The 57,671-nt window shown below is 40.1% G+C and carries 52 protein-coding genes and 1 tRNA gene (2 of these 53 cut by a window edge); 34 read left to right on the top strand and 19 right to left on the bottom strand.

Translation table 11 applies throughout. The features are described from left to right. Positions 1–106, top strand: partial view of a 30S ribosome-binding factor RbfA gene (gene rbfA / locus G529_RS0100570; protein ID WP_026913678.1) — the end only. It extends 290 nt beyond the left edge of the window; 106 of the gene's 396 nt are visible here — the last part of the coding sequence; its start codon lies beyond the left edge, outside the window; it ends in the stop codon at positions 104–106. 1 nt (position 107) lies between these two features. Then, the gene (locus G529_RS0100565) at positions 108–1,310 is read left to right on the top strand and encodes an ABC transporter permease (protein WP_026913677.1); all 1,203 of its coding nucleotides are present in this window, start codon (positions 108–110) and stop codon (positions 1,308–1,310) included. Here G529_RS0100565 and dusB read toward each other — a convergent pair whose 3' ends face one another. From dusB to murQ, 5 genes are all read right to left on the bottom strand, one after another. Further along, positions 1,311–2,303, bottom strand: a complete 993-nt coding sequence (gene dusB / locus G529_RS0100560) for a tRNA dihydrouridine synthase DusB (protein WP_026913676.1) — start codon at positions 2,301–2,303, stop codon at positions 1,311–1,313. It lies immediately after the preceding gene. 50 nt (positions 2,304–2,353) lie between these two features. Beyond that, entirely contained in the window at positions 2,354–4,759 is a 2,406-nt protein-coding gene (locus tag G529_RS0100555; RefSeq protein WP_026913675.1) for an outer membrane beta-barrel protein, read from the bottom strand. Between the two features lie 158 nt (positions 4,760–4,917). Continuing rightward, positions 4,918–6,123 (bottom strand): C40 family peptidase, encoded by a 1,206-nt coding sequence (locus G529_RS0100550; RefSeq protein ID WP_026913674.1) that lies wholly within the window; start codon positions 6,121–6,123, stop codon positions 4,918–4,920. A gap of 2 nt (positions 6,124–6,125) precedes the next feature. Next, on the bottom strand, positions 6,126–7,733 hold the full coding sequence (locus tag G529_RS0100545) for a glycoside hydrolase family 10-like protein (RefSeq protein ID WP_026913673.1): 1,608 nt from the start codon (positions 7,731–7,733) through the stop codon (positions 6,126–6,128). Further along, a complete protein-coding gene (gene murQ / locus G529_RS0100540) occupies positions 7,730–8,554 on the bottom strand; it encodes an N-acetylmuramic acid 6-phosphate etherase (RefSeq protein ID WP_026913672.1) in 825 nt (274 codons plus the stop codon). The genes G529_RS0100545 and murQ overlap by 4 nt, the downstream gene beginning before the upstream one ends. Positions 8,555–8,751: 197 nt before the next feature. Here murQ and lepA point away from each other — a divergent pair, with 197 nt between their 5' ends. After that, positions 8,752–10,548 carry a translation elongation factor 4 gene (lepA, locus tag G529_RS0100535; protein ID WP_026913671.1) on the top strand — a complete coding sequence of 599 codons (1,797 nt, stop codon included), beginning with the start codon at positions 8,752–8,754 and terminating at the stop codon, positions 10,546–10,548. A gap of 252 nt (positions 10,549–10,800) precedes the next feature. After that, on the top strand, positions 10,801–11,559 hold the full coding sequence (locus G529_RS0100530; RefSeq protein ID WP_026913670.1) for a YebC/PmpR family DNA-binding transcriptional regulator: 759 nt from the start codon (positions 10,801–10,803) through the stop codon (positions 11,557–11,559). Here the strand turns inward: G529_RS0100530 and G529_RS0100525 are convergent, their stop codons facing one another. Continuing rightward, on the bottom strand, positions 11,560–13,431 hold the full coding sequence (locus G529_RS0100525) for a cation:proton antiporter (RefSeq protein ID WP_026913669.1): 1,872 nt from the start codon (positions 13,429–13,431) through the stop codon (positions 11,560–11,562). It abuts the gene before it with no gap. A 167-nt stretch (positions 13,432–13,598) separates the two neighbouring features. On the opposite strand from G529_RS0100525, the gene G529_RS0100520 reads away from it, so the two are divergent. From G529_RS0100520 to G529_RS0100500, 5 genes are all read left to right on the top strand, one after another. Further along, positions 13,599–14,462: an MBL fold metallo-hydrolase gene (locus G529_RS0100520; RefSeq protein WP_026913668.1), complete on the top strand. Its 864-nt coding sequence runs from the start codon at positions 13,599–13,601 to the stop codon at positions 14,460–14,462. A gap of 6 nt (positions 14,463–14,468) precedes the next feature. Next, on the top strand, positions 14,469–16,154 hold the full coding sequence (locus tag G529_RS0100515; RefSeq protein WP_026913667.1) for a S8 family peptidase: 1,686 nt from the start codon (positions 14,469–14,471) through the stop codon (positions 16,152–16,154). Between the two features lies 1 nt (position 16,155). Beyond that, positions 16,156–18,045: a M1 family metallopeptidase gene (locus G529_RS0100510; RefSeq protein WP_026913666.1), complete on the top strand. Its 1,890-nt coding sequence runs from the start codon at positions 16,156–16,158 to the stop codon at positions 18,043–18,045. A 76-nt stretch (positions 18,046–18,121) separates the two neighbouring features. Then, positions 18,122–18,511: a ribonuclease P protein component gene (gene rnpA / locus G529_RS0100505; protein ID WP_026913665.1), complete on the top strand. Its 390-nt coding sequence runs from the start codon at positions 18,122–18,124 to the stop codon at positions 18,509–18,511. After that, positions 18,495–20,123: a S41 family peptidase gene (locus G529_RS0100500; protein ID WP_026913664.1), complete on the top strand. Its 1,629-nt coding sequence runs from the start codon at positions 18,495–18,497 to the stop codon at positions 20,121–20,123. Before rnpA ends, G529_RS0100500 begins: the two co-directional genes overlap by 17 nt. A 2-nt stretch (positions 20,124–20,125) precedes the next feature. Here the strand turns inward: G529_RS0100500 and G529_RS0100495 are convergent, their stop codons facing one another. From G529_RS0100495 to G529_RS0100485, 3 genes are all read right to left on the bottom strand, one after another. After that, the gene (locus tag G529_RS0100495) at positions 20,126–20,575 is read right to left on the bottom strand and encodes a GNAT family N-acetyltransferase (RefSeq protein ID WP_422678718.1); all 450 of its coding nucleotides are present in this window, start codon (positions 20,573–20,575) and stop codon (positions 20,126–20,128) included. Beyond that, positions 20,575–21,009: a ribose 5-phosphate isomerase B gene (gene rpiB / locus G529_RS0100490; protein WP_026913662.1), complete on the bottom strand. Its 435-nt coding sequence runs from the start codon at positions 21,007–21,009 to the stop codon at positions 20,575–20,577. Before rpiB ends, G529_RS0100495 begins: the two co-directional genes overlap by 1 nt. 514 nt (positions 21,010–21,523) lie before the next feature. After that, positions 21,524–21,766, bottom strand: coding sequence for a putative signal transducing protein (locus G529_RS0100485; RefSeq protein WP_026913661.1), 243 nt, complete (start codon positions 21,764–21,766; stop codon positions 21,524–21,526). Positions 21,767–22,185: 419 nt separating this feature from the next. Here G529_RS0100485 and rnr point away from each other — a divergent pair, with 419 nt between their 5' ends. Then, positions 22,186–24,384 carry a ribonuclease R gene (rnr, locus tag G529_RS0100480; RefSeq protein WP_026913660.1) on the top strand — a complete coding sequence of 733 codons (2,199 nt, stop codon included), beginning with the start codon at positions 22,186–22,188 and terminating at the stop codon, positions 24,382–24,384. An 86-nt stretch (positions 24,385–24,470) separates the two neighbouring features. Continuing rightward, on the top strand, positions 24,471–25,199 hold the full coding sequence (locus tag G529_RS0100475; RefSeq protein ID WP_026913659.1) for a LysE family translocator: 729 nt from the start codon (positions 24,471–24,473) through the stop codon (positions 25,197–25,199). Between the two features lie 34 nt (positions 25,200–25,233). On the opposite strand, the gene G529_RS0100470 is transcribed toward G529_RS0100475, so the two are convergent. The 3 genes from G529_RS0100470 to G529_RS0100460 form a co-directional block, all read right to left on the bottom strand. Then, positions 25,234–25,304, bottom strand: a tRNA-Cys gene (locus G529_RS0100470). A 50-nt stretch (positions 25,305–25,354) separates the two neighbouring features. Then, positions 25,355–25,711, bottom strand: a complete 357-nt coding sequence (gene folB, locus G529_RS0100465; protein ID WP_026913658.1) for a dihydroneopterin aldolase — start codon at positions 25,709–25,711, stop codon at positions 25,355–25,357. 42 nt (positions 25,712–25,753) lie between these two features. After that, positions 25,754–26,470: a ZIP family metal transporter gene (locus G529_RS0100460; RefSeq protein ID WP_026913657.1), complete on the bottom strand. Its 717-nt coding sequence runs from the start codon at positions 26,468–26,470 to the stop codon at positions 25,754–25,756. A gap of 110 nt (positions 26,471–26,580) precedes the next feature. On the opposite strand from G529_RS0100460, the gene G529_RS0100455 reads away from it, so the two are divergent. From G529_RS0100455 to G529_RS0100440, 4 genes are all read left to right on the top strand, one after another. Continuing rightward, positions 26,581–28,260, top strand: a complete 1,680-nt coding sequence (locus tag G529_RS0100455) for a glutamine--tRNA ligase/YqeY domain fusion protein (protein ID WP_026913656.1) — start codon at positions 26,581–26,583, stop codon at positions 28,258–28,260. A 124-nt stretch (positions 28,261–28,384) separates the two neighbouring features. After that, a complete protein-coding gene (locus G529_RS0100450) occupies positions 28,385–28,765 on the top strand; it encodes a YtxH domain-containing protein (RefSeq protein ID WP_026913655.1) in 381 nt (126 codons plus the stop codon). Positions 28,766–28,772: 7 nt separating this feature from the next. Next, positions 28,773–29,132, top strand: a complete 360-nt coding sequence (locus G529_RS0100445) for a phage holin family protein (RefSeq protein WP_026913654.1) — start codon at positions 28,773–28,775, stop codon at positions 29,130–29,132. Beyond that, positions 29,132–29,365 (top strand): DUF6327 family protein, encoded by a 234-nt coding sequence (locus G529_RS0100440; protein ID WP_026913653.1) that lies wholly within the window; start codon positions 29,132–29,134, stop codon positions 29,363–29,365. The genes G529_RS0100445 and G529_RS0100440 overlap by 1 nt, the downstream gene beginning before the upstream one ends. Positions 29,366–29,407: 42 nt before the next feature. Here G529_RS0100440 and G529_RS0100435 read toward each other — a convergent pair whose 3' ends face one another. Together G529_RS0100435 and gltX are read right to left on the bottom strand one after the other, a co-directional pair. Beyond that, positions 29,408–30,364, bottom strand: coding sequence for an SPFH domain-containing protein (locus G529_RS0100435; RefSeq protein WP_026913652.1), 957 nt, complete (start codon positions 30,362–30,364; stop codon positions 29,408–29,410). Between the two features lie 106 nt (positions 30,365–30,470). Continuing rightward, entirely contained in the window at positions 30,471–31,988 is a 1,518-nt protein-coding gene (gene gltX, locus G529_RS0100425) for a glutamate--tRNA ligase (RefSeq protein ID WP_026913651.1), read from the bottom strand. 109 nt (positions 31,989–32,097) lie between these two features. Here gltX and G529_RS0100420 point away from each other — a divergent pair, with 109 nt between their 5' ends. The 5 genes from G529_RS0100420 (at position 32,098) to G529_RS0100400 (ending at position 39,279) form a co-directional block, all read left to right on the top strand. Next, the gene (locus G529_RS0100420) at positions 32,098–35,310 is read left to right on the top strand and encodes a coiled-coil domain-containing protein (protein WP_026913650.1); all 3,213 of its coding nucleotides are present in this window, start codon (positions 32,098–32,100) and stop codon (positions 35,308–35,310) included. Beyond that, positions 35,291–35,725, top strand: a complete 435-nt coding sequence (ybeY, locus tag G529_RS0100415; protein ID WP_026913649.1) for an rRNA maturation RNase YbeY — start codon at positions 35,291–35,293, stop codon at positions 35,723–35,725. The genes G529_RS0100420 and ybeY overlap by 20 nt, the downstream gene beginning before the upstream one ends. Before the next feature lie 15 nt (positions 35,726–35,740). Continuing rightward, a complete protein-coding gene (mnmG, locus tag G529_RS0100410) occupies positions 35,741–37,612 on the top strand; it encodes a tRNA uridine-5-carboxymethylaminomethyl(34) synthesis enzyme MnmG (RefSeq protein ID WP_026913648.1) in 1,872 nt (623 codons plus the stop codon). Between the two features lie 33 nt (positions 37,613–37,645). Beyond that, the gene (locus G529_RS0100405; RefSeq protein ID WP_245566876.1) at positions 37,646–38,506 is read left to right on the top strand and encodes a class I SAM-dependent methyltransferase; all 861 of its coding nucleotides are present in this window, start codon (positions 37,646–37,648) and stop codon (positions 38,504–38,506) included. A gap of 221 nt (positions 38,507–38,727) precedes the next feature. After that, positions 38,728–39,279 carry an OmpH/Skp family outer membrane protein gene (locus G529_RS0100400; protein WP_026913646.1) on the top strand — a complete coding sequence of 184 codons (552 nt, stop codon included), beginning with the start codon at positions 38,728–38,730 and terminating at the stop codon, positions 39,277–39,279. Between the two features lie 63 nt (positions 39,280–39,342). On the opposite strand, the gene G529_RS0100395 is transcribed toward G529_RS0100400, so the two are convergent. Both G529_RS0100395 and G529_RS0100390 read right to left on the bottom strand, forming a co-directional pair. Further along, positions 39,343–39,741 (bottom strand): DoxX family protein, encoded by a 399-nt coding sequence (locus G529_RS0100395; RefSeq protein WP_340139869.1) that lies wholly within the window; start codon positions 39,739–39,741, stop codon positions 39,343–39,345. A gap of 2 nt (positions 39,742–39,743) precedes the next feature. After that, positions 39,744–40,895 (bottom strand): DNA polymerase III subunit, encoded by a 1,152-nt coding sequence (locus G529_RS0100390; protein ID WP_026913644.1) that lies wholly within the window; start codon positions 40,893–40,895, stop codon positions 39,744–39,746. 68 nt (positions 40,896–40,963) lie between these two features. On the opposite strand from G529_RS0100390, the gene G529_RS0100385 reads away from it, so the two are divergent. From G529_RS0100385 to G529_RS0100375, 3 genes are read left to right on the top strand one after another with little or no spacing between them, the layout of a single operon-like run. After that, positions 40,964–42,148 (top strand): phosphoglycerate kinase, encoded by a 1,185-nt coding sequence (locus G529_RS0100385; protein ID WP_026913643.1) that lies wholly within the window; start codon positions 40,964–40,966, stop codon positions 42,146–42,148. A 47-nt stretch (positions 42,149–42,195) separates the two neighbouring features. Further along, positions 42,196–43,776 carry a lytic transglycosylase domain-containing protein gene (locus tag G529_RS0100380; RefSeq protein ID WP_026913642.1) on the top strand — a complete coding sequence of 527 codons (1,581 nt, stop codon included), beginning with the start codon at positions 42,196–42,198 and terminating at the stop codon, positions 43,774–43,776. Positions 43,777–43,803: 27 nt separating this feature from the next. Continuing rightward, entirely contained in the window at positions 43,804–44,784 is a 981-nt protein-coding gene (locus tag G529_RS0100375; protein ID WP_026913641.1) for a DUF4837 family protein, read from the top strand. Positions 44,785–44,833: 49 nt separating this feature from the next. On the opposite strand, the gene G529_RS0100370 is transcribed toward G529_RS0100375, so the two are convergent. Beyond that, positions 44,834–45,043 (bottom strand): twin-arginine translocase TatA/TatE family subunit, encoded by a 210-nt coding sequence (locus G529_RS0100370; RefSeq protein WP_026913640.1) that lies wholly within the window; start codon positions 45,041–45,043, stop codon positions 44,834–44,836. Positions 45,044–45,200: 157 nt separating this feature from the next. Between G529_RS0100370 and G529_RS0100365 the strand changes: the two genes are divergently transcribed. From G529_RS0100365 to G529_RS0100335, 7 genes are read left to right on the top strand one after another with little or no spacing between them, the layout of a single operon-like run. Next, the gene (locus G529_RS0100365) at positions 45,201–46,070 is read left to right on the top strand and encodes a M23 family metallopeptidase (RefSeq protein WP_026913639.1); all 870 of its coding nucleotides are present in this window, start codon (positions 45,201–45,203) and stop codon (positions 46,068–46,070) included. A 3-nt stretch (positions 46,071–46,073) separates the two neighbouring features. After that, positions 46,074–47,567, top strand: a complete 1,494-nt coding sequence (locus G529_RS0100360) for a GH3 auxin-responsive promoter family protein (protein WP_026913638.1) — start codon at positions 46,074–46,076, stop codon at positions 47,565–47,567. A 9-nt stretch (positions 47,568–47,576) separates the two neighbouring features. Next, the gene (locus G529_RS0100355; RefSeq protein WP_026913637.1) at positions 47,577–49,265 is read left to right on the top strand and encodes a DUF6909 family protein; all 1,689 of its coding nucleotides are present in this window, start codon (positions 47,577–47,579) and stop codon (positions 49,263–49,265) included. A 9-nt stretch (positions 49,266–49,274) separates the two neighbouring features. Then, positions 49,275–49,817, top strand: a complete 543-nt coding sequence (gene rfbC / locus G529_RS0100350; protein WP_026913636.1) for a dTDP-4-dehydrorhamnose 3,5-epimerase — start codon at positions 49,275–49,277, stop codon at positions 49,815–49,817. After that, entirely contained in the window at positions 49,814–50,665 is an 852-nt protein-coding gene (rfbD, locus tag G529_RS0100345) for a dTDP-4-dehydrorhamnose reductase (RefSeq protein ID WP_026913635.1), read from the top strand. The genes rfbC and rfbD overlap by 4 nt, the downstream gene beginning before the upstream one ends. A gap of 9 nt (positions 50,666–50,674) precedes the next feature. After that, positions 50,675–51,664 carry a UDP-glucuronic acid decarboxylase family protein gene (locus tag G529_RS0100340; protein WP_026913634.1) on the top strand — a complete coding sequence of 330 codons (990 nt, stop codon included), beginning with the start codon at positions 50,675–50,677 and terminating at the stop codon, positions 51,662–51,664. A gap of 1 nt (position 51,665) precedes the next feature. Continuing rightward, on the top strand, positions 51,666–52,436 hold the full coding sequence (locus G529_RS0100335) for a glycosyltransferase family 2 protein (protein WP_026913633.1): 771 nt from the start codon (positions 51,666–51,668) through the stop codon (positions 52,434–52,436). Here the strand turns inward: G529_RS0100335 and G529_RS0100330 are convergent. Further along, positions 52,426–53,736, bottom strand: coding sequence for a phenylacetate--CoA ligase family protein (locus tag G529_RS0100330; RefSeq protein WP_026913632.1), 1,311 nt, complete (start codon positions 53,734–53,736; stop codon positions 52,426–52,428). The two genes, G529_RS0100335 and G529_RS0100330, sit on opposite strands and share 11 nt — an antisense overlap. Before the next feature lie 84 nt (positions 53,737–53,820). On the opposite strand from G529_RS0100330, the gene purD reads away from it, so the two are divergent. Then, positions 53,821–55,092: a phosphoribosylamine--glycine ligase gene (gene purD / locus G529_RS0100325; protein ID WP_026913631.1), complete on the top strand. Its 1,272-nt coding sequence runs from the start codon at positions 53,821–53,823 to the stop codon at positions 55,090–55,092. Here purD and G529_RS0100320 read toward each other — a convergent pair. Continuing rightward, positions 55,084–55,311 carry a DUF6341 family protein gene (locus G529_RS0100320; protein WP_026913630.1) on the bottom strand — a complete coding sequence of 76 codons (228 nt, stop codon included), beginning with the start codon at positions 55,309–55,311 and terminating at the stop codon, positions 55,084–55,086. The two genes, purD and G529_RS0100320, sit on opposite strands and share 9 nt — an antisense overlap. 43 nt (positions 55,312–55,354) lie before the next feature. Between G529_RS0100320 and G529_RS0100315 the strand changes: the two genes are divergently transcribed. The 3 genes from G529_RS0100315 to G529_RS15310 all read left to right on the top strand — a co-directional run. Beyond that, positions 55,355–56,278, top strand: coding sequence for a DUF6427 family protein (locus G529_RS0100315; RefSeq protein ID WP_026913629.1), 924 nt, complete (start codon positions 55,355–55,357; stop codon positions 56,276–56,278). A 105-nt stretch (positions 56,279–56,383) separates the two neighbouring features. Further along, complete coding sequence (locus G529_RS0100305; RefSeq protein ID WP_026913628.1) at positions 56,384–56,992, top strand: DUF4254 domain-containing protein; 609 nt, start codon at positions 56,384–56,386, stop codon at positions 56,990–56,992. A 2-nt stretch (positions 56,993–56,994) separates the two neighbouring features. Next, positions 56,995–57,671: the 5' portion of a glycosyltransferase family 9 protein gene (locus G529_RS15310; RefSeq protein WP_035695359.1), read on the top strand. The gene runs 403 nt beyond the window's last position; the window shows 677 of its 1,080 coding nt (coding positions 1–677); its start codon is at positions 56,995–56,997; its stop codon lies off the right edge, out of view.

Below are 57,671 nucleotides of genomic sequence, written 5' to 3'. Positions count from 1 at the left end.
TATAGACGATTCTCTGGAATATATCGACGGAATCGAAAAATCCATAAAAGGCAAGGAGGATCCAATCTCCAATCCCGATCTTCTGGACAAGCGGAAAAAATCTTAAATTGAAGTTCCCTCTCTATATTGCCAAACGTTACCTGTTCACCAAGAGCAAGAGCAACGCGATAAATATCATCACCATTATCGCGGCAATTGGAGTATTTGCCGGGGCATTCTCCCTGTTTATCGTTTTAAGCGGATTCTCCGGCCTACGTGATTTCAGCCTTTCATTTTCGAATGAATTCGATCCAGATCTAAAAGCGCTGCCGGCTTCAGGAAAAGTTATAACAATTTCAGAAGAACAGCAGGCACGTTTGGCAAAGATCGAAGGAGTGGAAAAATTCACCCAGGTTATTGAAGAAAGAGTCATTCTTAGCTACAAACAGAAATCAAATCCTGCCTATATAAAAGGTGTGGATGCCAGTTACCAGCAGGTTAATAAAATTGATAGTGCCATTGTTTTTGGTACCTGGCTTACTAAAAGCGAACCTCAGGTGGTTATTGGAAACGGACTCTCCCGCTTGCTTGATATTGGTACTTTTAATTATCAGAATTTGCTAAAGATCATGGTTCCAAAACCGGGTAAAGGACAGGTAACCATGACTAATATGCAGAATGCTTTTTCGACCAGGCAAACCATTGTTAGCGGAGTTTACAGCGTTAATGAAGAGCTGGATGCGAAATATGTGTTTACCAATATCAATTTTGCACGGGATCTGCTAAGCATGCAGCCTGACGAGGTAACGGGCGTGGAATTTAAAATTTCTTCGGAAGCAGATCTCGACAGGATTTCAGAAGAGATTACAACAGTGCTGGGGGATAATGTACAGATTAAAACCCGTGAAGAACTGAATGATGCGCTTAACAAAATGCTTAATTCTGAAAATCTCTTTGTTTACCTGATTTTCACGCTGGTACTTACCATCGCTTTATTCAACGTGGTAGGTTCTATCATCGTAATGATCCTGGATAAACGGGAAAATATGAAGACCCTGCATAGTCTTGGCGCTACCACCAGACAAATTAGAAATATCTTTTTTTACCAGGGAATGTTGATGACGGTATTGGGCGGACTATTAGGCCTTGGTTTTGCCATTGTCCTTATCCTTCTGCAAATGCAGTTTGACCTGGTCATGATCACTCCCAGCCTGCCCTATCCTGTGCAAATGCGTGCAAAAAACGTGATTATCGTTGTCGCAACGATCTTTACTCTGGGATTTATAGCTTCCTATATCGCGGCAGGAACTACCAGAAAGGCTCTGAAATAACTAGGCGAATTCGTATCCGGCGAACTCCTTCTCTACCTCATCGAAGGCTTTAAACACATCTACAGAATCATCACTGGTCACCATTTTCATGCGATATTCCTTGAAGTGCGGAATTCCCTTGAAATAGTTGGTATAATGACGACGGGTTTCAAATACCCCTAAACGTTCCCCTTTCCAGTCGATAGACATCTGTAAGTGACGTCTCGCAGCATCTACGCGCTCTTCCAGCGTTGGAGGTGCCATATGTTTTCCAGTCTCAAAATAGTGCTTCACTTCCCTGAAAAACCACGGGTATCCAATGCTTGCACGACCAATCATGGCACCATCAAGGCCAAATTCATCACGCATTAACATGGCTTTCTCTGGGGAATCCACGTCTCCATTTCCAAAAACAGGAATATGCATTCTGGGATTGTTCTTTACCTCGGCTATTGGTTTCCAGTCGGCTTCGCCCTTGTACATCTGTGCTCTGGTTCGACCGTGGATGGAGATAGCCTGGCATCCAACGTCCTGCAACCTTTCAGCGACTTCAAGGATCTTTATAGAATCGTGATCCCAACCTAAACGGGTTTTTACGGTGATTGGTAAATTGGTATGCTTCACCATGGCTTCGGTTAAAGAAACCATTAGATCTATATCTTTCAATATTCCCGCGCCAGCTCCCTTGGAAACCACCTTTTTTACCGGACATCCAAAGTTGATATCGATAATATCGGGGCCAGATTTTTCAACGATCTCGACAGACTGTAACATCGACTCCAGGTTAGCCCCAAAGATCTGTATGCCAACAGGTCGTTCTTTTTCGTAAATATCGAGTTTCATGGTACTCTTCGCGGCATCGCGAATAAGTCCTTCAGAAGAAATAAATTCAGTATACACCACATCTGCGCCCTGTTCCTTACATAAAGCGCGAAAAGGTGGATCACTCACATCTTCCATTGGTGCTAACAGCAACGGGAAGTCTCCTACATCTATATTTCCAATTTTAGCCAAAGCCTTTCAGTTTTATGCTGCAAAATTAAGAAATAAACCGGAAGTAAAAATTATGGTCTTAATCGTTCTCTTTCAGCTTCATCTATTGTTCGCTGATTGTCACTCAGTCTAAAGTTTCCGAAGTTATATTTAAAACCTATCTGTACATTCCTGTTTTCAGAAAAAGAAAAGAAACTGTTGCTCTGGTTTAAATATTCTGAAGTAAGGCGGGTGTTCGTAGAATTAAATATATCGTTCACATTCAAACTTAACTCAGCCCTGTTGTCCCATAAGGTCTTTCTTAAACCAATACTTACAGTCGTCATTGGCTCAAGGTTGTAGGATCCAGATAGATAATCTGAAAGATATTGCGCAAACAAAGTTCCCTCAAAAGTACCATCCTGGGACAAAGTGAAAATATTATACACATAAGCCTGAACACCTTCAGCTTCTATAGTCACTTCAGCATTATTACTCTCCAGGGCAAGCAACGTATTTTCCATACGGAATAGCGAAGTAAATAGTTGTGCATACCAGAAATCTGTAATAGACGTTCCATGAAAAATATCAATTCCGTAGGATTTCGAATCCAGCAGATTCTGGTTCACGTTACGAATGGTAAGATTTTGATTATCCTGAAAAACGAGAGTTTCCGGAGCTTCGCCAAGATCCTTATAGTAGAAATCAAAGAACCAGGCGTTGTTAAGTGTATAGTTTAAAGTAACATTATTACTAATGGAAGCGATAAGATTTGGGTTCCCAGCGTTGAAATTCGTCTCATTCAGAAAGTATCTGAAAGGATTCAGACTTTCATATCGTGGTCGCTGAATTCTTCGGCTATAATCCAAAGTGAAACTATGATTGTCTGAAGCGCGATATTGCAGGTATGCCGTTGGAAATAATTCAAAGTATTCGCGATCATTAACAGTTTCCACGCTCCTGCTCTCCCCTGCTCTATCGGTATATTCCCCGCGCAGTCCTAATTTACCACTCCATTTCGTCCAGTCGTGACTTACTGAAAGATATGCTGCATAGATATTTTCATCATATAAAAATACATCTCCCAGATCATCATACAATGATTCTAAACGTCGCTCATTCATGTACTCGATCCCACTTTCAGATTCTATGGACGAAAATTTGAGTCCGCTTTCAAAGACAGATTCCCCGATTGTGGTCGTATAATCTGCCTGCGTTGTATAAATGTCTATTTTCTGGCTGGCATCGGTATCGAATTCCAGTGCATCCAGTCGCTGACCTTGCGGACTGAAATACTGAGAAAAAACCATTTGCTCACGATCCTGGTCAAACCTGGTATAGTGCGCCTTTATCGAAAGGTCACCGCCGTTGTTAAAAGAGGTGATATAATCAAGATTTAATGCCACGTTGTTCTGATCTGTAAAAACGCCGGAATCTGTCACCAACGTCGAATCAAGTCCTCCGGAAGCATTTCTCATCTCGGTCGTTACATCGTTATCAAATTCACGGTTAGGGGAAAAATTAGCATTCACAGAAAAGTTAAGATTACTTTTTTCTGAAAGTTCAAAATCTATGATCGCGTTGGCATTGTGAGCCTGGCTCGTTGTTTCCCTGGTAAAATCTGTATCCCACCTGGAAAAAAGCTGCCCGTCACGTATAAAATTTATATAGGAATCGTCGTTCTTATAATCCTTACGCGGACTAAAATTGTAATTCGCGAACACATTTACCTTATCACCCTGGAAATAATGACTGGTTCCAATCTTATACTTTGAATAGATCGCCTGGGTATAAGTTCCTTCTACACTTCCCTTGTATCCCGGAGTAATGCTTTTACTAGTTGTTATATTCAGGATCGCTCCACCTTCAGCATCATACCTGGCAGGTGGATTTGTAATAATTTCAATAGATTTAATGTTTTCTGCGGAATAAGACTCCAGTAATGTCTGCAATTCTGAAGCAGATAAATAAATCTTACGATCATTTAAATACACCTGTACCGCCGCATTCCGAACCATTAGTTGTCCCTGGTTATCGATCACGCCCGGTGATTTTTTAAGAATATCCCAGGTATTTCCAGAAGATAAGGTAGAATTCTCCACATCAAAAACGATACGATCCACTTCCCTGCTAATTCTTGGTTTCCTGGCTTGAATCGTTACCTCATCAAGATCTCCGGAAGATGGGGAAACTTTTAAAGTTTTTAGGTTGGTATCTCCTTGCACCCTGATCTTCTTCAGCAGATCCTCATAACCAACATAGGTTATTTTTAGTACGTAATTATCGTCCTTGATGTCTTTCAGCAAAAAGCTTCCATCCTCTTCACTTACCGTCCCTTTAACCACAGTCACTGAATCCTGGGCGTTTAATAGAATGACATTCGCGTAGGCAAGGGCTTCGTTATTAAGGTCGGTTAACTTTCCTGAAAGTTGATTTTGTGAAAATACCAGCGTACTTAAAAAGCAAAGGATAATGCTTAGAGATGGTCTAATATTCATTGTTGGTTAGTTCGATTTTGTTTGGTAACAAGGGCAAATATAACTTTTATGTCATTTTTAGCAAGAAAAAGCTTTTATATCAAGCTGAAGATAAATTAATTAGCAATTGTTCAACAAATTACCCAATTTGCTTCCATAAAGTACTGTTTCGCCTAAAATTAGCGTGATTCATTCACAAAAATATCCTGGTCTTTCAGGTATTTGAGTCCGCTGGATTGCTGATCAAGATATCTTTTAGTTCTTAAATATCGGCTTCTGTTGAATTCATCGAAATTTTCAGCTTTATCATCTACGCTGCTAATATGAACATCTCCCGAGGAATGAATAAATTCATTATTACCAATCCACATTCCAACATGCACTACTTTTTCCGAAGTGGAATCGGTTGCCGGTCTGCCGAAGAACAATAGATCCCCGACTTCCAGTTTGCTGAAATCTGATTGTTCATCTACCAGCGTTCCTTCCTTCACCTGTTGAGAAGCATCCCTGGGAATAATCATCCCATTCATAAAATAGATGGTCTTGGTAAATCCGCTGCAATCCACTCCTTTCGCTGAGGTGCCTCCCCATAAATAAGGTAATCCCATCAGTTTTTCTGAAACTTTGGTCAAACTTTCTCCATCTGCTTCCAGATTCTGAAGCCATTCTTGGTATATCTTCGCATCATTTTTAGAAACATAGCCTTCTTTGCCATCGGGATATCTTACCTGGTAAAAGTCGTCTGAATCCTGCAGCAGTTCCAGAACTGCACCCGTCACCAGATCTGTAACTGGATTAGAATCCAAATCTGGCTTAACATAGGAGTTCCCGTAAGCTTTCGTGAAAATGATCTTTTCTGAAGTTTTCCAGTTGTTAAAATCACTTTCGTTCATCGTCGTAATTCCTCCGTGGTCGACCCACGAAAGATAATCGTCTGGAGTTTGAATATAATACCATTCCTCCGTTCGTTTCCAGATCTTTACCGGCGTACCAAGTGTGGCCTGAGTCACCAGTTCAGAAGAATGTTTACTGTCGCCTCTTAGATTGGCTACCGAGATATCTATGATCCCATAAAGCTTTTCACCCAATGCTTCGGAAGGTAAAACCTGAATACTGTCTTTATAATTAACCCCTGCCGAATCTAGATCTGACAGGAGTCGTTTTTTAGCTTCTTCTGAAGTAGTTTCCCCTCTCAAGATGATTCCGTTTTGGTCTTCTTCCGCAGAAATATCAAATAAAGCTACCCGTTTGTCTGGTGCAAACTCAGTTCTGTTTCGCTCTACGATTTCCTCAACCTGTCCGCTTTTAGCCGATTCTCTTTTGGATTCTCCACAGGAAATAAAAAATATTGCTGCTAGAAAATATATTGTAAATCTGGTTTTCATAATTAAGATTTTGTAAGGTCAAGGATTTCAAGATCATATTGCTGGAAACTACTTTGAGCTCCCGTGCGATCTACCGCAGTGATCCCAATTTTGACCAATTTATTGTTGTCTTTATTCTTAACCGGAAGCGAATGTACATCCTGTTCCTGGTTTAGGATTTTATAATTCCAGCCGCTGTTTTCATACTGGTAATACACCACCCACCGGAAATGGTTCTCTAAACTCAGGTTTTTGATATTATATGCTGAAGTTGTTTTAGCCAGTTCAATGCCTGGAATTTCAGGAATCTTAGCAGATAACCAGGGACTCGCCGGTACCAGTGCATTTTGCTGGTAAGGTCCTGTTCTAAGAGAATTTTTGAGGTTCTCATTTTTCATTAAAGGTCCAATATTCCAGTGTACCACGCCCGGGCTATCCGGAAGAATTCCACGCGAGATCATGATCTGAGAAGCGATTTCTCCAGGGGTTTCCTCTTCTAAAGCAAGATTAATTCCTGGCCAGAGATGTCTTCCCGTTACATTTTCAGATTCCCACCAACCCAGTAAAACCGGGAAACTCTGTCCTACTTTCGCCGTAGGCCAGTAAAGTTGCGGAGTAAAATAGTCGATCCAGCCTTTGTTCAGCCATAATTTGGCATCGGCATATAATTCTTCATACTGGTCCATTCCCTTGATACTGGCAGGAAAACCGGGTCTCCAGATCCCAAACGGACTAATTCCGAATTTTACGAAAGACTTTTCAGCTTTGATCTCCCCGGCTATTCTTTCAATAAAATCATTAACACTCTTGCGCCTCCAGTCGGCTCGGGAAAGTTCTCCTCCGCTACTTTGGTATTTCCGGAAACTTGCATCATCCGGGAATCCGTTTTTACCATTATAAGATGCATAGGGATAGAAATAATCGTCAAAATGCACGGCATCGATATCGTAGCGTTCCACAATATCCATCACTACTGCTGCCGAATGTTCCTGCACCTTTTCGCTTCCTGGATCCATCCACCACATCCCGTTCTTCAATTCCATAACGAGTTCAGGATTGGTCTTTACAATAGATCTTTCCCCAATCTCTTTTCCAGTGGTATGATGCGCGCGGTAAGGGTTGAGCCAGACATGAAGTTCCATGCCTCTTAGATGAGCCTGTTCTATCCAGAATTCCAGTGGATCATAAAATGGTTCTGGAGCTTTGCCACTTTTGCCGGTAAGAAAATAAGACCAGGGCTCGAGTTCGCTTTGATACAGGGCATCTGCCTGGGGCCGAACCTGTAAGATCACCGCGTTAAAATTATTTTCTTCCAGAAACTCAAGCATTTCCAGGGCCTCCTTTTTCTGTACTTCGGTAGATAAACCTGCTTTACTGGGCCAGTTAATATTGGCAACCGAAGCGATCCAGGCAGCTCTGAATTCGGCAATATCAAGAGGCGGCTCAATAAACGTATTTTCAGTAATTTCTTCTGAAACTTCAGGACTTCCCATCTCCTTCTGAACCAGCGTATCTTTTGTTTCAGATCGCTCTTCAACTACAGCAACATTTTTGGTGGATTTACAGGAATAGGCCAAAAACGCCAGAAGAATAAGCGATAAGGATTTGTAATATTTCAAAGATTTGATCATTGATTATTTTGTTGAAAATTGGCAATGGCCTGTCTTACGCTGCCATGTTCCAGTAAGAGTGATTTTGCCTGCTCTTCTTCTATATGCAGTTCATCCATGATCATCTGGGTACCACGTCCCACCAGCTTTTTATTGGATAACTGCATATCTACCATTTTATTTCCTTTGATCTTTCCAAGCCTTATCATGGTAGACGTGGTGATCATGTTCAACACCATTTTCTGCGCTGTCCCAGCTTTCATCCTGGTACTTCCCGTTACAAACTCGGGCCCGGTGATCACTTCTACTGGAAATTCTGAAGCATTTGCCAGGGGACTTCCGGAACTACAGGTTACACAACCGGTGATAATGCCGTTTTTGCGCGCAGTTTCAATCCCGCCAATCACATAGGGCGTGGTTCCAGATGCAGCAATACCTATCAGAACGTCCATTGCACTTATGTTATATTCCTGAAGATCTTTCCAGGCCTGTTCCCTGTTATCTTCTGCATTTTCAACCGCGTTTCGCAAAGCAGTATCGCCACCGGCAATCAAACCAATGACCATTCCTGGTTCAACACCGAAAGTTGGCGGACATTCTGAAGCATCCAGAACTCCAAGCCGGCCACTCGTACCAGCTCCAATATAAAAAAGCCTGCCTCCTGCTCCTAATTTGTCCACAATGCTGTCTACCAGGACTTCGATCGCCGGAATTACTTTTTGCACACTTTCGGCGACCGTTCGATCTTCCTTGTTGATATTCTTTAGAAGTTCTGCCGTATTCATCTTTTCAAGATGATCATAATTTGATGCCTTTTCAGTATCAGGTTTCAGGAAATCCATAGTCATTTTTTTGATGTAACCCCTTTGTGGGTTAGCCTTCAGCAAAGATAATTACAAGCTCTAAAATAGCATTCTCGAATGCTTTCACCCAGCGAAACAAACATAAACTTGAAATTTTATATTAGACTATTAATTCAATTATATTTGTAGTCTTAATTTAAGCTGAATTTTTGGGCTTAAGGACACAAATACTGGAGATGAAGAACATTCGAAATTTTTGCATAATCGCGCATATAGATCATGGGAAAAGTACATTGGCAGATCGCCTGCTGGATTTTACCGGGGCTGTTACCGAGCGTGAAAAACAGGAACAGCTGCTGGATAGCATGGACCTGGAAAGGGAACGTGGGATCACTATCAAATCCCATGCGATACAAATGGATTATGTTCATGAAGGTGAGGAATATACACTAAACCTCATCGATACTCCGGGACACGTTGATTTTTCTTATGAAGTTTCCCGTTCTATTGCCGCTTGTGAAGGTGCTTTACTGGTAGTAGATGCGGCTCAAAGTATTCAGGCTCAAACTATTTCGAATCTATATCTTGCTCTGGAAAACGATCTTGAGATCATTCCGGTACTCAACAAAGTAGATCTTCCGAGCGCCAATCCCGAGGTAGTGACAGATGATATCGTGGATCTTTTAGGTTGCGATGCTTCAGATGTTATTCCCGCAAGTGCGAAAACAGGTATTGGGATTAAAGAGATCCTTGATGCCATTATTTCCAGGATTCCTGCTCCCACAGGAAAAGTGGACGCTCCATTGCGAGCTTTGATCTTTGACTCTGTTTACAACCCGTTTAGAGGTGTTGAAACCTATTTTAGAGTCATTAATGGGTCCATCAAGAAAGGTGAAAAAATTAAGTTCGTTGCGACCAATAAAACATATGATGCCGATGAGGTGGGAACACTTCGTTTAAAACAGTTTCCTCGAAAAGAGATCAAAACCGGAGATGTAGGTTACCTTATCACCGGGATCAAGGATGCCAGAGAAGTAAAAGTAGGTGATACTATTACCAGCGCAGTGAATCCAACTACGGAAGCTGTCGCAGGTTTTGAGGATGTAAAACCAATGGTTTTCGCCGGAATTTATCCTGTAGATACCGAAGATTATGAGGAACTGAGAGCTTCCATGGAAAAATTACAATTGAACGATGCTTCACTGGTATTTACTCCGGAAAGTTCTGCTGCACTTGGATTTGGTTTCCGTTGTGGATTCCTGGGAATGCTGCACCTTGAAATCATTCAGGAAAGACTGGAACGTGAGTTCGATATGACTGTGATCACCACGGTTCCTAACGTATCCTACCACGCTTATACCAATAAAAATCCAGATGATGTTATTTTGGTGAACAACCCATCTGATCTTCCTGAACCTTCCACCTTAAACAGGGTTGAAGAGCCGTTTATCAAGGCAACCATCATTACAAAATCAGATTATGTAGGGAATGTCATGTCCCTGTGTATCGAAAAGCGTGGAGAAATTACCAACCAGACCTATCTAACTACAGAAAGGGTTGAGCTGACTTTCGATATGCCTCTTGCCGAAATTGTTTTCGACTTTTATGATCGATTAAAAACAGTTTCCAGAGGTTATGCTTCTTTTGACTATTCTCCTATAGGAATGCGCCAGTCCAAACTGGTAAAAGTAGACGTGCTGTTAAACGGAAATACGGTGGATGCACTTTCAGCTTTATTACACGTAGATAATGCCTACGATATTGGTAAGAAAATGTGCGAAAAACTGAAGGAATTGATCCCGAGACAACAATTCGACATTCCAATTCAGGCTGCGATTGGTGCTAAGATCATCGCTCGTGAAACCGTAAAAGCACTTCGTAAGGATGTAACCGCGAAATGTTATGGTGGTGATATTTCCCGTAAGAGAAAGCTTCTGGAAAAGCAGAAAAAAGGGAAGAAGCGTATGAGACAGGTTGGAAATGTGGAAATTCCACAGGAAGCATTTATGGCGGTTCTAAAATTGAACGATTAGTCAGCGCTTTGTATAAATTATACGGGCGTTCCGCCTTCCAAAGGTCGGCGGCGGGCTATCCGTTTTAGTTTTTGTAAGCTATCGCTTCCAAAAAGCTGTCACTGCTATCCCTAACGCAAATATTAAAGACCTCACAGGTATCATAATTTGTGAGGTCTTCTTCTTTTATGCAGTCTGCTCCATTTTTTTATTTTTGTAATAAGGGGTTTTTCGATGGAAAATCTATCGACTACTAACTAGATACAGACTACCATGGCAGGACATAGCAAATGGGCAAATATCAAACATCGTAAAGGAGCTCAGGACAAGAAAAGAGCAAAGCAATTTACCAGGGCGATCAAAGAGATCACCGTAGCCGTAAAGGAAGGCGGTGGTCCAGATCCTGAAGCAAATCCCGCCTTGCGTAATGCCATCCAGAACGCCAAAGGGGTCAATATGCCCAAAGATACCATTGAACGTGCGATTAAGAAGGCGAGTGGCGCTGATGCCGATCATTATGAAACGGTTACTTTCGAAGGTTATGGACCAGATGGAATAGCGATTTTCGTGGAAGCTACTACAGATAATACGAATAGAACCGTAGCTTCAGTTCGTTCGATCTTCAGTAAAAATGGGGGAAGCCTGGGAACCAATGGTTCTCTGGAGTTTCTATTTGATAAAAAAGGAGTGTTTGTATTGGAAAAAGAACAGCTTCAAAAAGATCCTGAAGAATTGGAATTAGAGCTTATAGAAGGCGGCGCATCCAGTTTCGAAAAAGAGGAGGATTATCTCACGGTTTATACAGAATTCAATGATTTTGGAATGATGTCTGCCAAACTTGAAGAACTGAAGATAGAACCCAAAAATTCTGAAGTACAGCGAATACCTCTAAATACTACTGAATTACCGGTAGAGAGTGCCATTAAAATCCTGAACCTCATCGAAAAATTTGAAGATGACGATGATGTACAGAATGTCTATCATAGCCTGGAAATCACCGATGAACTTATTGAAAAAATGGAGGAGGACTAATTAATCCTCCTTCTGTATATTATTTTCAATATTCTCTTTCTCTTCGCTATCTCCGGTTTCCAGTTCTTTACCGAGATAAACCATCATAAAACCTTCTTCGATCTCAACCTCAAGACTATTGGAAGGAATAATGCTAAGCTCTCCTTCAGCATCTTTTACAAATAATGGGATGATATCAGAATCTGTTTTACTTATCTCTATAAGTCCCTCATAATGTTCCTTGGAATTGAGTTCAATTTCATGGATCGAAGGATACTTCCTGGCGAGATTCGTTAACTTGATATAATCATCGGTTTGGGAGAACAGTCCTTCTTTAGGATTGTTTTCAGGATCATACATTTCATCTGAAGAAACTACTCTAAAGGATCCATTTTCTCCAAAATGTTTTCTGAATTTTTCGATGGCATTCAGGTTTACTTCCGTATTTCCGGTCATGGCCATTAAATAACCAACATCGCTCAGTTCAATATTATTGATAAGATCATCTGAATAGACGTTTTCCTGTATCGCATCCAGGCCAAGCTCCTGAGCTTTTTTAATATTCGCACCATTGCTGTCTACCAGCACCACATGTCTATTGTTCTTCTTCAGATAACTACCAATCAACCTTGAAATGGTTGAAGCTCCAATGATGAGGATTCCCTGGGAATTCTTCAGAAAAACTCCTACCAGTTGAGCAAATAATCTTGCTGTGGTCGCATTCAGAAGCACTGTTCCCAGTACGATCATAAATACAAGCGGAGTAATATATTCTGCACCCGGAACGCCTTGATTGGAAAGCTCAATTCCGAAGAGAGAAGCGATACCTGCGGCTACGATACCACGAGGTCCAACCCAGCTTATAAATAATTTTTCATTGAATTTAAGAGACGAACCTATACTACTTACAAATACACCCAGAGGTCTTACGATGAGTACTACTGTGGCGAAAAGGATCAATGCCTTGATGTCGTATACCAGCATCAAATCTTCCACATTGATATTTGCAGCCAGCAATATGAACAGGATCGAAATAAGCAGGACGCTCAAAGATTCTTTAAAGTAAAGTAACTCCTTCAGGTTTGGAAGGTTGATGTTTCCCATCACCATTCCCATCACCACCACGGCCAGAAGTCCGCTTTCATGGGCAAAAAGATCTGCCAGTACGAATACTCCCAGCACGGTAGCCAGCGTAAGTACATTGAGTAAATAATGCGGGATCACGTTCTTTTTGATCGCAAAAGCCAGGGCGTGTGCAAAGGTAAATCCAAAGGTAAATCCAAACAGCACGATCTTTCCAAATTCGATCATCGCTGTTTCTGTAAACTCAGTTCCGGTACCGGCGCTAATAAACTCAAACATCAAAACGGCAACCAGCGCGCCAATAGGATCGATAAGAATTCCTTCCCACTTTAGAATAGCTGAAATATCAGACTTTAGCGGAATATTCCGAAGAATAGGCGTGATCACCGTTGGACCGGTTACAATGATTAGCGCGGCAAATAAAAAGGAAATCTGCCAGCTAAGGTCGAATATAAGGTATGCAGCGACTCCGGCTCCAAAAAAAGTAACGATCACGGCAATGGTGATCAACTTGATAATTACGGGGCCCACGTTGAGAATTTCACCCTTCCGCAGCGTTAATCCACCTTCAAAAAGAATGATCCCAATTGCCAGTGAAACAAAATAGAAAAGGCTTTCACCAGGAAACAGTCCGGATTCTCCATTCCAGATGGGCTCAATGAGTTTGGATCCATCTTCAGTAAAAAAAGTAGAAATTGGTCCAACGGCAAGACCTACAAGTATTAATGGTAGGATAGCAGGGATCTTAAACCTCCATGCTGCCCACTGTGCCAATATCCCAAGGATCACTATTCCTGCCAATTCAACCATAGATTCAGTATTTGCTTATAATTGCTAAAAATATTAAAAATGTTTTACTATGAAAGCTTATTATTAAAAGCCTAACATTATCGGGACCCTGTTAAATCAATGAGAAAATAATTCGAATTCGCTATGAGATTTTCTATTTTGCGGAGAAATCTTCAAATTTATTCTGAATGACCCTTTATCCTATACAAGCCGGAAATTTTAAATTAGATGGTGGAGCTATGTTTGGAGTGGTCCCAAAAAGTCTCTGGACGCGTACGAATCCTGCCGACTCGAATAATATGATAGACATTGCCGCACGATGTCTGCTCATTGAAGATGGTGAAAAGCTTATCTTGATTGATACCGGAATGGGTGATAAGCAGAGCGAAAAATTCTTTAATTATTACTATCCCTGGGGAGAGCATTCCATAGACAACTCTTTACAGCAGCACGGTTTCCATCGTGATGATATTACAGATATTTTTATGACCCATCTGCATTTTGATCATTGCGGAGGTTGTATCCAGTGGAACAAAGAACGTACAGGATATGAACCTGCCTTTAAAAATGCCAGATTCTGGAGTAATGAAGATCACTGGGAATGGGCAACGAATCCAAATGCTCGTGAAAAAGCATCGTTTTTAAAAGAAAATATTCTTCCCATGCAACAAAGTGGAAAACTTCATTTTGTGGAACGGGAGGGAAGCAGTGAGTTCTGCAAAGCAGATCATCTTGGCTTTGAATCGCTGCTGGTAGATGGGCATACCGATAAGCAAATGATCCCGCATATCGATTACCAAGGCAAGAAACTGGTTTTTATGGCAGATCTTCTTCCTACTGCCGGACATATTCCCCTGCCTTATGTAATGGGCTTCGATACCAGGCCGCTTTTAACGCTTGCTGAAAAAGAGAAATTTCTGCAAACCGCAGCAAACGAAAATTATTACCTGTTCATGGAGCATGATGCCCACAATGAGATCATCACCCTGAAGCATACTGAAAAAGGGGTAAGACATGATCAAACCTATACTTTTAACGAATTATTCAATTAATCTATTATGAGAATACCTGTATATAAGCCGTTCCTGACCATCCTGGCAGCCGGCGCATTAACTGCCTGTAGCAGTACTGCTCCAAGAGTAGTTTCCACACCAGTAAGTAATATTGATTCCATTCCTTTAAAAGTAAAGGATCTTACAGACGCCCAGTTGAAAGAATGGACGAATTCAGATCTGAGCATAGATACCATTCCGGGAATGAGCGTAGACAGAGCCTATGCTGAAATCATGAAGAACAAAAAACCTTCATCCGTGATCGTAGGTGTTGTAGACAGTGGGATAGACATTAACCACGAAGACCTGCAGGGCGTGATCTGGACCAATGAAGACGAGATCCCCGGCAATGGAAAAGATGATGATAATAATGGGTTCATCGATGATGTACATGGCTGGAACTTTTTAGGAGATGCCGTGGAAGAAAACATGGAGTTCACCCGTATCATCAAGCGATTGAAACCCAAATACGAAGGGAAATCCCAGAGTAGTATAAGCACTGCAGACAGGGAAGAATACAATATGTACCTGGAAGCAAAAAAAGAGTATGACAAGGAATACCAGGAAGCTCAGCAAACCCAGCAGCAATATACTCAGATCCTGCAGCAGGTTAAAAATGCACATGCAGCTATGACCAAAGCCCTGGGAACTGAAGATTATACTAAGAAACAGGTATTGGATTTCAAACCTGAGACCCAGGAACTGCAGCAGGCAAAAATGATCGTTGGGCAAATGCAAAGCAACGTGAACGAGAGCATTCCAGAAGTTATCAAGGAAATTAATGAAGGAGTGGAGTACTTCGGAAATCGTCTTGATACTCACTTTAATCTTAACCTGGATGGTAGAGCAGTAGTAGGTGACGATCCTTACGATATCAACGATACCAACTACGGAAACAATAAAGTTTCAGGACCAGATCCAAAGATGGAAGATGCCAAGCATGGAACACATGTAGCCGGGATCATTGCAGCTAACAGAAATAATTCTATAGGACTTAAAGGAGTTGCCAATAATGCGAAGATCATGGCAGTAAGAGCTGTGCCAGATGGTGATGAATATGATAAGGACATCGCACTGGGAATTCGTTACGCGGTAGACAATGGTGCAAAAGTCATCAATACCAGCTTTGGAAAATACTTTTCTCAAAATCCGGAATGGGTGATCGATGCCATCAAATATGCGGCAGATAATGATGTTCTTATTGTAAATGCTGCCGGAAATGAAGGAATAGATCTTGATAAAAAGAGAGTATATCCTAACGATCAGAATCCGCAGGAAACCACAGAGATCAGTGATAACTTCCTAACAGTTGGTGCTTTGAATTATGAATATGGAGCGAATCTTATCGCGACTTTCTCTAACTATGGAGCTACCAACGTAGATGTTTTCGCGCCTGGAACCAAGATCTGGTCTACAACTCCAAACGATACTTACGAATATCTTCAGGGAACTTCCATGGCTTCTCCAGCAGTTGCCGGTATCGCTGCGATCATTAGAGGTTATTACCCTAAATTATCTGCAGGACAGGTAAAACAAATTATAATGGATAGTGGTATTTCTACAAATGCAACGGTAGTACTGGGTGGAGATACAAGTAATACCAAGAAGTTCAAGACTATTTCGACATCAGGAAAAATGGCTAACCTATATAACGCCTTAATTTTGGCAGATCAAATTTCAAAAAATAACTAGAATGAAGAATATTTTTTTCAGCTTAATCCTACTTACCGCCGGGGTGATCCAGGCACAGAATAACACTTCCTACTGGCAACAGCATGTAGACTACAAAATGGATGTGGATGTTAATGTGGAAAATTTCAAATTCACTGGTACCCAAGAATTGACCTATACTAACAATTCTCCAGACACTTTGAACCGGGTTTTCTATCACCTTTATTTTAATGCCTTTCAGCCGGGTTCAGAAATGAATGCCAGACTGGAAAGTATCGCAGATCCAGATGGAAGAATGGTAAGAAATGAAGGGACAGAGGAAGACCCAAAAAGAGTAAGCCGTATCAGTGATCTTTCTGAAGACCAGATTGGTTATTTGAGAGTAAACTCTCTTACTCAGGATGGTACTTCTCTAGATTATGAGGAAGTTGGAACCGTTCTGGAAGTAGAACTTGCTCAGCCAATTCTTCCCGGTAAAAAAGTAAAGTTCAACATGGAATTTGAAGGTCAGGTGCCGGAACAGATTAGAAGATCTGGTAGAAACAGCTCTGAGGGTGTAGCGCTTTCTATGAGTCAGTGGTATCCTAAACTTGCAGAATATGACTTCCAGGGTTGGCATGCCGATCCTTATATTGCCCGTGAATTTCATGGCGTATGGGGAGATTTTGATGTAAAGATCAGTATCGATAAGGATTATATACTTGGAAGTACAGGATATCTTCAAAACCCTGAGGAAATTGGGTATAACTATGAAGAAGAAGGAACCAAAGTAAAAAGAAAAAAAGGGGACAAGCTCACCTGGCATTTTAAAGCTCCTAAAGTTCATGATTTTACCTGGGCTGCAGATCCTGAGTATATCCACGATAAGTTAGTTGCTGAAGATGGAACTGTACTGCATTTCCTTTATAAGGACAATGATGATATCAAGGAGAACTGGAAAAATCTTCAGCCAAAAACTGCAGAATTGCTTCTGTATTTTAACGAGCATATAGGACCATATCCATGGGATCAATACTCTGTAGTACAGGGTGGAGACGGTGGAATGGAGTACGCGATGCTTACTCTAATCACTGGTGAACGTTCTTTTGGAAGTCTCGTTGGTGTTACTGCTCATGAAATGGCGCATGCCTGGTTTCAGCATTTGATGGCAACTAATGAAAGTAAACACGAATGGATGGATGAAGGTTTTACTTCCTACATTTCTACGGAAGCTGAAAATGTTGTCCTTGGAGAAAATAAGGACAATCCACATACTGGTTCTTACAGAGGATACCAGTACCTGGCAAATTCAGGAAGAGAGCAGCCACAATCCACGCATGCCGACAGGTATGAACTGAATGCACTTTATGGAACCTCTGCATATTCAAAAGGGGCGGTATTTCTGGCGCAACTTGGTTACATCATAGGCGAAGAGAATCTTTCAAAAACCTTGAACAGGTACTATGATGAATGGAAATTCAAACATCCAACGCCAAACGATTTCATTAGAATTGCTGAAAAGGTTTCTGGAGCAGAGCTGGACTGGTATTTAATGGACTGGACACAAACCACCAATACGATCGATTACGCAATAGAGGGTGTTGAAATAAAAGATGCGAAAGCAACAGTAAGCCTGAAGAGGATTGGATTGATGCCAATGCCTATAGATATTGATGTAACCTATGCTGATGGTTCTAAGAAAACATACTATATCCCGCTGGAAATGATGCGATGGGAAAAAAAAGCACGTGAAGGTGAAGACAGAACGGTTGCTGAAGACTGGGCCTGGGGATTCCCTACTTATGAACTGGAAATTGATGCTGCCAAAGACATTAGCAGCATTGAGATAGATAGTTCTAAGATGATGGCAGATGTAAATCCTTCAGATAACGTCTGGAACAAGGATGGAGCATCTTCCGAAGAAGAGAAATAGCCATCAGAATAATTTTTAAAAAACCCTTTCTCTACGGAAGGGTTTTTTTATTTGAAAGTATTGGTACTTTTGAACCATGGACCAGAGCTTCGGAAAGTTGGAAAAATTAAAAAGCAAAAAGCATATAGATCTGCTTTTTGCTGAAGGTAGAAATCTAAAAAGCTACCCGCTAAAACTGATCTATGCACCTATCCAGACTTCAGACAAACCAGGTTTAAGAACAGGAGTTTCGGTTCCTAAAAAACTGGTGAAAACAGCAGTAAAACGCAACAGGATCAAACGATTGATGCGCGAAGCTTTCAGAAAAAATAAGTACCTTGTTACCAGCGATCTTGCAATTTCCCATGCTTTTATGTTCATCTATATTTCCAGAGACGAGATCGATCATCTCAAAATGGAGAAGAATATGATCAAATTGCTGAAGAACTTCGCAGAAAAACAGCCGACTCATGAAAAAGAACTTTAAGAAACTCATTCTTTTACCTGTACTACTGGCAGGAATTTTCATAGGAACTGTAAGCTTTAAGTCAGATTTTTTCGAGATTGCCAAACAGATCGAGATCTTCACGACACTTTTTAAAGAGATCAACATGAATTATGTTGACGAAACGAATCCTGCACAATTGATGGATTCTGCAATAAAATCCATGCTTACAGATCTTGATCCTTACACGAATTACTGGAATGAGCAGGATGTGGAAGCAGCGAGGATCAATAATTCGGGTGAATATACCGGGATAGGTGCAGCGGTAAGAAATACGGCTGCCGGAATCACCATTGTGGAAGCTTATAAGGATTATCCAGCAGATAAAGCGGGTTTAAAAGCCGGAGATCTTATTACCAGGATCGGTGATATAAGAGTGGCAGATTTTAAAGAAGATGCAGGAGAATTGCTGAATGGCGCTTCTAACTCGGCCGTGGAGATCACTTATGTAAGACAGGGGAAAGAACAGAAAACCTCTTTAAAACGAGAATCTGTAGACCTTAGCGCCGTACCATTCTATAAACTACTTGAAGATAAGTCTGGGTATATCGTATTATCCAGGTTTAATGCCAAGGCTTCTACTGAAGTATCCAGAGCCTTGAAAGAACTTAAGAACCAGGGTGCTGAAAAGATCATTCTTGATCTTCGAGGGAACCCTGGAGGATTGCTGAGTGAAGCGATCAACGTGAGTAATATTTTTGTACCTGCCAATGAATTGATCGTTACCACAAAATCTGCCATTGAGAAATACAATAAAGAATATTACACACAAAGAGAACCTATAGATACCAAAATACCTTTGGTGGTACTGGTAAACGGGCGTAGCGCCTCTGCCAGTGAAATTGTGGCCGGAGCAATGCAGGATCTGGATAGAGGAGTGATTGTTGGCGCAAGATCCTTTGGAAAAGGCCTGGTACAGAGACCCCGCGAACTGGCTTATGGAACTCAGCTTAAAATTACCATTTCCAGGTACTATACGCCGAGTGGAAGATGTATACAGGCGCTGGACTATCGTCGCCGGGATGAAAATGGTAAGGCCGTTAGAACCAGGGTAGAAGATTATAATGAGTTTAATACGCGTAATGGTCGAAAAGTCTATGATGGAGGAGGAATTTTACCAGATGTGAAGCTGGAAACTTCAGAATTTAGTGAGATCACTCAGGCACTATTACTGCAGGACGCGATCTTTAATTATGCGACGGAATATTATTATTTACATGATATAGAAAACTTAGAGGAATTTGATTTCAATGATGCAGATTTCCAGGAATTCAAAGTATACCTGAGAGGATCTGACTTTGATTATGTAACCTCGACGGAAAAGGAACTTGAGGAGCTTATTGCCACCGCTGAAGAAGAAAACCTAGAATTAAAATTTGAAGCTTCAGGAATAAGATCTCAACTGGAACAGCATGAAAAACAGGAACTGGAACTCAGAAAACCTGAAATTATAAGCCTTCTAAAAGATGAGATCATTAAAAGATATTTCTATAAAGAAGGCCTTTATGAGTATTACACCGCCAATAATCCAGAAATTGCCAAAGCGAAGGAAATTCTGGGGAATGAAACCGAATACACTAGAATTCTGAAGTAATTTTATTCCTTGATCATGGCTATGTGCGGGATACCATCTTCCAGGTAGCCTTCACCTGTCACCTTAAACCCATGGGATTCATAAAATCTGATTAGATATTGCTGAGCTGAGATCTTGATACTGTTAGTTTGATAGCTGTCTAATATAGCCTTTACTGAAGCTTTCATGATTTCATGCCCGTAACCATACTTCCTTTCAGATTGTTTAACAATGACCCTGCCTATGGAAGCCTGCGGAAAATAATAACCTGGTTCAAAACAACGGGTATATGCGACCAGTTCATGGTTCTTAATTCCCATCACATGTAATGCTGCTTCGTCCTTTCCATCAATATCCTGGTATACACAATCCTGTTCCACGACAAAAACTTCTGAACGTAGTTGCAAAATAGCATAAAGTTCAGCGAGACTTAGTTCACTGAACTTTTTGATTTCAATGTTCAATTCCGTCATTATTTACCAGCAGGAATTTTGTCTATTCTTCTTTGGTGGCGTCCGCCTTCGAAAGGAGTATTTAGAAAAGCTTCTACCATTTCTGTTGCCAGTTCTTCAGAAACAAAGCGGGAAGGAATACTAAGAATATTAGCATCATTATGCTCACGGGCCAGCTTTGCGATCTCTACGGTCCAGCACAAAGCAGAGCGAACGCCCTGGTGCTTGTTCGCCGTCATGTTGGCACCATTCCCACTTCCACAAATTATGATACCAAGATCTGCATTCCCGTTTTCAACATCGTTTGCAACAGGATGTACAAAATCTGGATAATCTACGCTATCCTCTTCATCTGTACCATAATTGGTTAGTTTGTGACCTTCTTTTTCCAGTGCTGCCTTGATCATTTGTTTATAACCAGTACCGGCATGGTCGTTTCCAACAGATATTTTCATAGTTGAGTTGTTTGCCCCAAAGTTAAAAAAACAAGCAGTTAAGAAGCCAAAAAGCGGTTGTTAATTACTTTCAGGTTTTTACTCATCCACAGCACTTTAGAATCCACATACAATTGTGAAAAACATCTGATGAATTAGTAACAAAGAAATTTGTTTTTTAAGATTTTTATAACAATACTCAACCTACTTTGAATAAAGCAAATTATAAGTCGGTTATTTTTTATCAAGTTATGAGCAGTTTAAAAACGGTTGTTGACAATTGTTGATAGTAAACTTTTCAATAATCGTTGTTTAATAAAATTTAAGAAGTTCTGTTAAGTAAATCTTAAAAGCTTAAGAATATCAATTAGTTAGCAATTAACAGGGGTGTTGATAAATTGTTATCAAATAATTACAACTGAAATAACAAATAAGTCAGGCTGAAATTGTTCTACAAATTAACACGCCATCATATACCATCATTTAATTTTTTTTAAAAAGAAGAAAAGATAATAATAGTATATACTGTTAATAACTATACTATACGAAGCGAAGATGATTTGTCATTGAAAGAGTCGAGAATTTCTTTTGCCTTAGAAACATCCTGGGGGTGAACCATTAATTTGATTCCTCCAAATGCTGATGAACTGAAAGGGATCAAACCTACGAGGGTTTCGTTCTGAAAGTAGTGCGTAATATGCTCATCGTTGAACCTGGATTTTAAAATCAGAGTTTCGTGTGGATAGGTAAAAGTCGCCAGGCAAACGTAATCTTTCATGGGAAGCATATTAATTCCCGAAGATACACATTAATGCTTAGATACAGATACTAAAGTAGTTACAGGGACTTTGCTCGAAACATTGAGAAGATTAGTTTTCTCATTAAATGTTTTATTGATAATGCTCACAAGAATGATAAGCCCGATCAAAAAGATTAGAATAAAAACTGCCGTGTATGATGAGGACCTGTGTAGTTTCATGATATAAGCAAAAGTAAATGATGAGTTGCTTGCCAATGTTAAAATAAAATTAAGAAAAAATTAAGAATATTTCTTAATAAAGATTAAAATATTTTCAATTATACAACTGAAGATGAAATAATTAGCATTATTACCGGGCTTCCGAGTTAACAAAACTTTAATCTCAACAGGATGCAGACTGATTTTAATGGTGTAATTTTATCGCATACTATTTGAGAATGAAGAAACAGAACAAGAAAAAGCCCAAAGGACAGGGCAACCTTACCCGAAGCATTATAGATATACTCCGCAAGAATTCGGGAAAAACTTATAACTACAAACAAATTGCTTCTATACTGGGTGTCAACGATGCCAGTAGTAGAAACCAGATCATAAAAAAACTGGCCCAGCTTGCTGCCAAAAAAGAAATTAAGGAAACGGAAAGAGGAAAATTCAAGATCGATGGCTCCAAAAATTATCATACAGCGGTACTGGACCTCACTACCAAAGGTTATGGTTATGCGATAGTTGATGGATTTGAAGATGATATCTTTATAGCCAATAAAGATCTGAAATCGGCTTTTGATGGGGATACCGTAGAGATCTATATTTATAATCGCCGACGGAATAAGAAAAGCGAGGGTGAGGTAGTTAATATCACCAAACGTAAGCGAACCGAATTTGTAGGTACGCTTCAGAAGAAAAAAGATTTTGGATTTGTAGTAGTGGATGATAAATCCATGTATACAGATTTCTTTATTTCAGCAAATAAGATGAACGGTGCTGAGGATGGAGATAAAGTAGTGATACAGTTTGAAGAATGGCCAGAAAATGCAGATTCTCCTTTTGCGACTATTACCAGAGTTCTGGGAACTCCCGGAGAACATAATACAGAAATTCATTCTATTCTCGCCCAATATGGACTCCCGCATGAATTTCCTGAGGAGGTAGAGGAGTATGCGAATAAGATAGATACGTCTATTAATGAACCTGAGATCGCAAAGAGAAGGGATATGCGTGATATTCTAACCTTTACGATAGATCCGAAGGATGCAAAGGATTTTGATGATGCTTTAAGCTTTAGAAAACTTGAAAATGGTAATTACGAGATAGGAATTCATATTGCAGATGTTTCACATTATCTGCAACCTGGGACTATTCTCGACGATGAAGCCTACGAAAGAGCAACATCGGTCTATCTTGTGGATCGTGTGGTACCAATGCTTCCTGAAATACTTTCCAACAACGCCTGTTCTTTAAGACCTAATGAAGAGAAATTCACATTCTCTGCGGTTTTTGAAATCAATGAAAAGGTTGAAGTAAAAAACCAGTGGTTTGGAAGAACTGTCACCTATTCAGATGAGCGATTTGCTTACGAGGAAGCTCAGCATATCATTGAAACCAACGCAGGGAGTATTCCAAAAGATATATCCATTCGTGAGGATGCATATTCTGTAAGTGGTGAAGTGGTAGACGCTATTTCCACTCTGGACAGGCTCGCAAAAAAAATGAGAAGTCGCCGTATGCGAAACGGGGCCATTTCTTTTGATAAGGTGGAAGTGAAATTCAATCTAAACGAGGAAAATGAACCTGTTGGCGTGTTCTTTAAAACAGCAAAAGATGCAAATAAGCTTATAGAGGAATTCATGTTGCTTGCCAACCGTAAAGTGGCTGAATTCATTGGTAAACAGAAGCCAAAAAAGACTTTTGTCTATAGATGTCACGATGAACCAAATGAAGAGAAACTCGCGTCACTTCAAAGTATCGTAGGAAGGTTTGGACATAAACTGAATCTTACAGATCGTAGTTCCACGACCAGTTCCCTGAATCAACTGCTGGAAGATGTTCAGGGTAAAAAGGAACAGAACATGGTAGATACCCTCGCTATCAGAACAATGAGCAAGGCATACTACGGCACTGAAAATATTGGGCACTATGGTTTAGCATTTGACCATTACACCCACTTTACTTCTCCAATTAGAAGATATCCGGATGTTATGGTGCATCGATTGCTTCAGGACTACCTGGATGGTGAGAAATCTGCAAGTGAAGACGAGTATGAAGATAAATGTAAACACAGCAGTGATCGTGAATACCTGGCGACCAGCGCAGAACGTGATTCCATTAAGTTCATGCAGGTTAAATTCATGATGGATCACCAGGACGAAGAGTTTCTGGGTGTAATTTCAGGAGTGACCGACTGGGGAATTTTCGTGGAGATCATCGAAAACAAATGCGAAGGAATGATCAGGTTACGAGATATGAATGACGATCATTATGAGTATGATGCAGACGAATTCGCAGTTACAGGAAAACGCAGCGGTAAGACTTTTACACTGGGCGATGAAGTGTATGTAAAAGTCAAGAATGCAGACCTTGTTAAACGTCACCTTGATTTTACATTATTGGGAAGCAGACTGGATGTCGAAGCAAATTAGCCGGAAAAGGCTTTGATTTAAGGCTTTAACTTCTATATTTACTTTAGTACTACAAAAAGTATACATTTGCACAACAACTTAACTGTATGTTACAGGATGTTTTAGCCGCCTTACCCTTAGGTTTCTTTCTGGCATTTTTATTTGGACCGGTTTTTTTTGTATTACTGGAAACTGCCGCTATCAAAGGTTTTAGAGCAGCTATTGCCTTGGATCTAGGAGTGATCTTCGCAGATTGTGTGTTTATAACAATCGCATATTTCAGTACTACCAAACTTCTGGAAAGTCTCAAAGATGACCCGGCTTTATTCATTTTTGGAGGCATGATTCTGGCTACCTATGGTTTGATGAGCTTTGTGCAGTCGAGGAAAACCCTGCAAACAGATGATAAGACTCCTGAAATTAGAAAATTGGGTAAAAGTGCCTATTTCAGCCTGTTCGTGAAAGGTTTTCTTCTGAATTTTATCAATATTGGAGTACTGGGCTTCTGGCTGGGGGTGATCATTGTTTTTGGGCCTAAGCTGAATATGCAGATGGATAGAATTGCCGTATTTATTGCTACCGTACTTATTACCTACCTGATTGTAGATGTTGCCAAGATCTTACTGGCGAAAAAACTAAACCGGAAACTCACTCCTAACCGAATTTACCTGATGAAAAAGTTCATTAGCTGTATCCTGGTAATTTTCGGGGTGGTTTTGATCTTCCAGGGACTCTTTCCAGACCAGGTTGATGAGATCAAAGATCAGATTGAAGAAATTACTCCCAGTGATTCGTTGATAGGAGACCTGGATTTTACGAAGTCAGCAGATCATTAATAAAAAAAGCTCCCTGAAACAGGAAGCTTTTTAGAGGCATCGAGCGGATTCGAACCGCTGTACAAGGTTTTGCAGACCTCTGCCTAGCCACTCGGCCACGATGCCCTTTGCGGGATGGCAAATGTAATAAAAATTTTAAGTTTCAAAACTAAAATCTATCTTGATTTCTGCATGCTTACAGTAACCATGGCCACATTACCACCAATTGGCGGATTGATCTTTGAAACATCCACTTCAGCATGCTGAACCATAATGAGTTCACTTAGAATACGCGTCAGGATTCTCTCCGCCACGGTTTCCAGTAATTTTGATCTAATTGCCATTTCCTGCTTCACAATATGATTTAGGTGCACGTAATCGATAGTATCTTTAAGCTCATCTGTTTTGGCAGATAAAGAGAGATCGCCATGAATCCTGAGGTCTACCTGATATTCACTTCCAATTTTACTTTCTTCGTCGAGACAACCATGGTAGGCGAAAGTTCGAATATTCTTAAGTGTAATTATTCCCAAAACTTTTTTTCACAAAGATATGTTTCCTGTAGAATAGAATAATTACTGGATCAATTTTTCTCCAATCATCCCTATTAAAAAACCGAGATTTGCACCCAAAGCCGGAATCCATGTTCGCTTAAGCTTTACAGTGGGAGCGATATCCTGAAAAATTAAATAAAGGATTCCGCCACCGGCAAATACCATCAGCAACGCCGTAACTTCAGGCAGATCTGTTAGAAATTCATAACCAAGCAGGGCACCCAGTACTCCACTAAAGCTTAATGCCAGCAGTATTGCCAGCGCTTTTTTAGATTTCATACCAGACCTTTTAAGATCCTGGTAGGAATTGAATGATTCAGGTAAGTTCTGTAATCCTATAAAGACGGCTAATAAAGTTCCGGTCTTGGAATCTGTAGCGAATATGGCACCCAGCGCGATCGCCTCCGGAATAAAATCCAGTAGCATTGCCAGTAATTGCGATAAAGTACTTCCAGATTTTTCTAATTTTCTGTCTATAAAGAATACTACCAGCGCACCGCTTACAAAAGCCAGGAGCAAAACCGGTAAATCCAGATCCTCCATTCCTCTAGGTATAAGCACCAGCGCTACTGCACCAATCAGGATACCTCCTCCAAAAGCGGTAATGAAATGAGTGATTTCCTGTCTTTTGATTGTGCTGTCTACACCGCTTCCGAAGTACTTGGAAAGCAAACCTCCAAGAAATACTGTAATACCCGAAAACGCTGAATATAAAATGATTTGATATAGATCAGCCATATCTCCATGTTTGAATTTAATTCAAGTTATCAATTTTCAGGATACTATTGTTCGCAGGCAGTCTTTATCGATTTAAAATTTGATAAATTTGCAGCATATTAAAAATGGTTATGGCAGAAGCTAAAAAGTCCCTCAATTTTATTGAGCAGATCATAGAAGAAGATCTTAATTCCAATTATTCAAGAGAAGACCTCAAATTCAGGTTTCCTCCTGAGCCTAATGGTTACTTACATATTGGTCACGCGTCCTCTATTTGTTTGAATTTTGGATTAGGTGAAAAGTATAACGCTCCCGTAAATCTTAGATTTGATGATACAAATCCAGCCAAAGAAGAGCAGGAGTACGTAGATGCGATCAAAAGAGATATCGAATGGTTGGGCTTTAAATGGGCTGAGGAATGTTATGCTTCAGATTATTTTCAGAAACTCTATGACTGGGCGGTGGAAATGATCAAAAATGGGGATGCTTATGTGGATAGCCAGACTTCAGAAGAAATTGCGGAGCAGAAGGGAACCCCTACAGAACCAGGGAAGGAAAGTCCTTTCAGAAATCGTTCCGTAGAAGAAAATATGGAACTTTTCGAGCAGATGAAGAATGGTGATACTCCTGAAAGAGGACATGTATTACGGGCAAAGATCGATATGGCTTCGTCCAACATGCTTATGCGTGACCCGATCATGTATCGCTGTCTTCACAAGAATCACCATAGAACTGCAGATAACTGGAAAATTTATCCAATGTATGACTGGGCTCACGGACAGTCAGATTTTATCGAACATGTTTCTCATTCATTCTGTACGCTTGAGTTCCTGCCGCACCGGGAATTGTATAACTGGTTCCTGGAAAAGGTAAGCAAGCCAGGTGAATTCGAGCCGAAACAGCGTGAATTTGCGCGTAGAAATTTGAGTCATACCATCGTTAGCAAACGTAAACTGCTACAGCTTGTAGAGCAAGGTTTTGTAAAAAGTTGGGATGATCCCCGAATGCCTACCATATCAGGATTACGAAGAAGAGGCTATACTGCTGGTGCTATTAGGAAGTTTGCCGATTCAATTGGAGTTGGAAAACGTGAGAATATGATCGATGTTTCTCATCTTGAATTTTGTGCGCGAGAAGATCTCAACAAGGTAGCGCCAAGGGTAATGGGTGTACTGGATCCTGTAAAGTTGATAATAACTAACTATCCTGAAGGAGAAGAGGAATGGCTGGAAGCTGAAAACAATCCTGAAGATGAAACTGCCGGAAGCAGGGAAATTCCATTCTCCAGAGAACTGTATATCGAGAGAGAAGATTTCAGGGAGAGTGCGAATCGTAAATTTTTCAGATTAACACTAGGAAAGGAAGTGCGACTTAAAAACGCTTATATCATAAAAGGGGAGGATGTTTTAAAGGACGCCGATGGGAATATCACTGAAATTCATGCGACCTATGATCCTAAAAGTAAAAGTGGAAGCGGTACTGAAGAATCTCTTCGGAAGGTAAAAGGTACTTTGCACTGGGTTTCTGTAAAACACGCCGTTGAAGCTGAAATAAGACTCTATGACCGACTTTTTACTGAAGAAGCTCCCGATAGTGTGAAGGATAAAGATTATCTTGATTTTGTTAATCCTGAATCATTGCAGGTTGTGACCGGATATCTTGAACCTGGCCTTAAAGACTCGGCTCCTGAAGACAAAGTACAATTTCAAAGAATAGGATATTTTTGTGTGGATAAAGATTCCACCAGTGAGAAGCTAATATTTAATAGAACTGTTGGTTTACGTGATTCCTGGGCCAAGATTAAGAATTAAACCAATTTAAAAGCTATTTAAGAATAATTTAGCATTGCGGTTTTAACATATTAACCGGTTATTAACAAGCTGCGGGGTAAGCTTCTACTATCTTTGACCTTTAATAACCTAAAATCAATAACTTATGGCAAGTACAGGAAATACATTATTAGCATTAATTACAGGAGCAGCGATTGGAGCTGGTGTTGGTTTACTTTATGCACCAGATAGTGGAGATAAGACTCGTAAAAAACTTAGAGATGATGCTCAGAATGCTCAGGAAAGATTGAATAAGAAGTACAACGAAACTTCTTCAAATCTTTCTGAAAAAGCCAGAAAAGCAAGAACAGATTTTGAAGCAAGACTTGAAGAAACATTATCTTCAGCCAGTCATAAAGCAGATGATATCCTTTCTGCGATGGAATCCAAACTAGAAGAACTTAGAAAGCAAAATTCTAAACTACAGAAAGACAAGCCAGGTACTTCAACAGGATCTGGAAACACTCCAAACAAAGCGGTAGTATAATTTCTGTATGGCATTTGAAAAGCTTTCGAACAACGTAGACGAATTAAACCATAATATTCAGGCATTCCTGCATAGCAATGCTGAATACTATAAGCTAAAAGCCTTTAAACAGGGAATGAAAGGAGCAACTTCGCTCGTTCGCTTCCTGATTATGGGTTTTTTGTTGAGCATTGCCGGCATCATGCTATCTTTTGCAATTGCGATCATTATTAGTCAGTCAATTGGTGTGCCCAGTTCCGGTTATTTTATCGTTGGTGGATTTTACCTAATCGTTGGGGTGTTAATTTATATATTTGGTAAAGAGCCTATAGAGAAATTGATTCTTCAGAAGTTTTCAAAAGCAGTTTTTAACGATAAAAATGATTAATGAGAGTTTATTCATCCTTTAAAGAAATCGATAAAGACCTTAAGATCCTTAAGTTACAGACAGAGATCGACAAGGAGGAGATTCGTTTAAGCATGGATCATACAAAAGAACAAATGACACCCATGTCGTTGCTGGGAAGCGGTGTAGGTTCGATAGTACATAAAATTCTTTCAATACGTGCGGTTTCCAAAATCATGGGTATCAAAAGAACTAACATGGATCACAACTTATAATCATTTCATATAAAATTAAAAAGCCCCGTATTGGGGCTTTTTTTATTCCTCATTGTTATTTCTCTTTCGTTCCTCGATCTTCTTTTTGTTTTGCTGTTTCATAGCTTCTCCAATCTGGTTCGAGGCAGTAAAAGAAGCGACCATATTGTTAAGCATTTCACTACCAGCTTGTGGAGAATTAGGTAAAAGAATTAGATTAGAGTTAGTTTCTTCGCCAATAGCCTGTAAGGTATCGTAATGCTGCGTAACCACGATAAGTGCTGAAGCTTCCTGGGAATTTATTCCCACATTATTTAAAACGTCTACACTTTCCTCAAGTCCACGTGCGATCTCTCTACGCTGGTCTGCAATTCCCTGTCCCTGTAAACGTTTGCTTTCTGCCTCAGCCCGTGCCTTGGCAACGATCTTGATTCGATCTGCTTCAGCATCATACTCTGCGGCAACCTTTTCTCTTTCTGCAGCATTGATCCTGTTCATGGCTGCTTTTACCTGTACATCTGGATCTATATCTGTTACCAGAGTTTTAATGATATCGTAACCATATGACTGCATGGCTTCATTCAATTCACGGTTTACCGCGATAGCAATGTCATCTTTGCGCTCAAAAACGTCATCAAGCTTCATTTTAGGCACTTCTGCGCGCACAACGTCAAATACATAGGCTGTTATCTGGTCATGCGGACTTTCAAGCTTGTAGAAGGCGTCGTATACGTTATCCTTTCGAACCTGGAATTGTACAGAGATCTTCAGCTTCACAAAAACGTTATCCTTGGTTTTGGTTTCTACCAGCACATCCAGTTGCTGAACTTTTAAATTGATCCTTCCGGCTACCTGGTCGATCAGGGGAATTTTAAGTTGCAGTCCCGAATTTCTAATACTGGTAAATTTTCCAAACCGCTCAACTACTGCTGAAGTTTGCTGTCTAACAACAAAGATTCCTGAAAATATAAGCAGTAACAGGAAAATGGCGAGTATGGGTATTAAGACAATATTTATCATGCTATTAAATTTTTACTGAAAAATAAGCATTCTTTGCCAGTTGTTCAGCATAAAAAAAGCCGGTAAGATTTGAAATCCTACCGGCTTTAATTTTTTCCAATATAAATTATCCCAGCGTTTCAATGGCTTTACTAAGCCTGCTTAAAGTCTGTTGTTTACCCACATAACTCGCGATTTCGTAAACATCTGGTCCCTGTAATGCTCCTACAAGAGCCAGGCGTAGAGGCATCATAACTTTTCCAAAACCAACTTCTTTGCTTTTGATCCAGCTTTTTACTGCTGTCTGTAATTGTTCGGTTTCAAAATTATCCTGTCCTTCCAGGAAGGTTTTTAATTCGTTCATTAATTCAGCTGAACCCTCTTTCCACGCTTTTTTGGCGTCTTTAGGTTCAAAAGAAGTAGGGGAGACGAAGAAGAAATATCCCTGCTCCCAAAGATCTTCTACAAATACCGCTCTTTCCTTGATCAAAGAAACCACATTTTTCACATAGGAGCCTTCAACCATGATCTCTTTTTCCTTAAGGATTTTTTGAAATTCCTCTGTAACTTGTGTTTCATCGGCTTCTTGCATATAATGTTGCTGGAACCATTTGGTTTTTTCCGGATCAAATTTAGCACCGCCTTTGTGAACTCGTTCCAGCTCGAAAGCTTTTGTTAGTTCGGTAAGACTGAAGAATTCCTGTTCTGTACCAGGATTCCATCCAAGAAATGCAAGCATGTTCACTACCGCTTCAGGATAATATCCCTCTTCTCTATAACCGGTAGAAACATCCCCGGTTTTTGGATCTTTCCACTCCAGAGGAAATACCGGGAAACCCATCTTTTCACCATCCCGTTTGCTTAATTTTCCTTTTCCCTGAGGTTTCAGAATAAGTGGTAAATGGGCAAATTCTGGAGCTGTCCATCCAAATGCACGATAGAGCATGTAATGTAATGCCAGTGAAGGCAACCATTCTTCCCCACGAATTACATGCGTGATCTCCATTAAATGATCATCCACAATATTGGCAAGATGATATGTAGGCATACCATCACTCTTGAAAAGCACTTTGTCATCCAGGATATTGGAATCTATTTCCATATCCCCGCGAATCACGTCTTTTAGATGCAAGGTTTCGTCCTGAGGAGATTTAAACCTGATCACATAAGCATCGCCCTTATCAATTTTCTTTCTGGTCTCTTCGGAAGTGAGGCTAAGCGAATTATTTAGTTTTTCGCGATTATGCCAGTTATATATAAAGGTTTTCCCTTTTTCTTCGTGATCTTTTCTATGTGCGTCCAGTTCTTCTGAAGTATCAAATGCATAATACGCATTTCCAGAATCAATTAATGCTTCTGCGTAAGCACGATATTTATCTTTTCTTTCGCTCTGTCTGTATGGACCAAAACCTTTTTCCTTACCTGGACCTTCGTCATAAGGGATCCCGCACCAGTTCAGGGATTCAATGATATAATCCTCGGCTCCGTCTACATACCTGTTTTGATCTGTATCTTCAACACGAAGAACGAAATCACCGCCATGTTTCTTGGCAAATAAATAATTGTACAAAGCGGTTCTTACACCGCCAATATGTAATGGTCCCGTAGGGCTCGGAGCAAATCTTACTCTAACTTTAGAAGACATAAAAATGAGTTTTAAAGCAAAGATACAACCTTATTCAAGCAATCCTAAACTGCATGAACTACTAATCAAAGTGTCTTAATTATCGTATTTTTAAACAAACTATCAATAATTGAACAGTAATTTTGATCGCGTACTTTCCCGGCTCGATGCATTCATTCGAAAATTCTATCTGAGCCAGATCCTGAAAGGTGTTATACTTTTCCTGGGGATCGGTCTTTTATATTTTCTGATTACTGTAAGCCTTGAATATTTTTTCTGGTTTGATGAATGGGTAAGGGCAATGCTCTTCTGGTCATTTATGCTCATAGAGATTTTGCTTTTTATTTATCTGATTGGGATTCCACTGTCTAAACTTTTTAAATTACGGAAAGGAATCGACTACCAGCAGGCTTCAAGAATCATAGGGGTACATTTTAAGGAAATAGGGGATAAGTTGCTCAATTTGTTGCAGCTTGATCTTTCTTCGGAAAGATCTGAATTACTCATGGCGAGTATCGATCAGAAGGCCGAAAACCTTAAAGTTATCGATTTTTCCAGGGCCATCGATCTAAAGAAGAATCGCAAATATGTACCGGTTTTAGTTCTTCCTGTCCTTATCATTCTGGCATTATGGATTTCTGACAACGCACATTTATTCACCACGGGTTTTCATAGGCTTAGCAACTATAATAAGGCATTTGAACAGCCAGCACCATTTGAATTTTTAATTCTGAATGATAGTTTACAAACATTTCAAAATTCAGATTTTGAACTTATAGTAGAGATTAGCGGAGATAGGTTACCTGAAGATGTACAGCTCATATCATCTGGAAACAAGCGTAGGTTGAGGTCGGAAGGGAACGGCCGCTTTAGTTATCAATTTGAAAATTTAGATTCTCCATTTGAATTTCGATTAATAGGCGGTGGTATAAGTTCCAGAACTTATAAATTTAAGGTTTTGGAGTTACCATTGATCACGAATATGGAGATCAGCGTTGAATATCCCAATTATCTGAATCTTGATAAGCAGGTTTATAGAGGTTTAGGTTCCTTTCAGGTGCCGGAAGGTTCTAGAATATCCTGGATGTTTTCAACGATTCATTCAGATAAAGTAGAGTTTATAAGCAGCGATAGTCTAATTGAACTCCCGGTCAAGAAGAATCTGGCAGGATTCAAATATCAAATTTTTGAAACACTAAATTATTCCATCAGTTCTTCGAACGCTAATAAACTGCAGCATGAGAAGCTGGATTATCAGATAGATGTGATCCGGGATCTTCATCCGGAAATTGAAGTGGAAACAAAGAATGATAGTCTAAATAATCAGCAAACATACATCAAAGGAAGGGTAGAGGATGATCATGGAATTTCTGGTTTACGACTGGTTTATTATCCGCGGGATTCACTTCAGAAAAAAAAATATTTAAAGCTGGATATCAGGCCGGCCCTGGTGGATAATTTTTATTACAGCTTTCCAAATAATCTCGAACTGCAACCTGGTATGCCATATTCCTACTACTTTGAGGTATTTGATAATGATGCTGTCAATGGAAGTAAATCCAGCGTTTCAGAAGTTTTTACTTATCGTAAGAATACTCAGATGGAAAATGAAGACCAAAATCTCGAACAACAGCAACATTCCATACAAGAGATCTCGAAAGAACTGGATGATTTAAAACGTGATTCCAGCGAACTGGATGAACTGCAGAGAATGGACCGGGAGAATGAGAATCTTGACTATAATGAAAAGGAGCAACTATATCAATTTCTTCAAAGACAGAAGCTTCAAAACGAACTTTTTCAAAAGCATAGCAGGGAATTGCGGAAAGGCATCGAAGAACAAAGAACCGATGAACCATCCATGCAGAGAGATGCGTTGCAACATAGACTCGAGGAGAATGAAAATCGTCTTAAAGAGAATGAGCAATTGTTGAAAGAACTTCAGGAGTATTCTGAAAAAATTCAGAAGGAAGAACTCGGAAAAAAATTACAGGATCTTTCTAAAAAGTCTAAGAACAATGAACGTAATCTTGAACAGCTTCTGGAGATTACCAAACGATATTATATCGAGGAAAAACAGCAAAAGATCGCACGAGATCTGGAGCGATTGGCTGATAAACAGGATCAAATGGCAAACGATTCCGAAGGATCTTCAGACAAACAGAAAGATTTGAACAAAGAGTTCGATAGTATTCAGAAGCAATTGGACGCTTTATCCAAAGACAATCAGGAATTGAAGAAACCTAAATCCTTAGCTCGTGATACGAATATGGAAAAGTCAATTTCAAAAGATCTGAAAAAGGCAGCAGAGAATTTACAACAAAATAAGAGTGCCATCCAGGAACAAAAGAATGGTGCAAAGAAAATGCGACAGTTGAGCGCTGAAATGCAGCAAGCTGCCATGCAGGCGGGGATGCAGAAACTCGAAGCCGATGCCAAAGTATTACGTCAAATTTTAAATAATCTGGTTAGATTTTCTTTAATGCAGGAGCAATTACTTCAGGAGTTTAATAATATCAGTGTATCCAGTCCGGATTATGCTATTAAACTGAACGATCAAAATGAGCTTCGTGATAACTTTGAGCATATAGATGACAGTGTTTATAACCTGGCACTACGAAATCCAATGTTCTCAAATAAAATTACCTCCAAGCTTACAGACATAGATTTTGATATCAATAAATCCCTGGAGCGCCTTGCTGAGAATCAAATAGGGCAGGGAACCGCAAGTCAGCAATACGTACTTACCGGTGCTAATGACCTGGCGGTAATGCTTGTGGAAATTATGGATTCTATGCAGGATATGATGTCCAATCCACAACCAGGTTCAGGCGAGGGCGAGGATTTTCAATTACAACAAATCATTGAAGAGCAACAAAAGTTACAACAGGAGATGCAACAGAACATGGAAATTCCAGGCAAAGCAGGAAAGCCCACACAACAAAATTCGGCAGAGATTTTTGAGATCTATAAGCGTCAGCAAAGTATAAGAAGTAGATTAAAAGAGCTAATGGAAAATGCTGCGTCGGGCACTGTCGAGAGACAAATGGAACAAATCGAACAAGATTTACTGGAAAAAGGTCTAAGTCAGCAAACTCTGGATAGAATGAAGCAATTGGACTACGAGTTGATGAAAATGAAAAATGCCTCTCAGCGACAGGGATTGGAGGAAAAACGTAAGTCCATCTCGAACAGCATCGACTATGAGAACATGCTTAAGAACCAGATAAATACCGCCAAAGAATATTTCCAATCAACTGAAATTTTAAACAGACAAGTCTTACCTTTGCAGCAAATTTACAGAATTAAGATCAAGGATTATTTTGGTAAAGGGAACGATTAATTTTTTCAGTGAAAACAACTTCTCGCTTAAGAATGAGGACTTGTTTCAGAACTGGTTGTTTAGATTGGCTGAGTCGGAAAATAAGAATATTGGAGAGATCAATTATATTTTCTGCGATGATGACTATTTATTGGAGATCAATAAGCAATATTTAGATCATGATACTTTTACAGATATTATCAGTTTTGATAGTACCGTGGGAAATTCTCTAAGTGGCGATATCTTTATTAGTACAGAAAGGGTTCAAGAAAATGCCGCAGATTTCAATGTGAATTTTACTGAAGAACTTAAAAGAGTGGTAGCTCACGGTATTTTACATTTATGCGGATATAAAGATAAAACTGAAAGTGAGAGTGAATTAATGCGACGGAAGGAAGACGAGAAAATCAAAATGTTCCACGTGGAACATTCATAATGAAAAGTGGATTATATGTTCGATAAGGAATATGATGTTATAGTGATTGGAGCGGGCCATGCTGGAAGTGAAGCTGCGGCCGCTGCTGCAAATATGGGTAGTAGCACTCTTTTGATCACGATGAATTTGCAGAATATTGCGCAAATGAGCTGTAACCCGGCTATGGGAGGAATTGCCAAAGGGCAAATAGTGAGAGAGATCGATGCTATGGGTGGATATAGTGGTATTGTGAGCGATACCAGTGCCATTCAGTTCAAAATGCTAAACAAATCCAAAGGTCCTGCTATGTGGAGTCCACGGGTACAGAGTGATCGAATGCGTTTTGCTGAAGACTGGCGTTTAAAACTGGAACAGACTCCTAATCTTGATTTCTACCAGGAAATGGTCGCTGGTTTGATTATTGAAAATGGAAAGATTTCTGGTGTGCGAACTTCTCTGGGACTGGAAGTCCGCTCCAAGGCGGTTATTTGTACGAATGGAACGTTTTTAAACGGACTCATTCATATTGGTGACAAACAATTTGGTGGTGGTAGAGCAGGAGAGAGAGCAGCAACCGGAATAACGAAAGATTTAATCGATGTTGGGTTTGAAGCTGGTCGAATGAAGACAGGAACTCCTCCTCGTGTGGATGGCAGATCTCTTGATTATTCTAAAATGACCGAGCAGCCTGGTGATGAAATTCCTTCGAAATTCTCTTATTCTGATGAGACAAAGCCTCTAACAAAGCAACGAAGTTGCTATATGACCTACACTTCGAATGAAGTCCATGAGATCCTTAAAGATGGATTTGACAGATCTCCGATGTTTAATGGTCGTATTAAAAGTTTAGGTCCAAGGTACTGTCCATCCATAGAGGATAAAATCAACCGGTTTGCAGATAAGGATAGACATCAGTTATTTGTAGAGCCTGAGGGTTGGAATACTGTTGAAGTATATGTAAATGGTTTTTCGACCTCACTTCCTGAGGATGTTCAATTTAAAGCGTTGCGATCTGTAGCCGGATTTGAAAATGTGAAGTTTTTCAGACCTGGTTATGCAATCGAATATGATTATTTCCCGCCTACACAATTAAAGCATACTTTGGAAACGAAATTGGTAGATGGTTTATACTTTGCCGGCCAGATTAATGGAACCACAGGATACGAGGAAGCGGCCTGCCAGGGAATGATGGCTGGGATTAACGCAGCATTAAAGGTTCAGTTAAAAGAAGAATTTATTCTGAAGCGTAATGAAGCTTATATAGGGGTTCTAATCGACGATCTCATCACAAAGGGTACGGAAGAACCTTATCGTATGTTTACTTCAAGAGCGGAGTACAGAACCTTATTAAGACAGGATAATGCCGATTTCAGATTAACCGAAAAGTCGTATAATATCGGTTTGGCTTCTGAAGATCGATTAAGAAAAATGGAAGAGAAAAAGAAAAAATCTCTGAAGTTCGTTCAGCATTTGAAGGATCTTAGTGTAGTTCCGGAAGAAGCAAATCCCGTATTGGAGAAACGTAAATCTTCGCCAATGAAGCAAAGCGATAAGATCTTCAAAGTATTTTCCAGACCTCAGATTACCATGGATGATGTACGTAGCTTTTCAGGTGTCAATGAATTCATAGAGGAGAATGATTTAAACGAGGAAATGATCGAACAGGCAGAAATTCAGGTCAAATATTCTGGATATATCGAAAAGGAAAAGAACAATGCAGACAAACTCAATCGTTTGGAGAATGTTCGAATCCCTGCAAATTTTGACTATTCTGAAATCAAAAGCATGTCATACGAAGCTAGAGAAAAACTTAGAAAGGTTCAGCCAGCTACGGTGTCTCAAGCTTCAAGAATTAGTGGAGTAAGTCCGAACGATATTTCTGTATTATTAGTATACATGGGTCGATAATTCTCTTATGTTTCACGTGGAACAATCTCAATTTTGATAGAACCAGAACACAAGGAGGCCATTTTAGAAGAGGCCGAAATTATACTGAAATGCAAAGATCATCTCGTCTCACAGGAGAGTTTCTCCATCAGAGAAGCGGAGCCAGGCATTTTATGTACCTATCCTATTCCGGAAAATTTAGCCGTATACTATGAGAGCGAGAACTATATCTCACATACAGACTCTAATGAAACTCTTCAGGACAGGATCTACCAGTATATAAAATCTAAAATGTTCTCCAGAAAGGCACAATGGATCGAACAGGAAACTGCCGGCTGCAAACTTTTGGATTATGGAGCAGGTACCGGCGATTTTCTAAACTTCATGCAGAATAGAAATTGGAATGTTGTTGGTGTGGAACCTAATGAAAATGCCAGAAGTTTAGCACTGGAAAAAGGAATCGGTGTGAAGAGTGAATTAGATGAATTAGAGAATACAAAATTCGATGTCATTACCTTATGGCATGTTTTGGAGCATATTCCGAATTATAAAGAGATACTCACCAAACTAAAATCCAGATTGAACAAAAACGGACTTTTGGTGATCGCTGTTCCGAATTATAAATCTTATGATGCTTTCTATTATCAAAGCCATTGGGCAGCCTGGGATGTTCCACGACATCTCTGGCATTTTTCGAGAGACGGGATTTCCAAGATTATGGAGAGTCATGATCTTATTAAAGTTTGTGAAAAGCCTTTGATCTTCGATTCATTTTACGTGAGTTTATTAAGTGAGAAAAATCAGAATGCGAGTGCTTCCAAAGTGAATGCGTTCTGGCGCGGATTAATTTCCAACCTGAAAGCCAGATCTACAGGTGAGTATTCATCGATCGCATATTTTTACCGAAATATGTAAATTAATCGTTTAGAGCGTTTCTAAAGAGATTTCACTGCCAGTAATAGGGAATACCTATCTAAATAAGTTTTAATCATTGAGAGGTCTTTTAAATGAGTCAGATTTAATAGATTTGAATTATTGCTCTTATATTTTTAATTAATCTTATCAATAGCAAGTCTTTACAGTCATAATTCACTCTAAGATTAGTTTCTTACCTTTGCGAATCAAATTTTCTAACTATGATCAAAAAAGTTTTCGGAATTGCAGCAATGGCAATTTTAATGGTTTCATGTAATGAGCAAAAAACTGCTTACGTAGATACCAAAGTACTGGTACAGGAATATAAGGAAATGAAAGAAGTGGAAGCTGAATTCACTTCAAAATCTGATTCTGTTCGCCAACAACTCGATTCAGTTGCAAAAACCTTTCAGGCAGAAGTACAGGCTTATCAATCTGAAATGAATTCCATGACAGATGCACAGCGACAGGAAAAAGAGCGTATGCTTATGCAAAAGCAGCAGATGCTTCAGCAACAACAACAAATGCAGAGCAATCGTTTAAGAGAGCAGAGTACCGCAGCTATGGATTCCCTGGTTGAAAAGGTTAAGGGTTATGTGAAGGATTACGGTAAGGATAATGGATATACTTACATATTCGGGTCGAACGAATCTGCCAACATTATGTATGCGGAAGAAGGACTGGATATCACGCAGGATATTCTAGCTGAATTGAATGAGCAGTATGGTGGAGCAGATGTTGAAGTAGATGAAACTGAAGAAGTGGAGGATTAATTCTATTTTACTTTATAAAAACAAAAAAGGCTCCGTCTAGGAGCCTTTTTTATTGCATGGAATTTAACTCATAATCCATACGCCGAATATACAGACTATAAAGTACCCCGTTAGCGTAAAAGCTCCTGCATAATCTTTTGCTACTCGCTGGCCGAAAAGAAGCATAAGCAGGGTTACACAGGCCAGGATCGAGGCCCACAGACCCAGGGTTGAATCTCCATTCGTTATCAATGTGAAAATACCTGCGATTGCCAGCAAACCAACAATTACTTCAATAATAAGAATGATCCCTACCATTAGTGGAACCATACCGGCCATAAACGTTTTAGAAAAATGTTCTTTTAACCAACTGGTATTTCCTTTCCAATCCATCAATTTATCCAGTCCGGACTGTAAAAAGGTGATAAGGACGAATATTAGAATAAGGATTTCTGTGATATAGGTAGTAAGATGTTCCATCATGATTATTTTTTATGTAAATATCTGGTTAGTTTAATTGAAAGATCAGTTAGTATAATTTTGGAATTTCCATTTCTGCCAATATGATAAATGGCGGTTTCTATGGCCTCAGAAATATCTCCAATATTTTGACCATTTATAAAACTGGCGAACTTGTCAAATTTAAAGACTTTAGGCTCAATATCCATGTAAACTAAGTCTTTAGCCTTATAATTCAGGAGCATGGCCTGTCTGAAGAAATCAAGACAGTACTTCAGAAAACTCTTTTGAGTCTCACGATTCAATGCTGCAATCTCATCACTCCATGCGACTAATTCCAGTACAGTGGCTTTATTTCCTTTGGCCTGAAATGCACTGCGCACCCATTGAATGAACCACGCCTGAAACTGTTCATCTCCTGCATCTTTTTTCAGGATATGGATGGCTCTGGTATAATCCCCGTTCGCCTGATGTGCGATCTTTCTGGCAATTTTTGGATCACAAGCTTCCTTTTTTATTAAAAAATCTTCTATATCAGCTTCACCTAGAGGTGGGAAGTGCAAACGCTGGCATCTGGAGCGAATGGTTTGGATGAGTTGTTCTTCAGCTTCAGTCACTAACAAGAAGATGGTTTTGCTGGGCGGCTCCTCTATTAGCTTGAGTAATTTATTGGATGCTTCATTATTCATCTTCTCAGGCATCCAGATGATCATCACCTTAAATCCACCTTCATAACTTTTAAGGGAAAGGGCTTTTACGATCTCATGAGCCTCATCTACGCCAATTTTTCCCTGCTTGTTCTCTATACCAAGGTTTTGGTACCAGTCGTATAAACTTCCGTAGGGATTAGTTTTAACAAAGTGCCTCCACTCCTCCAGAAAATGGGAAGAAACCGGATGTTTTTTAATCTTGTCATTAGTTGCCACTGGAAAAGCGAAATGCAGATCTGGATGAGAAAGATTATTAAATTTCAGATTACAGGAAGCTGAACTTTCTGAATCATTTTCACCATTGGAATTACCACATAAAATGTATTGAGCGTAAGCAATTGCCATGGGTAAAGTCCCACTGCCAGCCTTTCCTGAAAATAACTGGGCATGCGGAATTCTTCTACGGTCTGCCGTGGTTACCAGGTGGTTTTTGATATGCGGAAGGCCTATTATTTCTCTAAAAAGCATAGGCAAATATAAAATTATATAAGCTTTATTATCTTCGGAAAAATTTATATTTGTAACAAAGCAAACCTATGAAAACGATAGACGATTACAACTTTAAGAGCAAACAGGCCTTGATTCGAGTAGACTTCAATGTGCCTTTAAATGATGAGATGGAGGTAACAGACGCCAATAGAATAGAGGCTGCTAAACCTACAATCATCAAAATTCTTGAAGATGGCGGGAGCGTGGTTCTAATGTCACACCTGGGTCGTCCAAAAGGAAAGGAAAGCAAATACTCTTTACAACATATACAGGATAAGGTTTCTGAAGTTCTTGGAGTGAGCGTAAAGTTTGTTGAAGACTGTACTGGAGAGGAAGTGGAGAAGGCTGCCAATGATCTGAAATCTGGAGAAATCCTTTTGCTGGAAAATTTAAGATTTCACGAGGAAGAAACCGCCGGAGACGAGGCTTTTGCTGAAAAACTGGCTAAGCTGGGAGACATTTATGTGAATGATGCCTTTGGTACCGCACACAGAGCCCATGCTTCTACCACCATTGTGGCAAAATATTTTGATGATAAATGCTTCGGTTATTTGCTGGCTAAAGAGATCAAAAGTCTCGACAAAGTATTGAACAGTAGTGAAAAGCCGGTGACAGCCGTACTTGGCGGAGCGAAAGTGTCTTCCAAAATTACCGTTATAGAAAATATTCTTGATAAAATCGATCATCTCATTATCGGTGGCGGGATGACCTATACTTTTATTAAAGCCCAGGGCGGGCATATTGGAACTTCCCTTGTGGAAGATGATAAACAGGAACTTGCCCTTGAAATTCTTAAAAAAGCCAAGGATAAAGGTGTGGAAGTTCACCTTCCGGTAGACTCAGTCATTGCAGATAGTTTTTCTGAACAGGCGAGTACACAGGTAGAGAGCGTGGACAATATCCCTGATGGCTGGATGGGACTTGATGTTGGTCCAAAAACTGTAAGAAATTTTGCCAATGTTATCAAGGATTCCAAGATCATCCTATGGAATGGACCACTTGGTGTCTTTGAAATGGAAACCTTTGCCAAGGGAACCATCGAACTGGGAGAAGCCATTGTTGAAGCTACAGAAAATGGTGCATTTTCTTTAGTTGGAGGAGGGGACTCTGTTGCTGCTGTAAAACAATTTGGATTTGCAGACAAGGTGAGCTACGTTTCTACCGGTGGTGGAGCGATGCTGGAGATGCTTGAAGGAAAATCACTTCCAGGTATCGAGGCAATCAGAAATTAATCGGGTACGAAATTTGATTAATTCCCGTTGTTAATCAAAATATTTATATGCTGAAACGAAGATTTTGTACAGTGCTGCTATTGGCAGGAATTTCATGTTTTGCTCAGGAAAAAGATAAAAAAGTTCGTGAGGAAAAGGCGAATTTCAGAGTTCAGATATTTCAGAAAAGCGATGATACTGAAATAAAACTCACTCAACCAGATCCTGAATTTCAGAATAAACTGCCTATTTCCGCAGTGATAAGAGATTCTTCTAAAGTAGCTCTTGCAGATCTGCCAAAAGCCAAGACCATAGATTCCCTCTGGCGACTCGAGCTTACGAATTCAGATCTTTTTGAGACCATGCAAAAGTCCATTGCAGATCAGGATTACGAAGAAGTGGTCTATGATGAATTGCCTACAGATACTCTAAAGGCCAGGCTGGCCAGGCTCAACGCGAGAACGCCGTTTAATGTCGAGTACAATCCAATCCTTGAATCGGTCATTAAATCATACCTAAAAAGGAATAAGAAGGGAATGGAGCGACTTATGGCGCTAAGTACCTATTATTTTCCGCTATATGAGCAGGAACTGGATAAATATGATGTTCCTTTAGAGATCAAATACCTTTCTATAGTAGAATCGGCTTTGAATCCCAGGGCTAAATCAAGAGTGGGGGCAACAGGGCTTTGGCAATTTATGTTTCCAACCGGTAAAATGCACGGGCTTGATGTAAGTTCCTATGTAGATGAACGTATGGATCCATCAAGATCTACGGAAGCTGCCGCACAATATCTTTCAAGTCTTTACAAGGTGTTTGGTGACTGGAATCTTGTACTTGCCTCTTACAATTCTGGACCAGGGAATGTGTCTAAAGCTATAAGAAGAAGCGGTGGCTCAACAGATTACTGGCATTTGAGAAGGTTCCTGCCTCGTGAAACCGCGGGTTATGTTCCTGCTTTTCTGGCTACTTTATATCTTTTTGAATATGCCGAGGAGCATAAATTTCAACCTTCCAATCCTGATGTTGTGTTTTTTGAGACCGATACATTACAGGTAAAACAACTCATTACCTTCGACCAGATCTCCAAAGTTACCGGAGTTGAAAAAGAAATGCTTCAGTTTCTCAATCCCAGCTATAAGCTTGACATCATCCCTTTTGTTGAAGATGAAAAATATACACTAAGATTGCCGAAACCAGCGATTGGCAAATTCGTATCCAACGAAAACGCGATCTATAATTTTGTTGATAACCAGGCGAAGGAAAAAGAAAAAGAACTAGCGCAGTTAGTAAAAACTGAAGATAAGGTTCGTTACAAGGTTAGAAAAGGTGATTACCTGGGAAAAATCGCAGAGAAATACGGTGTGGGTGTGAGTAGTATAAGACGTTGGAATAACATGCGAAGTAATAATTTAAGGATAGGACAGTATCTAACGATCTATCCTACGAAGCCTGTAGCATCTTCTTCCAGCACATCTACAGCCTCTAATTCATCGAACCCAAAGATCTATACGGTAAAGAATGGTGATAGTCTTTGGAGCATTTCTAAGAAGTTCCCGGGAGTTACGGTACAGAATTTGAGGAGTTGGAACGATATGAACACCAACAACCTTAAACCTGGAATGAAAATAAAGATTTCCAAAGGTTAAGGTTCTAACAAAACCAAATCCGAAAAAATGAAACGTAGCTTTTTAGTACTAGCCAGTATTTTCCTGTTTTTTGCATGTGAGGAAAATAAAGAACAGAAACAAGACGCCCGAATCCTTTCAGATTCCTCCGGAAACATCAATCAGCTTACAGTAGTGATCGAGAATCAATTGTGGGAAGGTGAAGTAGGAGAGGCCATAAGAACAAAGTTTGCCGCCCCGGTAGACGGGCTTCCTCAGGAAGAACCACTCTTCAGCCTTAGCCAGATCCCGCCAGAAACCTTTAACGGCTTCGTACGCAACAGCAGGATATTTCTAAAGATAGAAAATGGTAAGCAGGGGATGGCAGTGATTACAGATGAATTTTCACGTCCTCAAAAAGGGATTGTATTACAGGGAAATAGCTCCCAGGATATCATTGAAGTGATAGAAAGAAAGTCAGATTCTATAATAGATATCTTAAAGCAGACAGAACTTACAGAAAAACAGCGAAGAATCAGAAAATCGCTATCTGATGATGTAGCTTTAAAAGAGAAATTTGGTATCGATCTAAAATTTCCTTCGGCCTACAGATATGCTAAAGATGAAGAAAAATTTAGCTGGATAAGAAAAGAGATCCCTAAGGGAAGCATGGAAATCCTTGTTTATGAAGTTTCTATGAGCTCTATCGATAATGATTCCAGCGTGGTGGCGAATATCATCAAGATGCGTGATTCTATTGGAGAAGCGATGATCCCTGGAAGACTGGAAGATTCCTATATGATCACTGAGAAAGCCTATGCTCCATACTTGTTCGAATCTACTGTAGACGGTAAATTCGCTTACGAGACGAGAGGTACTTGGGAAGTTCAGAATGATTTTATGGCGGGACCTTTTGTGAACTATGCTGTTAAGGACGAAGCCAATAACAGATATTTAATCCTGGAAGGATTTGTATTCTCACCTTCAAGAGCCAAACGGGACAATATCTTCGAGCTTGATGCCATATTGCGATCGGCGAAATTAAACTAAAAAAAGCCCAACTGAAAAGTTGGGCTTTTATATATTCTAAAACACCGGTTTATTTATTCTCTTCCGGTACTTTTTTACTATCGTCTGTAGTTGCAGGATTCTCGTCATCCTTCGAAGCGTCTTTAAATTCTTTAATTCCGCTACCAAGGCCTCTCATTAATTCAGGAATTTTACGTCCTCCGAAAAGCAACAATATTACCACTACAATCAGGATAATTTGTGGTGCTCCTATAGCCAAAGGCAAGATAAATGCGTTCATGTGTTATAATTTTGTTCTACAAACTTAACAAGAATAACCTAATATAAACGTTAAGAAGACAATAAATTGATGTATACCCGCATATGTATAATAACGGGCAGGGTCAAACAGGAATTCGAATTTTTTTAATTTATCTTTGTAATACTCAATCACGGCTATGGCTGAAAACACAAAACCTAAAAAGAAGTTCGCCAAAAAACTACTGCATAAGTACCGCATGGTGGTTCTTAACGAAGATACTTTTGAAGAAAGGTTCTCTTTTCGTCTAACCAGATTGAACGTTTTTGTAGCAGTAGGGATCTCAGCAATTCTATTGATCGCAATGACCACCTTTCTTATCGCGTTTACACCTTTAAGAGAGTATATTCCGGGATATTCTTCCGCAGCATTGAAAGAAAAGGCTACACAGCTGGCCTATACCTCAGATTCGCTGCAAAACAGGATGCGTTTAAATGACCAGTATTTACAATCCATACAGGATGCGCTTCGCGGTGAGTTTGATATACAGCAATTGGACAGGGACTCTATTCTCAGCCAGCCAATTACTGAACTTGAATATCAGGAAATCAACAGGATCAAGGCAGACAGTTTACTGCGCGAAGAGGTAGCCCAGGAGGACAAATATAATATCCTGCCCACGGCGACAGATAACATCAACTTTTCGCTGTTTCCACCGGTAAAGGGGACTATATCTGAAAGTTATAATATTGAAAATAAGCATTATGCCATAGATATTGTAACTACAAGGAATTCACCCATTAAAGCGGTTGCAGATGGTCGGGTGATCTTTGCTGAATGGACTGCTGAAACCGGTTACGTGATCATCATTGAACATAGTTATGGTTTATTATCGGCTTATAAACATAATGCCTCGCTGAGTAAGAGTCAGGGCGATATTGTAAGATCTGGCGAGGTGATCGCCACTGCCGGTAATACTGGTGAACTCACCACGGGACCACATTTGCACTTTGAACTTTGGAACGAAGGAAACCCTGTGAACCCTTCAGAATATATTGATTTCAATTAATTTATGTCTATAAAATCTTTTGCTGCCAGGATATTTGCATCCTATGTTAGATCTAAAATGAATACGTGGATTGAGCATCCTCATGATACTCAGCAGAAAGTTTTTCAACAATTATTGAAGCAAGGTGCAAAGACAAAATTTGGGAAAGACCACGATTTTGCCAATATAAAAACACACCAGGACTTTACTTCAAAGGTGCCGGTTAGGGATTACGAGGAGTTGAAGGATTATATGGACCTGATGGTTTCCGGAAAGGCAGATATCCTATGGCCCGGGAAACCATTATACTACGCGAAAACTTCGGGAACCACCAGTGGTGCCAAGTATATTCCGTTGACCAAAGAAAGCATGCCCACGCATATTGAAGCGGCAAGAAATGCCATCTTATGTTATATCCACGATACCGGGAAGAGTAAATTCGTAGATGGTAAAATGATCTTTTTGCAGGGAAGTCCCGAGTTACAGGAGAAAAACGGAGTAAAATTAGGCAGGTTATCGGGAATTGTCGCGCATTATGTTCCAGGCTACCTGCAAAAGAACAGAATGCCTTCCTGGGAAACCAATTGTATAGATGACTGGGAAACCAAGGTTGACGCGATCGTGGAGGAAACGGTAAAGGAGGACATGTCTGTCATTAGCGGGATCCCATCCTGGGTGCAAATGTATTTTGAAAGATTGATCGATAAGACCGGTAAAAAAGTTGGAGACATCTTTCCAAATTTCGATCTTTTTATCTATGGCGGAGTCAATTATGAACCTTACCGTGCTAAATTTGAGAAACTGATTGGCAGAAGGGTGGATAGTATTGAGTTATATCCTGCTTCGGAAGGCTTTTTTGCTTTTCAGGATAAGCAGGATGTTCATGGAATGCTGCTTCAGCTCGACTCAGGCATCTTTTACGAATTTATTGAAGCCGATAAATTTTTTGAAGATAATGCCCCGCGTTTACTTCTGAAGGATGTACAGCTTGGAGTAAACTATGTCATGATCATTAGTTCTACTGCCGGACTTTGGGCTTATAACATTGGTGATACGGTACAGTTTACTTCAGTAAACCCATACAGAGTCATTGTCTCCGGAAGGATCAAGCACTTTATTTCAGCCTTTGGAGAACATGTGATCGCCAAAGAAGTGGAAGAGGCCCTGCAGGAAGCGGTAAAGGATACGCAGGCCGCAATCAGTGAATTTACAGTGGCACCGCAAATCAATCCTGAAAACGAGGAATTACCATATCACGAATGGTTTATCGAATTCGAAAAAGAACCACAGGATCTGGAATACTTCGCAGCGGTCATTGATAAAGCAATGCAACAGCAAAATTCATATTATAAGGATCTTATTGATGGAAATATATTACAAAGACTTAAGATCACTAAATTGCCAGCTAATACATTTCAGCAATACATGAAGTCCATTGGGAAACTCGGAGGCCAGAACAAACTGCCTAGATTGTCCAATGACAGGAAGATCGCTGATAAAATAAACGAGATTATATAAAACAAAACTATGTCGATGTCAAAGTTACAGGGAAGAACGAGAGCTCAGGAAAGTTCAGGAGCAATTGAACGAATGTATATCACCATGAGACACTTATTTAACCGTGGTTTTTACAAACCTATGGGTGTTTCAGGAGAAACCTTAAGGGAATCCTTACTTACACTACGTCCAGAGATCTATGGTTCTATTGCCAACGAAAAAGCAGAACTGGAAGGTTTGTTATATGTAATAGATCGTTTACCACACGGTATTGAAGAATGCAGATTTATTAATCTAACCAGTGATGAAGGTTATGGAAATTCGCATTTTAAGCCAATTATACCACCTAAAAGACGCAGGAACTGCTACCGGATCGATGATGAACAAATGAACATTGAGATCACTCGTGGACGCTCCGAAATTTATGATATCCTGACTCACCTCACCTTTCTATTCATAGAATCTCATAAGATCATGAAAAGAGTGATCATTGATGAAGATGGAAGTGTAAACCGGGATTGGGAGAAACTTGATTTTGCCGTAACCCAAAAAGAGCCACTTACGCAGTCACAGCGAGAGATCGCTCTTACTCATACAGCCAGTATCCTGGGAAGAACCTTTTCAGACATTAACAAGCTTTATCCAAAATTTAGTACCCCAGATAATCCAGACAGGTTTTTAAGAGTGATCTGGTCCCTGGGAAAAATGGCGATCAAGGAAGCTGTTCATAACGAAAAAAGAATCATCACTTTTAGTCCTGTTCTTCGAGAAAGACTGGGACACCACATTCACGGGGAAGTCTGGGCCAATGACATCAAGCGTTTTCTTACTAAAGAAGAACTTATCGAGAGACCTATTCATATCATTTCCGCAAATATGCATAGCGTCATGAATACCCTCTATGCTCCCTGTGCATTTAAGACAGAATTAAAAAAGAAGAAACCACTGGATATATATGAAGAGCTTAGTGATAGTGGTAATGGGAGTCTGAGAACGAAGATCACCAAGTTTGCCCTTGACAATGGGATGACCTTCCTGGAGGATAAAAGCGGGACCAATATCGACGTGCAGATTTTTAATACTGCTCAACTGGAAGGTGGTTTTCAAACCAATAAATTTGCTGATGTGGATCTATCTGAAAAACCGGTTCTGGTGGTGATGGATTACGCTTTTGGTGAGCAGGCCTATGAAACGATGGATGAATTGCTGAAACCTTTTGATAACGACGGAAAAGAGATCAAACTCAATGTAAAATCTGTTTCCATTATGGGAAAAGCGGGGATTCTTGAGGGAGGTAAAGGTGATATTATGATTCCTGATGCGCATTTATTTGAAGGAACTGCAGACAATTATCCATTTGAGAACCAGCTTAAGAAGTCTGATCTTGAAGGTCATGGAATCAATGTAGTAGACGGGGCCATGATCACCGTCCTGGGAACATCTTTGCAGAACAAGGATATTCTAAGGTTCTTCCATGATTCGACCTGGAACGTTTGTGGATTGGAAATGGAAGGTGCGCATTATCAAAAGGCCATACAGGCGGCTTCCAGATTACGGGGAAGTATCGATGAGGATGTTCAGGTAAGATATGCATATTACGCATCAGATAATCCATTGGAAACAGGAAGTACCCTGGCTTCAGGTGGTCTGGGAACATCTGGAGTAAAGCCTACATATTTGATCACTGAAAAGATCCTGGAACAAATATTTAATTCCTAAAAGAGGATTATGCAAATTGAAAAAACTCCTCTAAAAGACTGCCTGCTCATCAAGCCTACCATGTTTGAAGACCATCGCGGTTTGTTCCTGGAGACCTATCATCGCAAAAGGCTGGCTGAATTTAGCGGGATAGATGCTGAATTCGTGCAGGATAATCAATCCATGTCTCATTACGGTGTGCTACGAGGACTTCATTATCAAAAAGGAGAGTTCGCGCAAACCAAGATCGTAAGAGTGATCCATGGGAAGGTGCTGGATGTGGTGGTGGATTTACGACCCGATTCCCCAACTTTTAAAAAGACATTTTCAGTAATTCTGGATGATGAGAACCTGTATCAGCTATACGTTCCAAAAGGTTTTGGACATGGTTTTGTGACTTTATCGAAACGTTCAGTTTTTGCATACAAGTGCGATCATTATTACACTCCCGGCTCTGAAGCAGGAATTAGATATAATGATCCTGAGCTAAATATCGACTGGAATTTTCCTGAAGAAGAAATGATCTTATCCAGTAAAGACAAAGAACTTCCGTTTCTAAATGAAGTATTTTGAAAAATATCCTGGTTACCGGTGCAAATGGTCAGTTAGGTTCATGTTTTAGAAAGCATGGAGAAAAATATCCGGAACTCAATATTGATTTTAAAAGCTCGGGAGAACTGGATATTAGTAACATTGCTGAAGTAAAAAAACTTTTTTCATCGCGCTCATACCATTGCTGTATTAATGCTGCGGCTTATACCAATGTTGAAAAAGCTGAAACAGAGAAAAAAAAGGCCTACCAGATCAATGCTGAAGCTGTTGGGAATCTTGCTGAAGTTTGCGCTTCACAACAGGTGAAATTGATCCATTTTTCGACAGATTATGTTTTTGACGGAAGCAGTTCAACCCCTTACCGGGAAACAGATGAGGTCAACCCCATCAATGTTTATGGAGCCTCCAAATTAGCAGGTGAAAAGCAGATTATTAAAGTTCTTGATGATCATTTAATTTTTAGAACGAGCTGGTTATATTCAGAATTCGGGCATAATTTCTTTCGTACGATCTTAAATAAAGCGGAAGAGAAGGCGACCTTGAACATTACCACCACTCAGCTTGGTACTCCAACCAATGCCAATGACCTGGCCATCTATATATTGGATGCCGTGCAGAAGAATTCTTCTGCAACCGGAATTTATCATTTCAGCAATCTTGGACATGCAACCTGGTTCGATTTTGCTGAAGAAATATTAAAATTTTCAGGAAAAATAGACGAGGTAGTTCTTAATAAAACAGGATTTTTTAAGACCTTGGCTCAAAGACCTGAATATAGCGTGCTTTCCAAGGCTAAAGCATTACAGGATTTTGGAGAGATCAGGGACTGGAGAAGAAGTTTACGAGACCTGATCGATGAGGTTGTATAAAGATAAATTATGGCGAAAAGAGTACTAATTACCGGAGCAGCAGGATTTTTGGGATCTCATTTATGCGATCGCTTTATCCGGGAAGGTTACATGGTCATTGGAATGGATAACCTGATTACTGGTGATCTTAAGAATATTGAGCATCTTATTAAGAAAAAGAATTTCGAATTTCATCATCATGACATCACGAAATTTGTTCATGTAGCCGGTGAGCTGGATTATATTTTACATTTTGCGTCTCCGGCAAGTCCTATCGACTATTTGAAAATTCCCATTCAAACCTTGAAAGTGGGCTCTTTTGGAACCCATCATTGTCTTGGTCTGGCCAAAGAAAAGAAGGCCAGGATTCTCATTGCTTCTACTTCTGAAGTTTATGGCGATCCCCTGGTACATCCTCAGAATGAAGAGTATTATGGTAATGTAAATACCATTGGTCCTCGAGGAGTTTATGATGAAGCTAAACGATTCCAGGAATCCATTACGATGGCCTATCATCGCTTTCACGGTCTGGAAACAAGGATTGCCAGGATCTTTAATACCTATGGGCCAAGAATGCGCTTAAACGATGGTCGTGTGATTCCTGCATTTATTGGTCAGGCCCTTAGGGGGGAAGACCTTACGGTTTTTGGGGATGGTTCGCAAACACGTTCTTTCTGTTATGTAGATGACCAGGTAGAAGGAATCTATCGGCTTCTGCTTAGCGATTACTCCGATCCTGTTAACATTGGAAATCCAGATGAGATCACGATCCTTGATTTTGCAAAAGAGATCATCAAGCTTACCGGAACAGACCAGAAGATCGTTTTCAAAGACCTGCCACAGGATGATCCAATGCAACGACAGCCAGATATTACCAGAGCGAAGGAAATCCTGGGCTGGGAACCAAAAGTTTCAAGAAGCGAGGGTATGAAGATCACCTATGACCACTTCCGAAGTATGAGTAAAGAGGAACTGGACAAACGAGAACATAAAGATTTTTCAGCACATATTAGACGATAGAATGAAGAAGGGTCTGGTATCTGTCATCATGCCTGCTTACAATAGTGAAGCTTATATTGCAGAAGCGATCCAGTCTGTAATTTCCCAGACATATCCCCAATGGGAATTACTAATCGTGAACGATGCTTCCAGGGATTCTACGGAACAGATCCTGAAAAACTACAGTGATGAAGATAGTAGGATCAGGGTTTTTCATAATTCCACGAACAGGGGTACTGCTTTTTCCCGAAATAAAGCGATTGAAGCTTCAGAGGGAGAGTTTATTTCCTTTCTGGACACAGATGACCTCTGGAAAAATAACAAGCTTGAGAGACAGTTAGAGGTTCTTTCCAAGTCCAATGTCGCAGCCTGCTTCTCCAGTTACCAGTTAATGCATGAATCTGGAAAGAAAAGCAACGTCATTATCCAGGCATTACCAGTACTTAGCCATTGCAGGTTACTCAAAGCAAATTATGTTGGAAACCTAACCGGAATTTACAACGCCGGGTTGCTGGGAAAGATCTATGCACCAGATATTCGAAAGCGCCAGGACTGGGCCATGTGGCTAAGAGTGATCGAAGAAGGTGGACCCATGGAAGGAATCTGGGAATCGCTGGCCTATTACAGGCTTCGGAAGAACTCAATTTCCGGAAACAAACTGGAAATGCTGAAATACAATTATAAAGTATACAGGCTTGTAGGCTTTAGCCGAAGAGCATCGCTTAAAAGAATGCTCATTTTCCTTAATGAGCAGTTCTTCGTAAAATCCAAACAACGATTAACTATTGAATAAGCGACGTGAATTGTTTTAATTTTCCGCTTTTTGTACGCTTCAATATATCATTCTTTTTAAAGCTTACTTTCAGGTCTTTCCCCACATAGACTTCGATCGCTTTGAGGATGTTTCCTTGCTGCAATTCTGAAAGCTCCATTTCACTCACATAGTCTATATGAAAGGTGTCCAGGCTGGTTTGAGTAATGATGAACTCCCTGATGTTTCCGCTATCTTCTATGATCGTTTTGGTAACATAATAGAAAGTAAGTCCTGGAACAACTTTTCCATCTGGAAGCCGGGCGATATCGTTGGTACGGCCTATAAGTTTTTCCAGAATTGGCTTTTTGCGAGTACTTTTAGTAGACAAAGCCCCGGTATCTCCAATATCGTAGCGTATCATAGGATGTGCATAGTTGTAAAGCGCAGTAATCACAATCCTGCCTTCTTCACCATAGGGTAAAATCTGGTCCTTTTCATCGAGAATCTCTACATATAGGTCTTCAGAATTCACGATCCATTGATGATGAGGATCTTCAAATGCGATAAGACCAACTTCGCTGGCTCCATATTCATTGATCACAGGTACTTCCAGAACATTTTCGATCAGTTCTTTATCTTTTTCGAAAAGTCTTTCAGAAGTTACGATGCATATTTTAAGACTGGGACAAAGATCCTTCAACAGAATTTTGCGATCCTTCAGGAATTTTGCGAATAGGAGTATGGCACTGGTGTAACCATTAAGATAATTGAAATCAGCCTTTTTAAATCGCTCAAGAAAAGATTCCATTTTCTGTTCACTAAGATCGAAAATATTAAACCTCCGCCTTAGGCTTATTCTATCCTTGAGCCGTTCCTGCACATTTCCGAAGAAATCAAGAGGGATTCCGTAGAACCTGGCCTGCAGTGAGGTATTAAGATCGATCCCATACCACGAATAGCGGTCCTGAAAACCGGCCCAGCTCAGGGCATGTGCAAACCTGTTCTTGGCAAAGATAAAGGGATGACCACTGCTTCCAGAAGTCTTTCCCACGTATGCAGATTTCGTGCTATACGTAGAACTTAAACGGTCCCGCAGCGGTTGTTGCAGATCTGATTTTTTCATGATCGGGACCTGGCTCCAATTGTCAAAACCTTCCCATTTAAAAAAATCGCGGTAAAAATCGTTATGCTGAATATGATAATCCAGTAGCAGATTTCTTTGCCGGTATTGATACTTCTCAAAATCAGCTTCCGGGATGTTCCTGATCTCCCCGAGCTTTTTCTGAGCCCGCTGAATAGGGAATTTATTGAGTTGTAAAGATAATCTGAACCAATCCAAGTGTAGAAGCGCTTTTTTAACGAATTTATTGGTGCTTCAATGTACAAACATTTATTTTTGATGCAACAATTAAAATTTGAAGCTATGAATATTCTCATTCTTGGTTCCGGTGGACGAGAGCATACTTTTGCCTGGAAAATTGCACAAAGTGATCTATGCGATCAACTATACGTAGGACCCGGGAATGCGGGCACAGCCGCAGTGGCAGAAAACCTGTCGATCAATCCTATAGATTTTGCACAGGTAGGAAAAGTGGCGCTGGAAAAGAATATTGATATGATCGTGGTGGGTCCTGAAGATCCTCTGGTAAAAGGAATTGTGGATTTCTTTAAAAATGATGATCAATTAAAACATATTCAAATGATAGGTCCTTCTCAACGTGGAGCTTTACTCGAGGGTAGTAAGGAACGCGCCAAGGAATTTATGGCGCTTTATAATATTCCTACTGCGGCCTATGAAACCTTCAGTTTTGAGAGTTTACAGGCCGGGAAACGTTTTCTGGAAACTTTAAAGCCACCGTATGTGTTGAAAGCCGATGGTTTAGCCGCTGGCAAAGGGGTGCTTATTATTGAAGATCTGGAAGAGGCTAAAATGGAACTGGAAAATATGCTTTCAGGTAAGTTTGGTGCGGCCAGCCGGAAAGTGGTGATCGAGGAATTCCTGGATGGGATCGAGTTAAGCGTTTTTGTGTTAACCGATGGGGAAAATTATAAGATCCTGCCTACAGCAAAGGATTATAAAAGAATTGGTGAAGGTGATACGGGATTGAATACCGGTGGTATGGGAGCTATTTCTCCTGTACCTTTTGCAGATGAAACGCTCATGAAAAAGATCGAGGAGCGTATTGTTAAACCAACGGTAAGTGGCTTAAAAGCTGAAGAGATAGACTACAAGGGCTTTATTTTTATAGGTTTGATAAAAGTAGGGGATGAGCCTTACGTGATCGAGTACAATGTACGAATGGGTGATCCTGAAACTGAAGTCGTATTACCAAGAATAAAGTCTGATTTGGTGGCATTACTGCAATCTGCCTGGAAAGGTGAACTAAATTCAGTAAACCTGGAAATTGAGGAAAGAGCTGCTACCACCGTCATGCTGGTATCTGGTGGATATCCGGAGTCTTATGAAAAAGGAAAGCCTATCACTGGACTGGACAAGGTTACAGATTCTCTTGTTTTCCATGCCGGAACGAGCAGAACCGAAGAGGGCGTGGTCACCAACGGAGGCCGTGTGATCGCGGTAAGTTCGTTTGGAGAGGATTACAAAATGGCACTAAAAAAATCTTACCAAAGTGCAGAATTATTGCAATTTGATAAGATGTATTTTAGAAAGGATTTAGGCTTTGACCTATCCTAAGAATGAATGTGAAGTAGATTCTCTGTTTTCTTCGTTGTTATCGTTAAAAGTTTTTAACTGTTTCATCCAGTAAAGGAAGGCAAGAAAACCAATAACCATAAAGACCCAATTCAATCCATTCGCAAGAAACCAGGAATCAAGTTCCAAAGCTCTCAATTCATCCAACGGAGCAAGGAGTAACTCAAACAAATCTTCTATTCCTTCAAAAAAATCTTTCATGATCGTATCATTAATTGTGACTACAAAAATATAAAAACTCCTAATGCTAACAAGCTTTTTTAGCAAATCCAAACCTATAAACCTTACAGTGATCATTCTGCTGCTGGTGATCTTTTATACCGGTGTAAACTTTTTTCACTGGGAAAACGGTTTTGAACTACTGGATTTACTACAAAAGATAGGAGTACTGGCCTTATTGGTGTTAAGCTTGTTCGTACTTAATTTTATAGCCAAGAAAAATGAACTTACAAAGCGTAGTGCCTATAAAACATTGCTTTTTGCTATTTTTGCGATCAGCTTCAGTGAGCTATTGGCCAACACACCGGTGATTCTTTCGAATCTATGCATTTTACTGGCTTTACGCAGGATCATTAGTCTTAAGTCACACAAATTCGTACAGCAGAAGATCTTTGATGCAACGTTCTGGATCTCCATCGCCACCCTTTACAATTTCTGGTCGGTATTGTTCTTTTTACTTATTTTCTTTGCGATACTCAACTTTGCTTCAGCCTTTAAGAACTGGCTGGTGCCATTCGTGGCTTTTTTAGCAGTTGCCGTTCTAACAATAACTTTTCATTTACTCGCTTATGACCAGTTCTATACATTAAATGATTGGTTCCAGCCCAGCAATTTCGATTTTAGCAGGTATAATGTTCCTGCCATATTAATTCCTTTAAGCATCATTCTTGGGATATTATTCTGGACCATTGTTCAGTATTTCAGTGCGATACAAAAGGCAAGTATCACCAGGAGACCGGTGTTAAGCATGATCCTGTTCTGCCTGGTAATTTCCATTGCAGTGGCCATCTTTGCGCCAACTAAAAACGGAAGTGAACTCATATTCTTTTTCGTACCATTAAGTATCATCGCTTCGAACTATTTCGACAGCAAGAAGGATCGAATCTTTAAGGAGATTCTACTGGCAATACTAATTCTTATGCCATTTGTCCTGCTATTTGTAGGATAAACCAATTCCTTCAGAATCGAAAGGAATCTCTTTATAAAAATAATATCTTTGCAAAAACCTGAGCATTTCAGGGCAATTTGCAACTAAATTTTATAAAAAAACCTTATGTTTTCAGATAAAGCCAATACTATTTTCAGAGAAGTGATCGAACTCTATCATGAAAAAGACAGTGTGGATCAGGATTTTAAAAATCCTTATAATGCTGAAAAGAATCTGCTGGAACACTTACTCTTCAGGAAATGCTGGATAGATACCGTTCAATGGCATTATGAAGATATTATTCGCGACCAGAATATTGATCCGGTAGCTGCACTTACTTTAAAACGGAAGATCGATGCTTCCAACCAGGACAGAACCGATACGGTTGAGTATATTGATAGTTACTTTCTTGAAAAATATAAGGATGTCAAGGCAAATACCGATGCTACGATCAATTCTGAAAGTCCGGCCTGGGCGATCGATCGTTTGTCCATCCTGGCGCTGAAGATCTATCACATGAACGAAGAAGCCCAGCGTACAGATGCTTCAGAAAAGCACCAGATGGCCTGTAAAGCGAAACTGGATATACTTCTGGAACAACGCGTGGACCTTTCAACAGCGATCAATCAGCTTTTAGAAGACATTGAAAAGGGTGAAAAATATATGAAGGTGTACAAACAGATGAAAATGTACAATGACGAGGAACTTAATCCTGTGCTTAGAGGGAATAAATAGTCATGAAAAAGCAGGATAAAGATCTTCACACAGCGACCGAGGAGAATAAACACTTATTGGTGATTCGTCTCTCTGCCATGGGCGATGTGGCCATGGTGGTACCGGTATTGAGCGTGCTGGTAAGAACTTATCCGCAGCTTACCATCACAGTGCTCACACGATCCTTCTTTTTCCCACTATTCAGTCATTTGCAAAATGTAAGGCTCTATGAGGCCGATGTAGATGGTGTCCACGAAGGTGTTCTGGGTCTGGGGACCCTGGCCCGTGAACTCAGGGATGAAGAGATCGATATGGTCGCAGATCTTCATGATGTACTAAGAACAAATGTATTGCGCTCTGTTTTTTATTTCTACGGAATTCCTTTCGAGCAAATAAACAAAGGCAGGGCTGAAAAGAAAGCTCTGAGCCGTGAAACGAACAAGATTTTTAAACAGCTCAAAACAACACATCAGCGCTATGCTGAAGTTTTTGAAAAACTGGGATATCCTATAGACCTTTCCCGATATATGCCAGCAGCCAGAAGGGAAATCCTGCCCAGGATTTCCAATGTTACCGGCAGAAGAAAAGGCATCAAATGGATTGGTATTGCACCATTTGCACAGCATAGTTCCAAATTTTACCCGGCAGATCTCATGCAGGAGGTCATCTCTACACTTTCTTCAGAAAAAAACATCAAGAT

Source organism: Christiangramia portivictoriae DSM 23547 (assembly GCF_000423045.1).
Classification (GTDB): domain Bacteria; phylum Bacteroidota; class Bacteroidia; order Flavobacteriales; family Flavobacteriaceae; genus Christiangramia; species Christiangramia portivictoriae.
The sequence above is the reverse complement of the archived record's forward strand: the minus strand, read 5'-3'. Positions and strand labels throughout refer to the sequence as shown.

Excerpts from the sequence above, each read along its gene's own strand:
- G529_RS0100555 (WP_026913675.1), bottom strand. The coding sequence starts at position 4,759 with ATGAATATTAGACCATCTCTAAGCATTATCCTTTGCTTTTTAAGTACG.
- G529_RS0100550 (WP_026913674.1), bottom strand. The coding sequence starts at position 6,123 with ATGAAAACCAGATTTACAATATATTTTCTAGCAGCAATATTTTTTATT.
- G529_RS0100545 (WP_026913673.1), bottom strand. The coding sequence starts at position 7,733 with ATGATCAAATCTTTGAAATATTACAAATCCTTATCGCTTATTCTTCTG.
- murQ (WP_026913672.1), bottom strand. The coding sequence starts at position 8,554 with ATGGATTTCCTGAAACCTGATACTGAAAAGGCATCAAATTATGATCAT.
- lepA (WP_026913671.1), top strand. The coding sequence starts at position 8,752 with ATGAAGAACATTCGAAATTTTTGCATAATCGCGCATATAGATCATGGG.
- G529_RS0100530 (WP_026913670.1), top strand. The coding sequence starts at position 10,801 with ATGGCAGGACATAGCAAATGGGCAAATATCAAACATCGTAAAGGAGCT.
- G529_RS0100525 (WP_026913669.1), bottom strand. The coding sequence starts at position 13,431 with ATGGTTGAATTGGCAGGAATAGTGATCCTTGGGATATTGGCACAGTGG.
- G529_RS0100520 (WP_026913668.1), top strand. The coding sequence starts at position 13,599 with ATGACCCTTTATCCTATACAAGCCGGAAATTTTAAATTAGATGGTGGA.
- G529_RS0100515 (WP_026913667.1), top strand. The coding sequence starts at position 14,469 with ATGAGAATACCTGTATATAAGCCGTTCCTGACCATCCTGGCAGCCGGC.
- G529_RS0100510 (WP_026913666.1), top strand. The coding sequence starts at position 16,156 with ATGAAGAATATTTTTTTCAGCTTAATCCTACTTACCGCCGGGGTGATC.
- rnpA (WP_026913665.1), top strand. The coding sequence starts at position 18,122 with ATGGACCAGAGCTTCGGAAAGTTGGAAAAATTAAAAAGCAAAAAGCAT.
- G529_RS0100500 (WP_026913664.1), top strand. The coding sequence starts at position 18,495 with ATGAAAAAGAACTTTAAGAAACTCATTCTTTTACCTGTACTACTGGCA.
- G529_RS0100495 (WP_422678718.1), bottom strand. The coding sequence starts at position 20,575 with ATGACGGAATTGAACATTGAAATCAAAAAGTTCAGTGAACTAAGTCTC.
- rpiB (WP_026913662.1), bottom strand. The coding sequence starts at position 21,009 with ATGAAAATATCTGTTGGAAACGACCATGCCGGTACTGGTTATAAACAA.
- G529_RS0100485 (WP_026913661.1), bottom strand. The coding sequence starts at position 21,766 with ATGAAAGATTACGTTTGCCTGGCGACTTTTACCTATCCACACGAAACT.
- rnr (WP_026913660.1), top strand. The coding sequence starts at position 22,186 with ATGAAGAAACAGAACAAGAAAAAGCCCAAAGGACAGGGCAACCTTACC.
- G529_RS0100475 (WP_026913659.1), top strand. The coding sequence starts at position 24,471 with ATGTTACAGGATGTTTTAGCCGCCTTACCCTTAGGTTTCTTTCTGGCA.
- G529_RS0100460 (WP_026913657.1), bottom strand. The coding sequence starts at position 26,470 with ATGGCTGATCTATATCAAATCATTTTATATTCAGCGTTTTCGGGTATT.
- G529_RS0100455 (WP_026913656.1), top strand. The coding sequence starts at position 26,581 with ATGGCAGAAGCTAAAAAGTCCCTCAATTTTATTGAGCAGATCATAGAA.
- G529_RS0100450 (WP_026913655.1), top strand. The coding sequence starts at position 28,385 with ATGGCAAGTACAGGAAATACATTATTAGCATTAATTACAGGAGCAGCG.
- G529_RS0100445 (WP_026913654.1), top strand. The coding sequence starts at position 28,773 with ATGGCATTTGAAAAGCTTTCGAACAACGTAGACGAATTAAACCATAAT.
- G529_RS0100440 (WP_026913653.1), top strand. The coding sequence starts at position 29,132 with ATGAGAGTTTATTCATCCTTTAAAGAAATCGATAAAGACCTTAAGATC.
- G529_RS0100435 (WP_026913652.1), bottom strand. The coding sequence starts at position 30,364 with ATGATAAATATTGTCTTAATACCCATACTCGCCATTTTCCTGTTACTG.
- gltX (WP_026913651.1), bottom strand. The coding sequence starts at position 31,988 with ATGTCTTCTAAAGTTAGAGTAAGATTTGCTCCGAGCCCTACGGGACCA.
- mnmG (WP_026913648.1), top strand. The coding sequence starts at position 35,741 with ATGTTCGATAAGGAATATGATGTTATAGTGATTGGAGCGGGCCATGCT.
- G529_RS0100400 (WP_026913646.1), top strand. The coding sequence starts at position 38,728 with ATGATCAAAAAAGTTTTCGGAATTGCAGCAATGGCAATTTTAATGGTT.
- G529_RS0100395 (WP_340139869.1), bottom strand. The coding sequence starts at position 39,741 with ATGATGGAACATCTTACTACCTATATCACAGAAATCCTTATTCTAATA.
- G529_RS0100390 (WP_026913644.1), bottom strand. The coding sequence starts at position 40,895 with ATGCTTTTTAGAGAAATAATAGGCCTTCCGCATATCAAAAACCACCTG.
- G529_RS0100385 (WP_026913643.1), top strand. The coding sequence starts at position 40,964 with ATGAAAACGATAGACGATTACAACTTTAAGAGCAAACAGGCCTTGATT.
- G529_RS0100380 (WP_026913642.1), top strand. The coding sequence starts at position 42,196 with ATGCTGAAACGAAGATTTTGTACAGTGCTGCTATTGGCAGGAATTTCA.
- G529_RS0100375 (WP_026913641.1), top strand. The coding sequence starts at position 43,804 with ATGAAACGTAGCTTTTTAGTACTAGCCAGTATTTTCCTGTTTTTTGCA.
- G529_RS0100370 (WP_026913640.1), bottom strand. The coding sequence starts at position 45,043 with ATGAACGCATTTATCTTGCCTTTGGCTATAGGAGCACCACAAATTATC.
- G529_RS0100365 (WP_026913639.1), top strand. The coding sequence starts at position 45,201 with ATGGCTGAAAACACAAAACCTAAAAAGAAGTTCGCCAAAAAACTACTG.
- G529_RS0100360 (WP_026913638.1), top strand. The coding sequence starts at position 46,074 with ATGTCTATAAAATCTTTTGCTGCCAGGATATTTGCATCCTATGTTAGA.
- G529_RS0100355 (WP_026913637.1), top strand. The coding sequence starts at position 47,577 with ATGTCGATGTCAAAGTTACAGGGAAGAACGAGAGCTCAGGAAAGTTCA.
- rfbC (WP_026913636.1), top strand. The coding sequence starts at position 49,275 with ATGCAAATTGAAAAAACTCCTCTAAAAGACTGCCTGCTCATCAAGCCT.
- G529_RS0100340 (WP_026913634.1), top strand. The coding sequence starts at position 50,675 with ATGGCGAAAAGAGTACTAATTACCGGAGCAGCAGGATTTTTGGGATCT.
- G529_RS0100335 (WP_026913633.1), top strand. The coding sequence starts at position 51,666 with ATGAAGAAGGGTCTGGTATCTGTCATCATGCCTGCTTACAATAGTGAA.
- purD (WP_026913631.1), top strand. The coding sequence starts at position 53,821 with ATGAATATTCTCATTCTTGGTTCCGGTGGACGAGAGCATACTTTTGCC.
- G529_RS0100320 (WP_026913630.1), bottom strand. The coding sequence starts at position 55,311 with ATGAAAGATTTTTTTGAAGGAATAGAAGATTTGTTTGAGTTACTCCTT.
- G529_RS0100315 (WP_026913629.1), top strand. The coding sequence starts at position 55,355 with ATGCTAACAAGCTTTTTTAGCAAATCCAAACCTATAAACCTTACAGTG.
- G529_RS0100305 (WP_026913628.1), top strand. The coding sequence starts at position 56,384 with ATGTTTTCAGATAAAGCCAATACTATTTTCAGAGAAGTGATCGAACTC.